Below are 55,986 nucleotides of genomic sequence, written 5' to 3' on the forward strand. Positions count from 1 at the left end.
GCTCGCCGAACGCTTCGCCGCTTTCGTCGCTTTGTCCGCGTCCGTTATTTGGCTGGCTTGATTGTCAACAGACCCTAAGCCCCCTCTTGCACCACCCGCCCGGATCGGGGCGCAACGCCCCGATCGCAAGAACCGCAATTTCTGCACGCCCCGATTTTCGCTACCCCTTCTTCCCCCGCGACACTCCGCCGGGAGCAAAGCTTTTGAGCCGCAGCCCAGTGCCGGAAACCTGTTTCGCCGCAATATCAATCAACAGCAATCCTGGTCAAGACTCGAGCCGATCGGAGGCAGAGTATTTGCCCCAACGCGCACCCTGATGCACGGTCTCGAAGGAACCGAGAGGCGCCTCAAGCAAGCTCCCCCGAGCACTTGAAGCAGGCAAGCAGCAGTTGGCTAAACGCCAAGGCTCGGACAAGCCAGCCTCAACACTCCCCCCTTCGGCGCCAGCTTGAACCGACATCCGGGCTTGTGCGGCGTACCGGAGACGTTACGCAAACTTTTCATTACGCGCAGCCGTTGGACCGGACGACCTCAGGGTCGCTCCGGTCAATTTTTTGTCGTTACAAAATTACATTGTCATTTTCCGCCGCAGCACTACAAAGTGACTGCAGGCTCGCGTAGGATTCGAGGGTTTTCGTCTCAAAGCAGACATAGGACCCACCGAATTGACCCGCTACAAGATCCAAGGACTCCAGAAACTGGCACCGGCAGCTGGCACCGGCTTGCTATGGATCTGCGCAATCGCACTTTGGGCATGGTTTGCTGCGGGTTGGTACTGGCGGCTTTCGGCGCCCTCACCTGCGGCAGCGCCAAACCAGGTCGCCACTGACCCAAGCGTGGCCGCACGCGAAATCGCGACGCGCCACCTTTTCGGTGAAATCGTTGTCCAGACGCAGGAAGTCGTTGCAAGTCGTTTCAATCTGATCGGCGTCGCAGCGCATTCGGCCAAGAGCCCTGGCTGGGCAATCATCGGTGAGAACGACAAACCCGCGCAGGGCTTCGTACAGGGTGACGAAATCGCCACTGGCGTAAAACTGGTGGCGGTACTTCCCGATGCGGTCGAGATTGAACGCGGCGGCAGCCGCGAACGAATTCCCCTGTCGTCCGCCGGACGCCAGACGGGTGGAACGCCTCCGGTCGGCGGTCCGCCGCAGCAATCCTATACAGGCAATCCGGCCGGCGGCCCCCCCGGCGGATTCATCCCGCAACGGGGAGGCCCCGGTATGCCAGGCGAATCCACGCAGCCCGCGCCAAATGGCGCACAAGAAAACCAACCGACACAATGACCCCTGCAATCACTCTCCGGCGTGCGCTGGCTGGCTGGCTTCTGGCCACGTCTGTTTTCTCCATGCATCAACCTGTGTTTGCACAAGACGGCGAAACAGTCGCTCTCAACTTCGTCAATGCCGACATCGACGCGGTGATCCGCGCCGTCAGCAAGATTACCGGCAAGAATTTCCTGGTCGATCCGCGCGTCAAGGGCACGCTGAACATCACCACCCAGCAGCCGGTTCCCAAAGAGCTGACGTACCAGATCCTGTTGTCTGCGCTGCGCATGCAGGGCTACACCGCAGTCGAATCCAAAGGCGTCGTGAAGATCCTTCCGGAAGTCGACGCGAAGCTGCATGCGGTCCCCTCCGGGCGCCAGCTCAACGCCACCGGCGATCGCATCGTCACCCAGGTATTCCAGATCCGTCATGAGTCGGCCGCTCAGCTGATTCCGGTCGTGCGGCCACTCGTCTCGCCCAACAACACGGTGACCGCCTACCCTGGCAACAACACCTTGATCGTGACCGACTATGCCGAGAACATCGCCCGCGTCGGGCAGGTTCTTGCGTCGATCGATGTGCCACAAGGCGACATTCGCGTGATTCCGGTCAAGCATGCCTCGGCCCTCGACATGGCCACCACGATCAATCGTCTGGTGGGTGACGTGGCGGGCGCTGGTGCTGGCCAGGACGCAAGCCAGCGAATCACCGTGCAAGCAGACAGCCGGACGAACAGCTTGCTCGTCCGGAGCGACAACCCGTCAAAACTCGCCACGGTACGCCAGCTGGTCAACACGCTCGATCAGCCCGGCGCAGCCGGCAATATCCGGGTGGTGTTCCTGAAGAATGCCGAAGCGGTGAAGATCGCACAAACGCTGCGTGCGATCATGTCGGGCGACACTTCAGGCGGAAACGCCGCTGCGGCGACAGCCCCCCAAGGCGGCAACGCACCCGGCACACAACAGACCTCGGCAACCGGCACCACCGCCAGCGGCGGCGGCATGATCCAGGCCGACCCGACCACCAACACCCTGATCATCACGGCGCCCGAGCCGGTCTACAACAATCTGCGCAAGGTGATCGACCAGCTCGACCGGCGCCGCGCGCAGGTCTACGTTGAAGCGCTGATTGCCGAGATGAGCTCCGACAACGGCGCGGAATTCGGCGTGCAGTGGTTCGCGGGTGAAAAGCCCAGCGCCGACGGCCGATTCGTTGGCGGCGGCACCAATTTCACCGGGGCGACCCCCTCACTGCTCGGGGCCTCGACCAAGACCGAAAGCCTGCTCGGCGCGGGCCTCAACGTGCTGGTCGGTTCGGGCACCGTCAACATTCCCGGCATCGGTGAAATCCTGAACCTGCAGGTGCTGGCGCGCTTCCTTGAGACCCAGAACAAGGCCAACATCCTGTCGACGCCGACACTGCTGACGCTCGACAACGAAGAGGCGAAGATCGTCGTCGCCGAGAACCTGCCCTTCCTCACCGGGCAGTACAGCAACACAGGGGGCGGCTCCACGCCGACGAACCCGTTCCAGACGATCGAACGCAAGGACGTCGGCCTGACGCTCAAGATCAAGCCGCAGATCTCGGAAGGCGGGGCAATTCGCCTGCTGATCTCGGAAGAGAACTCGACGGTCAAGAGCAACACCGCTGCGGGGCCGACGACGAAGAAGCGCTCGATCGACACCAACGTGATTGTGGATGACGGCGCGATCGTGGCGCTGGGTGGCCTGATCCAGGACGAATCGCAGGACGGTGCCGACAAGGTACCCTTCCTCGGCAACATTCCGGTCGTTGGCAGCCTGTTCCGCTACGACACCCGCTCGCGGAAGAAAACCAATCTCGTCGTCTTCCTGCGCCCGAAGATCGTTCGCAGCGACAGCGATACTCGTGCGTTCACTAACGAGCGCTACGAAGAGATCCTGGGCCTGCAACGGCAACCGGGTACGACCCGCAACTATCTGATGCCCGATCACGGCCCGGAACCGCAGTTGCCGCCGATGAACGCCCAAGCCGTCAAATCGGTTACGGGCACGCCGCCGGCAGACCAGCAACCCGCAGGGACCGACGCCAAGCCATGAGTACGCTCCCCAGCCGGCTCCCCTACGCCTTCGCGCGGGCGCACGGCGTGCTGCTTGGCGAAGTGGCCGATGAGTTCGCGGAAGTGGTTGCGCGTGAAGACGCCAACCCGGCGGCCCTGGCCGAAGTGCGCCGCCTTGCGGCGCGCCCGCTCAGGATCAACTCGATCGGGCGCAGCGCGTTCGAAGCTCGCCTGTCTGAAACCTACAGTCAGGGCGAAAGCAACGCGGCCGAAGTCGCTGCCGACGTCGGTCAGGACATCGACGTTTCGCAGCTCATGCAAGAGCTCCCGCCGGTGGAAGACCTGCTCGAGGCGGAAGACGACGCGCCGATCATCCGCATGATCAATGCGCTGCTGACCCAGGCGGTACGTGAGCGCGCGTCAGACATCCATATCGAGCCCTACGAAACCTACTCGGTAGTGCGTTTGCGGCGCGATGGCGTGCTGGTCGAGATCGCACGCCCGCATCGCGCCCTGCATGCGGCGATGTCCTCGCGCATCAAGATCATGGCCAATCTGGATATCGCCGAAAAGCGGCTGCCGCAAGACGGCCGCATCGGCGTTCGGCTCGCCGGCCGCCAGATCGATGTGCGGGTCTCAACCCTGCCCACCTCGCACGGTGAGCGGATCGTGCTGCGCCTGCTCGACAAGGACGCCACCCAGTTCGGCCTCAACGCGCTTGGCATGGCCGATGGCACCCGCAAGGCCTTCAACAGCATCCTGTCGCAGCCGCACGGGATCCTGCTGGTAACCGGCCCGACCGGTTCGGGCAAAACCACCACGCTCTACGCCGCACTGCGCACGCTTGATGGCCGCACGCTCAACATCGTCACGGTCGAAGACCCGGTTGAATACGACCTTGCCGGGGTCGGTCAGATCCAGGTCAATGCCCGCATCGACCTCACCTTCGCGCGTGCCCTGCGTTCGATCCTGCGGCAAGACCCGGACGTCATCATGATCGGCGAAATCCGCGACCTCGAAACCGCGCAGATCGCAGTTCAAGCCTCGCTCACCGGCCACATGGTGCTGGCCACGCTGCACACCAACGACGCACCATCCGCAGTGACCCGCCTGATCGACATGGGTGTCGAGCCCTTCCTGCTTGCCTCCACGCTGCGCGGCGTGCTGGCGCAGCGCCTGGTCCGCAAGCTCTGCCCGAAATGCCGCGAGTCCCGCCCCGCCGATGAAGCGGATCGGCTCACCGTCGGCGAAGGTTGCCCTCCGGTGTTATGGCATGCGAAGGGATGCAGCGCGTGCGGCAACACCGGCTATGCCGGGCGTACCGGGGTGTATGAGATGCTGACGGTGGACGATGCGGTGCAAAGGCTCATCCATGATCGCGTGTCGGAGAACGAACTTCGTAGCGCCGCACGCCACAACGGCCTGAACACGCTTCGCGAAGACGGCCTGCGCTTGCTGGCCGAAGGCACCACGTCGGCGGAAGAGTTGCTCCGCGTGACGCGCGACTGAGGCCCACTCGATGGCAGCCTTCCAGTACCGCGCGGTCGACGCGGACGGCCGCAACATCAACGGCATCATCGAGGCGGACAGCGCGCGTTCAGCGCGCACCCAGCTGCGCGAGCGCGGCCTCTTCCCGCTTGAAGTGGCCGCCAGCGGCAGCAAGAAAAGCGGGCTCGGTTCAACCCGCAAGCTGCGCGAGTCAGAGCTCGTGCTGCTGACACGCCAGTGGGCCGCATTGCTCACTTCGGGTCTGACGGTGGAACAAGCACTATCAGCCTTGGGCGAACAGGCGGAACGTGAGAACACACGGCAGGTACTCGCCGGCGTGCGCAGCGAAATCCTCGGTGGTTACTCATTGCGCGCAGCGCTCGATCGCCACGCGACTTCCTTCCCGACGATCTACCGCGCGTCAGTCGCCGCGGGTGAAAAATCTGGCGAACTGGCCAAGGTGATGAACCAGTTGGCCGAGTACCTCGAACGGCGCGACGACCTGCGTCGCAAGACGCTGCAAGCTCTGATCTACCCGGCCATCGTCGCCGCCGTCGCGCTGATGGTGGTGATCGGCCTGCTCACCTATGTCGTACCGCAAGTGGTCGGGGTGTTTGCCAGCGGCAAGCAGCAACTGCCCTTGCTCACCCGCAGCCTCATCGTGGTGTCCGACTTCCTGCGTGGCTGGGGCTGGTTGCTCGCGCTCGCAATCGCCGGTGGCATTTTCGCTTTGCGGCAATCCTTGCGTGAAGACGCTGTGCGCCGCAAGTGGGACACTTGGCTGCTGGGCCTGCCCTTGATCGGGCGCCATCTTCGAACGCTCGACACCACACGTTTTGCCAGCACCCTGGCGATCCTCGTCGGCAGTGGCGTGCCGCTGTTGGCTGCGCTGGACGCGGGCCGCCAGGTGGTCGTGCGCCTGCCCTTGCGCGAAGCAATCTCGCAAGCAGCCGACCGGGTACGCGAGGGCATGAGCCTGTCGCGCGCGCTCGGTGCCACACGGCGCTTTCCGCCCTTGCTGACGCACATGATTGCCAGCGGCGAAGCAACCGGCCAGCTCGACTCCATGCTTGAACGCGCCGCCCACCTGCAACAGGGCGAACTGGAAACCCGCACGGCGGTGCTGACCAGCCTGCTTGAGCCTCTGCTGCTGCTGATGATGGGCGGAATGGTGCTGATCATCGTGCTCGCTGTGATGCAACCCATCATCGAGATCAACACACTGCTCAAGTAGGCCCTTGCCAGGTATCGCGCCCGCCACCGCGCTTGAATCGCCAATCACTTTCATACTCACGAGGACGCTCATGCCCCTTACTGCAAAACCCCGCGCCTCCGGCTTCACCTTGATCGAGGTGATGGTTGTCATCGTCATTCTCGGCGTGCTGGCCGCGCTGATCGTACCCAAAGTCATGGGACGCCCGGACGAAGCGCGCGCCGTTGCGGCGCGACAGGACATCGCCGCCATTTCGCAGGCACTCAAGCTCTACAAACTCGACAACCGCCGCTACCCGACGACCGAACAAGGCCTGCAGGCGCTGGTCGAAAAACCGAGCGTCGCGCCGGTGCCGGACAACTGGAAGAGCTACCTCGACAAGCTGCCCAAAGACCCCTGGAACAGCCCGTACCAGTACCTTTCGCCCGGCGTGCACGGCGAGTACGACGTGTTCAGCTTCGGCGCCGACACGCAAGCTGGCGGCGAAGGCGCGGATGCCGATATCGGCAACTGGGCACTCTGACCCATCTTGAAAAACCCAGGCACCTCCCTCACCCGCGCTCGCCGCGCTCGGGGCTTCACCTTGATCGAGGTGATGGTGGTGCTCGTCGTGCTCGCAATCACCGCTTCGGCGGTGACGTTTAGCATTGAAGGCATGTCTCGGCGCGACAACGAACGGGAAGTCGACCGCCTCCGGCTGGTGCTGGAAGCCGCCGGCGAGCGCGCTGCCGTCAGCGGCACGCCGATTGCCGCCGAATTCCTGCCCGGGCGATACCGCTTCAGCACGCTCGACACAGAAGGCAAATGGCGCCCGGTGAGCGAGGGCAATTCTCTCGCCGAGCGCAGCCTGCCCGAGGGCTTCTTGTGGGTGAGCATCAAGCTGCGCGGCAAGCCCGCCACCTCCGAGCCACCACTCGTTTTCGGCGCCGAAATGCCGGATTTCGAACTGCGCCTGCGCACGCCCGAAGGTGAGCGGCTGTACCGCTCGCGCCCCGGCGGCGAAGTGGTGCTCGAACGCATCCTCGCGACGGACCAAGCCTCATGACGCGCAGCCGGGGGTTCACGCTGCTTGAGGTGCTGGTCGCGCTGGCGATTCTGGCCGTCGTGCTGTCGGCCGGATTCCGCGCGGTGGGCCTGGCAACCGGCAGCGCCAACGATCTGCGCGAACGCCTCATCGCCGACTGGGTGGCGCAGGATCGCCTCGCCGAACACCGTGCCATGGGGCGCTTTCTCGAACCCGGCGTCAATGAAGGCAGTGTGACGCAGGCCGGGCGAGAGTTCCGCTGGCGCGAAGAAGTGAAGGCTACCCCGAACGCACTGTTCCGCCGCATCGACATCAAGGTGTCGCTGGCGGGCGAAGGCGATCATGCGCTCTCGCAACTGAGCGGCTTTCTGGTAAGGCCCTTGCGATGAGGCCGCAGCGCGCAAAGCGTGAGCAGGGCCTCACGCTGATCGAAGTGATGGTCGCAATCGCGATCTTTGCGGTGCTGGGCGTGCTTTCGTACCGAGCCGTCAGCGCGATGATCGCGACGCGGGATCGGATGGAATCCGAGTACGCGCGCTGGCGCCAGCTCGCGCGCGTGATGCAACTGATCGAGAACGATCTGACGCAACTGGCGCCGCGGCCACAGCGCGCAGCCGGGCAGTCGCAAGGGGCGCTCACGCTGGTGCGCGGCGGCACCATGGAGCAATTGCAACTGGTCCGCCACGACGGCAGCAATGGCGGCGTCGAACAACGGACCTGGCATGTCGAAGACGGCACCTTGCTGCTGACACGCCAACGCGCCGATGGCAGCAACGGCGCCGGCAGCAGCGATGCCATGCTCGATGGCGTGAAAACACTCACCTGGCGCTTCCTGAGCGCCGACGGCAAGGAATTCGACAACTGGCCGCAAGGGCCGAACCAGGCTGGCCAGTTGCCGGCCGCGGTGCGCATGCAACTGGAGCTCAATGATGCCGGCAAACTGTCGCGTCTCTTTGCCCTCCACTAAGCGGCCACAGCGCGGCGTCGCCGTGATCATGGCCATGCTCACCGTAGCTCTGGTGGCAGCCATCGCGGCCTCGGTGGTGGCGTCATTCGGCTTTGCGGTTGAAAGCCTTTCCGGCCGACACGATCTGGCCCAGGCCCGCTGGCTTGCGCGGGGTGCCGTGGATTGGGCGCGCAACGTGCTCGCCGACGACGCACGCACCACGAGCGATGTCGATCACCTTGGCGAAACCTGGGCGGTCAAGGTGCCCCCCACGCCGGTGGACGAAGGCGAGGTCAGCGGCGATATCGAAGACCTCTCCGGCCGCTTCAACCTCAACAACCTTGCGTGGAACGGCGCCGCGGACGAAGACGCAATCAAGCAGTTCGCCAAGCTGCTGGAGCTCAGCGGCGAAACCCCGCAGGATGCAAAAGCCAAGTCCATCATCCTCGCGCGCTGGCTTGACGTGGATCTGGAAGACGCCAGCGCCTACCCGCCCGGCGCCGACGGCGCGCCGGCCCCACAGCCGCTCAATCAGGCACTGGTGAGCGTTGATGAGCTCGCCGGCGTGCCGGGCTTCAATGCCGCAATGCTTGAGCGCCTGCGTCCCTTTGTCACCGCCCTGCCCACCCAGCAAGGGCGCACACTCATCAACGTGAATACCGCCAGCGCCGAAGTGCTGTCCGCCACCATCGATAACGTCAGCCTCGACCGCGCGCGGGCGATGGTGTCCAGCCGCAGCACGGCCTGGTTCAAGAACATCGAAGACTTCAACGCACGGCAGAACCTCACCCTTGACCCATCGCGTTTCGCCTGCAAGAGCATCTACTTTCTGGCCGCTGGCCGCGCGCATTTCGGCGGCGCAACAACGCGCATGCAAGTCTTGCTGGCGCGTGGCGCAAACCCAAACAATGGCAATTGGCCGGAAATCATCTGGCAGAAAATCCTATGACCCTGCTTCGCCTCTACCTGACCGAGCACTGGCCGCAAGACCCGGTTTGTGACTGGGAACTCACCGGCCCCGACGGCCGCACCGCCTCGGTCGGCGCTTCCGAACCCCGCCATTGGCCTGCTGCCGAGCAAACCGAGTTCATCCTCGCCGGCACACAGGCCGTCTGGCTGACCGCGCGCTTGCCCAAGGCATCCAAGCGCGAGCAAGACAAGCTGATCCGCTTCGCGCTTGAAGACCAACTGGTGCAAGAGCCGGACAGCCAGCACTACACGATTACCGACCGCGACGGCGATTCGGCCCGCGTGCTGGTCACCGCGCGCGAACGCCTGCGGCAGATCGTGGCGCAACTGGAGGCCCTTGGCCGCGCCCCCGCTCGCGCCTTCGCCGAGGTGCAAATCACGCCTGAAGCCCCGGAGGGCGAGTGGGCGTTGTATTGCAGCCAGCACCAGGCAATCGTTTCCGGCGTAGCGCCGACGCCCTTCGCCTTCGACCTTGACGAAGGCGCCGCGCCCGCCTTGTTGCAAACCGCCGCCAGCCAGGCCCGCCAAGAGAATCGTCTGCCCGCGCGCTGCGTCGTCCACCGTGCGGCGAGCGCTCATTCCATCGATCCGCAAAGCTGGGAAGCATCGCTGTCGATTCCGGTCGAGGAAGGGCCCGCCTACAAATGGTCGGCGGTCGCCAGCGGCATCAATTTGTTGCACGGCGAATTCATGCCGGACAAGGCCCGCGCCGCATGGTTGAGGCGCGCACGCCCGGTGCTCTGGGTGGTTGGCGCAGCAATCTGTGTCGAACTGCTGCTATCGACCGGGCAAGTGATGTGGCAACGGGCGCAGCTCAAAGACGCTCGCGACCGCATGCAGACCGTCTTCAAAACCGCATTCCCCAACCAGCCCATCGTCGACCCGGCGGCGCAGATGCGCAGCCAGCTCAACGGGCTCAAGCGCGCACATGGCCAACTCGGTGACGACGACGTGATCGCCCTCCTCGCCCAGGTCGGCGAGGCGCTCGGCGGCGACGCGCGCGACGCACTCGACGGCCTCAAATATGAAGGCGGCCGTCTTGAGCTCACGCTGTCAGCGCGTGCCGCCGGCTCCATCTCATCCATTAGCCAGCGCCTGACGGCGCGCGGCTTGCTCGTTGCGCAGCAAGGTGACAACCGGCTCGCCGTGCGCAAGGAGGTCAGCCAATGAACGCCCTCAAAACCCAACTCCTGGCCGCGCGTACCTGGTGGGGCGGGCTCGCCCCGCGCGAGCGGATCATGGTGGCCGCGATGGCCGCCATCCTCGGGGTCGCCTTGCTGTGGTCGTTGAGCGACTGGATCAAGCTCGAACGCAAACGGCTAGCCAAAGCACTGCCCACCGCACAGGCGCGCCTGGCAGCCATGCGGGACGACGCAGCCGAAGTTCAACGCCTGCAGCGTGCGCAAGCACGCCCCTCGGCCCCGGCCGCCAGCCTTGCCGATCCGTTGCAAACCAGCGCGCGTTCGCGCGGCCTCACGCTTGAAGTACGCGTCGACGGCGGCGGGCTGCGTGCCACCGGAGGCGGCAGCTTCGATGCATTCGTCGAATGGCTGGCCGAAGTGCAACGCGACCATGGCATGCGGGTGACCCGCCTGACCACCAGCCGCGCAGCCAACGGCAGCAGCATTGACGTCGAACTTCAGCCCGCGAGCGCCCAGTGATCCGTCACAGCCTGTTGTTCCTGATGCTGCTGGCTTGCGCGCTGGTGATGCGCGCGCCTTCCTGGCTGATGGACTCGGCTATCAATCGCGTCACCGCCGGCGAAATCCGCCTCGCGCTGATTGAAGGCACGCTCTGGAATGGCCGCGGCACGCTGACCGTGATCGACCCGGTGAGCCTGCGCGCCCAGCCTTGGGTCACGCTCCAGTGGCGCTGGCAACCGGGGCAGCTGCTCAAGGGCGACGCCGCCTGGCAATTGCTCGCAGACGACAAGCCTGCAGGCGAGATTGCCGCAGGGGTTCGCGGCTGGCGAGCCGATGGCCTGGCTTTTCCGGCGCCCGCGCGCTTCGCGATGGAGCGGATTCCGCATGCCTTTGGCCGCCTGGGTTGGCGCGGTGACGTAGTGATCGAGACCACGCAGTGGCGCTGCAACTGGCGCAATCGGTGCGATGGCCGCGCCGGTCTGCGCTGGTCAGGCGCCGCGGTGGATGTGCTGCGCGGGAGGCCGCTGGGCGACTACCAGATCGACCTTCGCGGCGAAGGCGAGCGCCTTGCCTTGAGCTGGACTACCCTGCGCGGCGAAACCCGTATTGAAGCCCAGGGGCAGATCTCTCCCGGCAGTTGGCAGTTCAGCGGCGCTGTGCGCGGCGATCCGGCCTTCCTGCAACGCTTGCCGGCGGTCGCAGGCAAGTGGGTCACGCCGTCTGGCACGCCGGGTGAGTATCGCTTCAGCCTCCAGGGCTGAATCCGGGTTCAGCGCGGTGCGGGCAAACCGCTGATCCGCATGCCGGGCTTGATGCCGCGCCGCTTGAACCAGCCACGGTTCATTTCCAGGGCATAGCGCGCCGGCCTGGCGGAACAGTGGCTGTCTTCGGTTTCCGGCTCCATGTCTTCGATGTTCAGGATCACCCCCGCCTCATCGAGAAAAGCCACCGACAGCGGCAGCTGGGTATTCTTCATCCACATGCAGTGGCTTCCGGGGCGCTCATAGACGAAAACCATCCCGCGCGTCTCTTCCATGGCGCTTCGCCGCATCAAGCCGGTCATCCGCGCTTCATCCGTCGCCGCCACTTCGGCATCGATACGATGCATTCCGGCGTTCAGCTCGATGCGTGGCAGCGGGGCTGCAGCCCCTACCGCACCCGCCATCATCAGCGCTGCACCCAAAGCCAGGGAAAACCTATTCCACACAGAACTCTCCTGATCCAGCGCCATCCGGTTGGCGCGGACGCATGTTAGCAGTCAAGGGCGCAGGCCCCGCGCGGGCGCCGGCGCTTGGTGCGCTCGCCATTGGCCGGGCGACAGATCACCCAGTTGCCAGGGGCCGATCGCCACGCGCAGCAGGCGCAAGGTCGGAAAGCCCACCTTGGCTGTCATGCGGCGCACCTGGCGGTTCTTCCCCTCGGTCAGCTGGATCTCCAGCCATGCAGTCGGGATCGCCTTGCGAAAGCGGACAGGCGGATCACGCGGCCAAAGCCAGTCGGGTTCCTCGATCCGCCGCACCTGGCAGGGGCGCGTCCGAAAGTCGCCGAGGTCGAGCCCCCCCCTCCAGCTTTGCCAGCGCAACGGCATCCGGCTCCCGCTCGACTTGCACGAGGTAGGTCTTGGTTTCTTTGTGGCGCGGGTCGGCCAGTCGATGCTGCAAGGCGCCATCGTCGGTGAGCAGCAGCAGCCCCTCACTGTCGGCATCCAGTCGCCCCGCCGCGTAAACACCCGGCGGCAGCTTGCATTCGGCCAGCGTGCGCTGACCCACCTCGCCAGTGAACTGGCTCAGCAGGCCAAAAGGTTTATTGAGCAGGATGACGCGAGGCATGGGACTCCAGAAACCACAAAGCCCGCCATGAAGGGCGGGCTTTACGGTATCGCCGGATCGCGGCGAACTCAGGTCAGGCGCGCTGAATGTTCGAAGCCTGCTTGCCTTTTGGGCCTTGCTGCGGCTCGTACGTAACTTTCTCACCCTCTTTGAGCGATTTGAAACCGTTCATGTTGATGGCGGAGAAATGCGCGAAAAGGTCGTCGCTGCCGTCGTCCGGCGTAATGAATCCGAAACCTTTGGCGTCGTTGAACCACTTGACGGTGCCAGTTGCCATATTGCTTCCTCTAGTCCTTCGGTGTAGTGCGGTTAGTGCTCCCGAGATCGGGCGGTCCGGCACACGCAAGGCGATGTTGCTCTGCGGCAGGCCATCGCCAGCGGCGGCTGCAAACCTTCGCGGGCATTGGCCTTTACGCCTGCTGCGTATGCTCAGGGCGCCTTTTACGCCTTGCAGGAAGTCGCCGTCAACGGCTTTTTGGGGACACTGCGGGCAAAGGTCTCAGACCCCAATCAGACGGTTTGCGAATTAGCTCCGCATCCCCTTGAGAGATCACCAATTTAGCACTGAATCGCCACCCTTTCGCAGGACCGGGCCGAGTGTGGAAATTCCACCAATAGCCCCCACTTTGTGGGTTGTTGAAGTATCAGTCGGAGTGTTTAGAATGGGGCGCATGGCAACGAAAAAGCAGCCCGAATTCGTTCTTGAGGCAGAACGGGCAAAAACCCGACCACCCAAGCTCTACATGGTGATTCTTCTAAACGATGATTTCACCCCGATGGACTTTGTGGTGATTGTTCTACAGAAGTTTTTTTCATTGGATCGCGAACAAGCAACTCGCGTGATGCTCCAAGTGCATAGGGAGGGTCGTGGCGTGTGCGGGGTATTCCCCAAGGACATCGCCGCGACCAAGGTAGAACAGGTGAGCGCATTCGCGCGGCAGCACCAGCACCCGCTGGCCTGCGTGATGGAGGAGAACTGAGATGATCGCCCAGGAACTTGAAGTCAGCCTGCACATGGCGTTCGTGGAAGCACGCCAGAAGCGCCACGAGTTCATCACGGTCGAGCATCTGCTGCTCGCCCTGCTCGACAATCCGTCGGCTGCCGAGGTGCTGCGTGCATGCGCCGCCAACATCGACGAGTTGCGTCGCGAACTCGTGCAGTTCATCGGCGAACATACGCCAACCGTGGGCGGTGAAGAGGATATCGACACGCAGCCCACGCTGGGTTTCCAGCGCGTGATCCAGCGCGCGATCCTGCATGTGCAATCTTCGGGCAAGAAGGAAGTAACCGGCGCGAACGTGTTGGTCGCAATCTTTGGCGAGAAGGAATCGCACGCCGTCTATTTCCTCAACCGCCAGGGCATCACACGCCTCGACGTGGTGAACTTCATCTCGCACGGCATCACCAAGTCGCCGCAGCCCGCGCAGAAGCCGGCAGCCGAGAAGCCCGATGCCGAGCAGAACGAGTCGGAACAGGAAACCACGCAGGCGAACGGCGCCCTTGAGAACTTCACTCAGAACCTGAATCAGGCCGCACTGGTGGGCAAGATTGATCCGCTCATTGGCCGTGACAAGGAACTTGAGCGGGTGATCCAGACGCTCTGCCGCCGCCGCAAGAACAACCCGCTCCTTGTGGGTGAAGCCGGCGTGGGTAAGACGGCCATCGCCGAGGGCTTGGCGCGCCGCATCATCGAAGGCCGCGTCCCCGAGATCCTTGAGAATGCGCAGGTCTTTGCGCTCGACATGGGTTCATTGCTGGCGGGCACCAAGTACCGGGGCGATTTCGAGCAAAGGCTCAAGTCCGTTCTCAAGGCCTTGGTCGATACCGAGAACGCCATTCTGTTCATCGACGAAATCCACACCCTGATCGGTGCCGGCGCCGCTTCGGGCGGTACGCTGGATGCATCAAACCTGCTTAAGCCAGCACTCTCAAGCGGGCAGCTCAAGTGCATCGGCGCGACCACCTACAACGAGTATCGCCAGATCTTCGAAAAGGACCACGCCCTCTCGCGCCGCTTCCAGAAAGTCGACGTAAACGAGCCGTCGGTGCCGGAAACCATTGAAATCCTCAAGGGCCTCAAATCGCGCTTTGAACAGCATCACGGCGTGAAGTACTCGCATGCGGCCATCGCAAGTGCCGCAGAGCTTTCGGCGCGCTACATCAACGACCGTCATCTGCCTGACAAGGCCATTGATGTGATCGACGAAGCTGGCGCGGCGCAGCGCATCCTGCCGAAGTCGCGCCAGAAGAAGACCATCGGGAAGGGCGAAATCGAAGAGATCGTCGCCAAGATCGCGCGCATCCCGCCGCGCAGCGTGTCGTCCGACGACAAGACCGCCCTGCGCAATCTCGATCGCGACCTGAAAAACGTGGTGTTTGGCCAGAATGCCGCGATCGACGCTCTCGCCAAGGCGATCAAGATGTCTCGCTCCGGCTTGGGCAACCCGCAGAAGCCGATCGGCGGCTTCCTCTTCAGCGGCCCGACCGGCGTTGGCAAGACCGAAGTGGCGCGGCAACTGGCCTACACCATGGGGATAGAGTTGGTGCGCTTCGACATGTCGGAGTACATGGAGCGCCATGCAGTCAGCCGCCTGATCGGCGCGCCTCCGGGCTATGTCGGATTTGACCAGGGCGGCCTGCTGACCGAAGCAGTGAACAAGAAGCCGCACTGCGTGCTGTTGCTGGACGAGATCGAGAAGGCGCACCCCGACATCTACAACATCTTGCTGCAGGTGCTCGACCACGGCACCTTGACCGACAACAACGGTCGCCATGCAGACTTCCGCAACGTGATCATCATCATGACGACCAACGCGGGCCAGGAGGCCCTGCAAAAGTCGACGATGGGCTTCACGCAGACGCGCGAACTGGGCGATGAAATGGTCGAGATCAAGCGCCTCTTCACACCGGAGTTCCGCAACCGGCTTGATGCGATCATTTCCTTCAAGGCTCTGGATCGCGAGATCATCCTGCAGGTGGTGGACAAGTTCCTCATGCAGCTTGAAGGCCAACTCGCCGAGAAGAAGGTTGAGGCCAGCTTCACCGACGGCCTTCGCGAATGGCTCGCCAACAAGGGCTTCGATCCGCTGATGGGCGCGCGCCCGATGGCTCGCCTGATTCAGGACACGATTCGCGCGGCGCTCGCCGACGAACTGCTGTTCGGCAGGCTTGTCGACGGTGGCAAGGTGACCATCGACGTTTCCGCCGACGGCAAGGTCGATCTCGCCTTTGAAGAAGAAAAGGAAGCGGCGCACGTCTAGCATCGCTCCGCACTTCACCCCAAGGCCGCCTGCGAGCGGCCTTTTTCTTGCCCGCAGAACTCGCGATATGCTTTCGCGTGCATTCACTCATTTCGGCGGGGGGACCAATGAGTTTTCAAACAACCGACCTTTGCGACGCCAACGAGGCATTGCTGGCGTCAGGCAAATTGCGCGTGCTGCAACCGATCTTTCGTCACTTCGGAGGCCTTACCCGCTTCGCCGGGCCAATCGTCACGCTGAAGCTCTTCGAGGACAACAGCCTTGTCCGCAAGGTGCTGGAAGCGCCCGGCCAAGGGCAGGTGCTGGTCGTGGATGGAGGCGGCTCGCTACGTTGCGCCCTCGTCGGCGATCAACTCGCTGAACTAGGGGTGCGAAACGGCTGGGCCGGTGTGCTTGTGTTTGGCTGCATTCGCGACTCAAAAGCGATCGGCGCTCTTGAACTGGGCGTACTCGCCCTCGCAACCCACCCGCTCAAGACCATCAAACGCAACGTCGGCGAGCAAGGGATCACCGTCAACTTCGCCGGAGCTCGGATCAGCGCCGGCGAATGGCTGTATGCGGACGAAGACGGCACACTCATTAGCGAGTCGCCGCTCACCTGATGTGATCGCTCGTACCCCCGCCGACGGCGCCTAAGGCGTCAGTCGGCGCGGCCACCAATTGCGCCCGTCGCACATTCGCGCGCCCTCCGCTCAGCGCGGAAAATATTCAAACGTCCGTTTCAATCGGCAGATCCTCGTTGCGCAATACGGCATCACTTACGTATGCCTATGTTTTTACTGCGAATATTTTTTCTTGTATCTTATATAAGACATATTGCGATGGACTTCGTTCCTATCTATACTGCATCGCATCGGGGGCAGTCAGACAGCTTTTGCGAACGGACTGCAATAGGTAGAAGGCGTTATTTCTGGGGGGAACACCATGAACCGCGACATGCAAATCGAGCTTCTGAAAAAGGACTGGGCTGAGAATCCGCGCTGGAAGAACATCAAGCGCGGCTACACGGCCGAAGATGTCGTCCGCTTGCGCGGCTCGGTTCAGATTGAACACACACTTGCCCGCCGCGGCGCAGAGAAGCTGTGGGCGTCAATCAACAGTGAGCCGTTCGTCAACGCGCTCGGCGCATTGACGGGCAACCAGGCCATGCAGCAGGTTAAAGCCGGCCTCAAGGCCATTTACCTGTCGGGCTGGCAAGTCGCGGGCGACGCAAACCTGGCGGGCGAAATGTACCCCGACCAGTCGCTCTACCCCGCCAACTCGGTACCGATGGTCGTCAAACGGATCAACAACACCTTTACGCGAGCCGACCAGATCCAATGGTCTGAGGGCAAGAACCAAGGCGACGAGGGCTACATCGACTTCTTCGCCCCGATCGTGGCAGACGCCGAAGCCGGGTTTGGCGGCGTGCTAAACGCGTTTGAACTGATGAAGGCGATGATTGAAGCAGGCGCGGCAGGCGTCCACTTCGAAGACCAGCTCGCATCGGTCAAGAAATGCGGCCATATGGGTGGCAAAGTACTGGTGCCGACTCGCGAAGCCATCGCAAAACTGGTCGCCGCACGGCTTGCGGCCGATGTGATGGGCGTGCCGACCGTGCTGGTCGCGCGCACCGATGCCGAAGCCGCCGACTTGGTCACCAGCGATGTCGATGACACCGACAAGCCGTTCTGCACCGGCGAGCGCACGGTCGAAGGCTTCTACCGCACGAAGCCGGGTCTGGAGCAGGCGATTTCCCGCGGTCTGGCCTACGCGCCGTATGCAGACCTGATCTGGTGCGAAACCGGCAAACCCGACCTTGCTTATGCAAAGGCCTTTGCCGAAGCCATCCACGCAAAGTTCCCCGGCAAGATGCTGGCTTACAACTGTTCGCCGTCATTCAACTGGAAGAAGAACCTCGACGACGCCACCATTGCCAAGTTCCAGAAGGAGCTCGGCGCCATGGGCTACAAGTTCCAGTTCATCACCCTGGCCGGCTTCCACAGCTTGAACTACTCGATGTTCAACCTCGCCTACGGCTACGCCCGCGAGCAAATGAAGGCTTTCGTGGAACTCCAAGAGAACGAGTTCGCGGCTGCCGAGCGCGGCTTCACCGCGGTCAAGCATCAGCGCGAAGTCGGCACTGGCTACTTCGACGCCGTTACGACGACGATCGAGCGCGATGCCTCGACTGCTGCGTTGAAGGGTTCGACCGAGGACGAGCAGTTCTTCGACAAAAAGGACCATTGATCCCTGGGAGCCACCCGGTCACAGAAGCCAACTGTGTAGAAGGTCCAAGAAGCCACTTCCCGGGTTAATGACCCGGGGGCTAGCGCCGCATCGCGTGGGGGGACGCAGCGGCGCTCTTTTTTGCGCCAGCGCTTTTGGCGAGATTCGGCACCGCAAGCACGCCGGATCGCTCACGCCAAACGAAAAATGCCCCGCAATGCGGGGCATTTTCATCTCGGCACGCCTGCGCGTAACGCTCAGGCCATCACGGCATCACACCGAGAAGCTGGAGCCGCAACCACAGGTGCTCGATGCGTTCGGATTCTTGATGACGAACTGCGCGCCCTCAAGGCCTTCGGTGTAGTCAATCTCGGCGCCGGTCAGATACTGATAGCTCATCGGATCGATGAGCAGCGTTACGCCTTCCTTGGTCACCACGGTGTCGTCTTCGTTGGTGATCTCGTCGAACGTGAAGCCGTACTGGAAGCCCGAGCAGCCTCCACCACTCACGAACACCCGCAACTTCAAATCCGGGTTGCCCTCTTCGAGAATCAGCTCACGTACTTTGCTGACGGCGTTATCGGTGAAGACCAGGAAGTCTGGCATTTCGGTCACAGCGTTCATTGCAAACTCCTGATTCAGAAGGTTTTCATTATGGAATCCCGCGGCGCAGCGGTCAAATTGGTCGACAAGCGAGCGCGCATTCGGTTCCCGAGCCCCGACGCGCGCCACGCGTTGGCACAGCGTCAAGGCATCACTGGAATGTGGGTAAGGCCGGTCGTTTCTTCAAGCCCGAACATCAGATTCATGTTCTGCACAGCCTGCCCCGCGGCGCCCTTGACCAGATTGTCTTCTGCTACCAGCACGACGACCGTGTCGCCCCCCTGCGGCCGATGGACCGCAATCCGCACCGTGTTCGATGCGCGGACCGAGCGTGTGTCCGGCGTACTGCGGGCAGGCATGACGTCAACGAAAGGCTCGTTGGCAAAGCGCGCCTCGAAAAGCGCTTGCACATCAACATCACGGCTCACCCGGGCATAGAGCGTCGCAAGAATCCCGCGGATCTGGGGCAGCAGGTGCGGCACAAAAGTCATGCTCACCTTGCGACCCGCAGCACGCTCAAGCCCTTGGCAAATTTCGGGAAGGTGCCGGTGGCCCGCGACACCGTATGCCTTGAAGTTATCGCTAGCCTCGGCAAACAGGGAACCGACTTCCGCCTTGCGGCCGGCGCCTGAGACGCCGGAGGCCGCATTCGCAATCAAACCATCGAGATCGACGACGCCGGCCTCGACAAGCGGCAGAAAACCGAGCTGTACCGCGGTGGCATAGCAACCCGGGTTGGCCACGACTCGTGCCTTCGCAATCGCTTCACGGTTCATTTCCGGCAGGCCGTACACCGCCTCATCGAGCAACTCCGGCGCAGTGTGGGGAATCTTGTACCACTTGCTGAATTCGTCGAGACTCTTGAGCCGAAAATCGGCCGCAAGATCGATCACCTTGGTGCCGCCCGCAATCAACTGCGGCGACTGCGCCATTGCAACCCCATGAGGGGTCGCGAAAAACACCACATCGCAACGCTCCAGCCCGGCCACGGCCGGCTCGACGAATTTCAGCGAAACGCGTCGACGCAGGCTCGGGAACATCTCTGCTACCGGCATACCGGCCTCTGAGCGCGACGTGATCGCCGCCAGTTCCACGCCGGGATGCTGAGCCAGCAAACGCAACAGCTCAACGCCTGTATACCCGGTACCACCAACGATCCCAACCTTGATCATCTTTCCAACTCCTGAGTTCGACAGCTGATTCTAGGGGCCAGATGTGACAACGCCCCGACTCGCGGGGCGTTGACCGGCCGGAAGCCTTGCAGCGAGCCGATTACTCGGCAGCCTTGGCCGCCGCACGCGTCGGCAGCTTTTCCTTGATACGTGCCGACTTGCCCGAACGATCGCGCAGGTAGTACAGCTTGGCGCGACGGACGTCGCCACGACGCTTGACTTCGATCGAAGCAACCAGCGGCGAGTAGGTCTGGAAAGTACGCTCGACACCCTCGCCAGAGGAAATCTTGCGGACAATGAAGTTCGAGTTCAGGCCGCGATTACGCTTGGCAATCACAACACCTTCGTAAGCCTGCAGACGCTCGCGGTTGCCTTCCTTCACTTTCACCTGAACGACAACCGTGTCACCGGGCGCAAAGGCAGGGATGGTCTTGCCGAGGCGAGCAATCTCTTCTTGTTCCAACTGTTGAATCAGGTTCATCGCGTATCTCCTAAGTTCGATCAATGGCCCGTGGCCTTGCACGCAGAGCAGGTCGCCACCTGATACGTGCCTTTCTTGGTTAAGCGACGTATCCGCCGCCCGCTTATGGCGTTTCCGCCTTATCCCGCTGAAATTCCTCCAGCAGGATCTTTTCTTCCTTGCTCAAACGACGCGCCGCCAACAAATCGGGGCGCCGCGCGGCCGTCCGCCCCAGCGCCTGCTTCAAGCGCCAACGACGAATACGCGGGTGGTCACCCGAGAGCAGCACCTCCGGCACCTGCATGCCACGCCACACTTCCGGTCGCGTGTAATGCGGGCAGTCGAGCAGCCCATCAACAAACGAGTCCTCAACGGCAGATGCCGAATCGTTCAAAGCGCCGGGCAAGTGCCGCACCAGTGCATCAATCAGCAACATGGCCGGCAACTCTCCGCCTGAAACAACGAAATCACCGACCGACACTTCCATATCGACCTGGCTATCAATCAAGCGCTGATCTATGCCTTCATAGCGCCCGCACAACAACACCAGTGACGGCTCATCCACCAACTCACGCACCAGCTCGTGATTGAGCGTACGGCCTTGCGGGGAGAGATACACAACCTTTCCCGCCCGCCCGATCGCTTGCTCCTGAGCCTGCTTTGCTGCTGAGATCGCCGCTTCCAGCGGGTCACCCAGCATCAGCATTCCAGGCCCGCCACCGTAAGGCCGATCGTCAACCGTACGGTGATTATCGGATGCGAAGTCGCGCGGATTCCAGCAATCAAGCTGCCAAAGCCCGCGATCGATCGCCCGCCGCGTAATACCGCTCCCTGAAAGCGCCGAGAACATCTCGGGAAACAGGGTTACAACACCGTAGCGACGCAACGAGTCTGGCTCGCCGCTCACCAATCGGCGTCCCACTCGACGCGAATCCGCTTTGCGGCAAGATCGACGTCGAGCACATAAACACCCACGAACGGAATCAAACGCTCTTGATCGCCGTCCTGTACCTGCAACACATCGTGCGCACCGGTACTCAAAAGTCCGCTGACGACTCCTAGCTGGACGCCAGCGGTGTTTTCAACCGCCATGCCCACCAAGTCACCCCAGTAGTACTCGTCAAGTCCGGTAGCGGGCAGCGCCTCGCGAGGCGCCGCTACATACAAACCAACGATCGCTTCCGCGGCGGTTCGATCAGCGACACCTACGAAGGCAGCGATGATGCCTTTACCATGCGCCTTGCAACCACGGAGTTTGTATGCCTGCCACGCCGACTCTGGCGCTTCTGGGTCAGCACACAGCCACCACTGGGGCATGCTGCGCCAGGAAATCGGATCATCGCCAAAAGCGTTGATTCTGACCCAGCCCTGGATACTGAAAGGGTCGGCAATACGGCCGAGGACGATCATCGGCCCACCCTTCTGCAGATCAATCAGGCCGCAACCTTGGCGCCCTTGACCAGACGGGCAACGGTCGGCGACAGCTGCGCGCCGTTGGTTTGCCAGTAAGCCAGACGCTCGGCATTGATGACCAAGCCCTTTTCGGACTCATTTGCCATCGGGTTGTAGAAACCAACGCGCTCGATGAAGCGGCCATCACGGCGGCTACGCGAGTCGGTTGCAACGATATTGAAGAACGGACGCTTCTTGGCGCCGCCCCGGGCAAGACGAATCACAACCATGTCGAAATCCTGTATGCGGTGTGCAGAAAAGCTCGCCAAAATACCAGATCCAGCTTGAACTAGCAAGGACAGGCCAAGCAGTCTGGGGCCACAGACAAGGCACTAACCTCCGGAGACGCAATCGGTCGACGAAAATTATGGTTTCGCTAATAGAATATGGAGACTTAACGCCTCCGCCCATCAATGACCTCGACGACGACCGAATCAGGCAGCACAACAGCGATCCTCGATTGGCTCGCGACGCAGCCGTCTTCGGATCTGGCTGAGGAGGCGATCCAGTTCAGGCGCCAGCTCGATCTATTGGCCACGCCAGGCATTGCGCCGACGCAGTTTCATCGTTGCATCGAGCTTTTTTACGGCCGCGCGCTGCGTGCTGGCTCGGAAGTCAAACCCCGCCTCACCGAATCAGGTTTGCCGCTTGACCGCAAACTGCACACCACCACCCGGCAAATCGTCGAGGCGATGTGCACGGTGGCGGGTGGATTCCTTCAAGTGGTGGGCCATGTGCGAAGCGGCGCGATCCGGTCGCAGAGTCGACTGATCGAAACGCTCGCGTCGCGTGGCTTACGCATGCTGAGCGAAGCTTGGGAAATCGCAGGGCTATCCGGCGGCATGCATGTGGCCGAACTATGGCCGCTTTCGGTATCGCTGATATCCGCTGCGGGCGATGAGCAGACGCCGGCAGAAGCGAGCGGCGAGAGTGCGCAGTTCGCCTTCAAGCGCCTGGTTGCCCTCGGCACGCTACAGCTTGAGCGTTTTTCGCAATCCGAGATCGGCTGGATCTGTGACTACCTGAACCGCATCGCAACTCTGCTGGCGCTCGAACTCAAATCACCCAGCGCGCCGGACAACGGTTGGTACTGGATTGCCGCGGTGGGGGAAGATGGCCCCCAGTCTGTAACGCGCAGGCCGCCACCGACTGGCCAGCAACTGGTCTTCGCCTCACCCGCCGCCCTTGCGAAGCGCGTGACAGAGCATCTGGCTCGACTCGAAGCCGGACAACAACCATTCGAACTGAACTTGCCGCGCATCGCAGTCGGCGTGCAACCGCTGTCACTGCTGCAACGACTGCGCGATGAGTGGACGATTCCAATCAAGCGCGAGCAGCCAAGGCGCAAGACTCAGTACTCGGTACAGGTCTGCTGTGGCATTCCGGGCATCTGGGAGATCATGCGGGGCAACAAGCCGCTTGATGGATCGATCCAGGAGTGGCAAGTGATCAACGAAAGCCCGGGCGGATTCTCAATCCTTCATGTCGCCGGGGTTGCCGCCGGGCTCTCTGCTGGCACGGCGATCGCCTTGCGCCGCGACGACGAGCAGCCCTGGAGCATCTGCGTCGTACGCTGGATTCGCAGCGAAAACCCGTCGCAGATCGAACTCGGGCTGCAGATTGTTTCGACGGGCTCAACGCCCGTGACCGTCGGCTTCCGCGGCGCACGTGAGCGCCCCAGCAAGATGGTGAAGGCGCTTGTGCTGCCTGCGATGCCGGCACTGCGCCACCATCCCGCCATACTGGCCCCGACCGGCACTTACACTTCGCGGCGCTTTTCTTTGGTGTCTGATCTGGATCGCATCTACATTGCGCAAGGGCGACTGCTGAGCCTTGACATGCAGACGGCGAACATCGAGTTGTTTCAGTTCGAAATCGATCCCTACCCGATCTGAGCAAGCGCCTTTGCGCGCAGGGCCTCATTTACTCTGGTGATGGCCTCGTAGCTGGCACGGGCAGCGTCGTCCGCATCGCCACGGGAAAGCCCTTCGATTTCGTCAGCGGCAATCACGAAGCGCGAGAACAGCATCGCGGGGTCAATCGACCCGGCCGAGCCGACCAGCAGCCACCCCCCTTCGTCGGACTCGGAAACCCAGCCCGCCTCACGCATTGACTCCAGCATGGCTTCCGTTTCTTCGATGCGTTGCCGTGACCCGGCGGCGAGTGCAGACAGGCTCGCCACACGGCGATCTCTTTGCGCCGCATCGAGCACCCCAACCAGGCGCAAACTGGCGTAGAGGCGGCCCGCCGCACTGGGTGGCAGCACATTCCGGCGGGCGAGAAAGTCTGGAATCACCGCGCTGATCATCGCGCCAATCAAGATGACGAGCCAGGTCGAATACAGCCAAACCAGAAAGATCGGGATCGCTGAGAAGGTGCCATACAAAAGGGTGTAGCTCGGGAATCGCGAAAAGTAGACACCCAGCAAGCGCTGCAGCACAACGATTCCCACTCCGGCAAAAAGGCCGCCGATCATGGCGTGAACACGATCAATCTTGCGATTGGGCATCGCAAAGAACAGATAGGAAAACAGCGCGGAGAACAGCAGGACAGGCAATGCAGAACGAAGCATGAAGCCGCGCAACCAGGCGGGTTCGTCCATGGCCCCCAGCGATGCGGTGATCGCGAACGTGGTTGCCGCAATGCTCGCAGCCAGCACAATCGGGCCAAATGTCAGCGTCAGCCAGAATAAGGCGATGCGGCTCCAAAGGGGCCGCGGGCGACGGATCTGCCAGATTGCGTTGAAAGCGCGATCGACAGTCATCAGCAAGAGCACGGCCGTCGCAATCAGTGCGATACCGCCAAACAGGGTGAGATTCTCTGCCTTCTGAGAGAATTGAATGGCATAAGTCGCAATGACTTTGCCGGCCTTGTCCGGCAGCAGATTGGTCAGCAAGAAGATTTTCAGTGTCGCGCCCAGTTGCGCAAACATCGGCAACTGGCCAATGACCGTCACGCTCACGGCGACCAGCGGCACCAGCGACAGCAGGGTCGTAAACGTCAGACTCCCCGCAACGAGCGACCCTCGGACTTCACTGAATCGCTCGACAAGCAAACCGACGAATCTGCGGATTTCGTGCATCAAACAGCCTCGCTCCGTGCCCTGCGTATAATCGGGCCCATTCTAACGAGCCAGCCCTGATGAAAGAAATTCTGGTTCTCTACTACAGCCATCGCGGATCTGTCCGCGCGCTGGCCGAGCAGATCGCGCTCGGTGTTGAATCGAGCGGCCTGGTCGCCGCCAGACTGCGCACTGTGCCGCGCATCACCAGCACGATTGAAGCGCAGTCGCCCACCATACCGCCGGACGGCCCGCCCTACGCAGAAGCCGCGGATCTGGAGGAGTGCATTGGTCTTGCCATGGGGAGCCCGACACGTTTCGGCAACATGGCGGCGCCGCTCAAGTACTTTCTCGACGGCACCTCACCACAATGGCTTACCGGCGCACTGGCAGGAAAACCGGCTTGTGTATTCACCGCCACCGGAACGCTGCACGGCGGCCAAGAAACCACGCTGCTTTCGATGATGCTTCCCCTGCTCCACCACGGCGCCCTGCTGCTCGGCGTACCCTACTCAGAGCCCGACCTCCACAGCACCACCAGCGGCGGGACGCCCTACGGCGTGAGTCACGTATCCGGGGCGCACGGTGACGCACGCCTGAGCGACGCAGAACGCCGGCTCGCCTTTGCACAGGGCAAGCGACTCGCCGATGTGGCGATACGACTGGAGAGTTCCCGATGACACCCAAGTTGCTGCAGCGCACAGCGGTGACCTTGCTGCTGGCCCTGATCACGCTTTGCCTCGCATGGGAACTCTGGCTCGCCCCCTTGCGGCCGGGCGGCTCCTGGCTCGCCCTGAAAGTGCTGCCCCTGCTTGCACCGCTGCGCGGATTGCTGCACGGCAAGCGCTACACCTTTCAGTGGACAACGCTGATGATCTGGCTCTACTTCACCGAAGGCGTCGTGAGGGCCACGAGCGACCGCGCACCATCATCCACACTGGCCTTGGTCGAAACCCTGCTGGCGCTTGCGCTCTTTGCGGTGTGCGCCCTCTACGCGCGAAACACCGCCCCCTCCCGCATGACAGCTCAATGAGCGGGCGCCCAAGGGCGCCCGTCTCGAGCAAACTAGACAGTCTCAGCCTGAGGATTGATCTTCTCGGCGCCGGCCTGGAGCTTGTTCAGCGCATTCAGGTAGGCCTTGGCCGAGGCAACGATGATGTCGGTATCCGCGCCCTGACCGTTCACAACCCGCCCGCCGCGTGAGAGCCGAACGGTCACCTCGCCCTGTGCATCGGTTCCAGTTGTGATCGCATTGACCGAGTAGAGCTGCAGTTCGGCGCCACTCTTCGAGACCGACTCGATCGCGCGGAAAGCCGCGTCGACCGGCCCGCTCCCCTCGGAATCAGCTTTGACCTCGCTGCCGCCCACCGACAGCGTCAGCGCCGCCGTCGGCGTTTCGCCGGTTTCAGAATGGAAGCGCGCCGAGATCAATTTGTAATGCTCGTGCTCAGCCTCCACTGACTCGTCCGACATCAAGGCCTGCAAGTCCTCGTCGAAGATCTCGCTCTTCTTGTCGGCCAGATCCTTGAAGCGCGCGAAGGCATGGTTGAGTTGCTCTTCCGAGTCGACCACGATGCCGAGCTCTTCGAGCCGCTTGCGGAAGGCGTTGCGTCCAGACAGCTTGCCGAGCGTCAGGCGGTTGGTCGTCCAGCCCACATCTTCAGGACGCATGATCTCGTAGGTTTCGCGGTGCTTGAGCACGCCATCCTGGTGGATACCGGACTCATGCGAAAACGCGTTCGCGCCGACGATCGCCTTGTTCGGCTGCACCGGATAACCGGTGATGGTCGAGACAAGTTTTGAACTTGCAACAATCTGGCTGGCATCAATGCCGGTCTCGACGCTGAAGACGTCCGGGCGCGTGCGGACCGCCATGACCACCTCTTCGAGCGACGCATTGCCGGCGCGCTCGCCCAGACCATTGATCGTGCACTCGACTTGGCGCGCGCCTGCCTGCACGGCCGCCAAAGAGTTGGCAACGGCCATCCCGAGGTCATTGTGGCAATGCGTAGACCAGATCACCTTGTCGGAGTTTGGCACCCGTTCGATCAAGGTGCGGAAGCGTTCGCCCCACAGCGCCGGCACCGCATAACCAACCGTGTCGGGAACGTTGATCGTTTTGGCGCCAGCCTGGATCACTGCATCGAAGATGCGAACCAGAAAATCCATCTCCGAGCGGACTGCATCTTCAGCCGAGAATTCGACATCATCAGTGAATTGCAGCGCAAGCTTGACCGCTGCCACTGCCGCCTCCACCACTTGATCGGGCTGCATGCGCAGCTTTTTCTCCATGTGGATCGGGCTGGTCGCGATAAAAGTGTGAATCCGCCCCCGCGCTGCGGGCCGGATCGCCTCGCCTGCAGCACGTACGTCACGTTCGTTGGCGCGCGCGAGGGAACAGACGGTCGAATCCTTGATTGACTCGGCGATCGCACGAATGGCATCCGCGTCACCCGGGCTAGCGGCCGCGAAACCCGCCTCAATCACATCAACCTTCAAGCGTTCAAGTTGTCGGGCGATGCGCAGCTTTTCGTCTTTGGTCATCGAGGCGCCCGGGCTTTGCTCCCCGTCACGCAAGGTGGTGTCGAAAATAACCAGACGATCTTTCATGACTGCTCTCCAAATCGAAACATTGCATTCACCGGCGCCGCGTTCGCGGCACGCCCGTGCTTTTCAGATAGATGGCCACGCGACTCATCAAGCCCCGCCGAAGATGCTCAGGCCCTGCGCCGGATTGCCCGCCATGCCCACATCAAATAGCCCGACAGGGCGTAGGTGACGAACAGGCCAAAAAGCACGCCCGCCGGGTAGCTGGAAATCAACAGAAGGCCACCCACCATCGCAAGGATCACCACGAATGGAACCGAGCGGCGCAGATTGATTTCCTTGCCGCTCCAGAATTTGACGCTGCTAACCATGGTCAGGCCCGCGAAGATGGTGACAACACAGGCCACCCAGCGGATCTGGCTCGGGTCGATCGACAGATCGATCAGTATCCAGACAAACCCCGCCACCAAGGCCGCAGCGGCCGGCGAAGGCATGCCCTGGAAGTATCGCTTGTCAACAATCTCGATATTGGTATTGAAGCGCGCAAGCCGAAGCGCGGCGCCGGCGCAATAGATGAACGCGGCAACCCAGCCCATCTTGCCCAGATCCTTGAGCGCCCATTCGTACATGACCAGCGATGGCGCAACCCCGAAGGAAACCATGTCGGACAGCGAGTCGTACTCGGCGCCAAATTCGCTCTGCGTATGGGTCAGGCGCGCGACGCGACCGTCCAGCCCGTCAAGGACCATGGCAACGAAAATCGCGACCGCGGCATTCTCGAAGCGCAGATTCATTGCCTGCACAATGGCGTAGAAGCCGGCGAAAAGAGCGCCGGTCGTGAAGAGATTGGGCAGGATATAGATCCCGCGGCGTCGGATCGAACTGGCGCGCGGGCCAAGCTTGCTGGTCTGGAGATCTGGCATGCGAACTACCTTGTTGAATCGCCTCACTCAGGCGTGCGCCCGAAGCGGCTTTGCCATGACTGAGAACTACCCGTCGCAGGCGGGCGGGCGCTGCCGCCGAGCTGCGCCAAGCGCTGCAGATCCTCGCGCATGCTTAGCCGATCAATGGTAGCAGAAGCCCCTCGCCGCGACACCGCGGGGTCCAGCACAAAGACGAACAGGTACTCGACGCGAAAACGGCCACTCCGGGTGGCCGTTTTCGCGGGACGCGCGCGGTAAGCCGCGACGCGACGACATGCCGATCAGTTCTTGGACTGATCCACCAGCTTGTTCGCCTTGATCCACGGCATCATGTCGCGGAGCTGGCCACCCACCGTCTCGATCGGGTGCACCGCATTGAGGCGACGACGCGCGGTCATCGACGGATAGTTGGTGCGACCTTCGAGGATGAACATCTTCGCGTATTCGCCGGTCTGGATGCGCTTGAGCGCATTGCGCATCGCTTCGCGGGACTGCTCGTTGATGACCTCAGGCCCGGTCACGTACTCCCCGTACTCGGCGTTGTTCGAGATCGAGTAGTTCATGTTCGCGATGCCGCCCTCGTACATCAGGTCGACGATCAGCTTGAGTTCATGCAGACACTCGAAGTAGGCCATCTCAGGCGCATAGCCAGCCTCGACCAGGGTCTCGAAACCCATCTTCACCAGTTCAACGGCACCGCCGCAGAGCACGGCCTGCTCGCCGAACAGGTCGGTCTCGGTTTCCTCGCGGAAATTGGTTTCGATCACGCCACCCTTGGTGCCGCCGTTGGCCGCAGCGTACGACAGCGCGATGTCACGAGCCTTGCCCGACTTGTCCTGATGCACCGCGATCAGAGAAGGCACGCCGCCGCCTTTGAGGTACTCGGAACGCACGGTGTGGCCGGGGCCCTTCGGGGCGACCATGATCACGTCGAGGTCGGCGCGGGGCACAACCTGGTTGTAGTGCACGTTGAAGCCGTGCGCAAAGGCCAGCGTGGCGCCCTGCTTGATGTTCGGCTCGACGTCGTTCTTGTAGACATCGGGGATGTTCTCGTCCGGCAGCAGAATCATCACGAGATCCGCGCTCTTGACCGCGTCAGCGACCTCGGCCACTTTCAAACCAGCGCCTGCGGCCTTCGCCCACGATGCGCCGCTCTTGCGCAGACCAACGGTCACGTTCACACCAGAGTCACGCAGATTCTGTGCATGAGCGTGCCCCTGCGAACCATAACCAACGATGGTGACCTGCTTGCCCTTGATGAGGGAGAGGTCGGCGTCCTTGTCGTAATAAACCTTCATGGCAATTCCTTGAATCCGGGGTTGAAATGGGGAGGTCAGATTTTCAGTACTCGATCGCCACGGCCAACGCCGCAGACGCCAGAGCGCACTGTTTCCAGAATCAATGCGCTGTCGATGGCGCCGACAAACGAATCCAGTTTGTCTTGCGTTCCGGTGAGTTCGATGACGTAGCTCGATTCGCTCACGTCAATGATGCGGCCGCGGAAGATATCCGCCATGCGCTTCATCTCTTCGCGATCCTTGCCCGTAGCGCGAACCTTGACCAGCATGAGCTCGCGCTCGATATGTGCCGCTTCGGAAATATCAACGACCTTGACCACGTCGATCAGCTTGTTCAACTGCTTGGTGATCTGTTCGATGATGTCATCAGAGCCCGAAGTGACAATCGTCATCCGCGACAACGACGCATCTTCGGTCGGCGCAACGGTCAGCGACTCGATGTTGTACCCGCGTGCCGAAAATAGCCCGGACACACGCGAAAGCGCGCCAGACTCGTTCTCGAGCAGCAGTGAAATGACGTGTCTCATTGTGCTTGCCTGCCAGTGAGCACACTACCGAACGGACACACAAGGCCCACGGGTGACCTTGCGCCGCCCGCCGGACCGGTAAGTCCTTCGGGCGGATGCCACCGCGGTTGGGCGGCACCCCGTTCGCGCAGCGCGCGAGTGTTACAGATCCTCGGACGACAGGATCATGTCGGTTAGACCCTTGCCGCCCTGAACCATGGGGAACACGTTCTCGGTCGGATCAACCTGGAAGTCCAGGAAGACCAGATCGTTCTTGCGACTGAATGCCTCGCGAATAGCGCCTTCCACATCGCCCGGCTTCTCAACCCGCAGACCAACATGCCCGTAGGCCTCGGCCAGCTTGGCGAAATCCGGCAGCGAGTCCATGTAGGACTCAGAGTAGCGATTGCCGTGGAAGAACTGCTGCCACTGACGCACCATGCCCAGATATCGGTTGTTCAGGCTCAGGATCTTGATCGGCAAGCGATATTGCTTGCAGGTCGACAACTCCTGAATACACATCTGGATCGAACCTTCGCCGGTGATCACGGCAACCGGAGAACCAGGATGTGCCAACTGAACGCCCATTGCTGCAGGCAAGCCAAAACCCATCGTGCCCAGACCGCCAGAGTTGATCCAGCGACGCGGCTTGTCGAACTTGTAGTACTGCGCAGCCCACATCTGGTGCTGGCCAACGTCAGAAGCCACAAAGGCATCGCCCTTGGTGACCTTCCACAGGGTCTCGACAACGAACTGGGGCTTGAGCACCTCGGTACTGTTCTTGTACTTGAGGCTTTCGCGACTGCGCCATTCCTCGATCTGCTTCCACCACGGCTCAATCTGGCTCGGTGCCGGGCGTTCGCTCATCGATTCGAGCATCTTGATCATGTCATCGAGCACATCCGAGAGATTGCCGACGATGGGCACATCCACCTTGACGCGCTTGGAGATCGACGAAGGATCAATGTCGATATGGATGATCTTGCGCGGCTCGGACTGGAAGTGCGCCGGGTTCCCGATCACTCGATCATCAAAGCGGGCGCCTATAGCCAGCAGGACATCGCAATAATGCATGCCCATGTTCGCTTCGATGGTCCCGTGCATGCCAAGCATGCCAAGGTTCTGACGATCGGTTGCCGGATGCCCGCCAAGCCCCATCAGGGTGTTGGTGATCGGAAAACCCAGCATCCGGGTCAGCTTGGTCAGCTTTTCGGACGCATCGGCAAGGACGACGCCACCACCGGCGTAAATCATCGGCCTACGGGCCTCGAGCAACAGCCCCAAGGCCTTGCGGATCTGCCCCTGATGCCCCTTGACGATCGGGTTGTACGAACGCAGCGCAACCGTCTTCGGGTATTCGTACTCACACTTGTGAGCCGAAACATCCTTCGGGATATCGACCAGCACCGGGCCGGGACGCCCGGTTTTCGCAATGAAGAATGCCTTCTTGATGGTCGAAGCGATATCCCGAACATCCTTGACCAGGAAGTTGTGCTTCACGCAGGGACGCGTGATCCCTACGGTATCAACCTCCTGAAACGCATCCTGACCGATGGCTGCAGTGGGCACCTGGCCACTGATGATCACCATCGGAATCGAATCACAATACGCGGTCGCGATACCGGTTACGGCGTTGGTAACGCCAGGACCCGATGTTACGAGCGCAACGCCCACCTTGTCGGTAGAGCGCGCATAGCCGTCCGCAGCATGTACGGCGGCCTGCTCATGGCGAACCAGCACGTGACGAACGATGTCCTGTTTGGACAGCTCGTCATAGAGGAAAAGCACAGCGCCGCCGGGATAGCCGAATACATATTCGACCTTTTCCTCTTGCAGACACCTGATTACAATCTCCGCACCAGTCAAAACCATTGCAGCACCCAAAAAAGACACGAGCCCCTCCGGAAGGAGGGGGAGGTACATTGTCAACGGTCTGCAATGGATTGGTCAAGGCATCCTCGCTGCGGCACACAATAAGGCAGCGACGGCCACAAGAGGTTTCTCCTGGCTTCACGGATAGAACTTTCAGACTTTCTCGCGAGCGTTGAGCGGCGCGCCTTCAAACAGGCGTTTTTTGCATTGCGGGATGAAGACACGGCGCTTGACGTGGTGCAAGACGCCATGATGAAGCTCGCCGAGCGCTACGGCGACCGCCCCCTGGAGGAACTTGGGCCGGTCTTTCAGCGCATCCTGCAAAACGGGATCAACGATTACTTTCGCCGCAGCAAGGTCCGCAACCTCTGGACGACGCTGCTTTCAGCCTTCTCACCCAACAACGACGACGAAGGCGGCGACCCGATCGAGGCCATCGGTGCGGAATCGGATTCAAGCTTTTTCGCCGCGCCACACAAGCAGGAAGAGCAAAGACAGACGCTTGGCGTCATCGAAGAGGAAATCGCCAAACTCCCGCCACGTCAACGGGAAGCGTTCCTCATGCGTTACTGGGAGGAAATGGATATCGCCGAGACGGCTGTAGCGATGGGGTGTTCCGAGGGCAGCGTGAAAACGCACTGCTCCCGAGCAACGCACACGCTGGCAGCCGCTTTGCGCGCCCGAGGGATTGAGCCATGACTGAAGACACCCTGATTGCACGACGTATTGCCACACAACTTGATCGCGGAACGGGCGAGCTTCGACCTGAAGTGCTCGAACGCCTGCGCACCGCCCGCCGCAGTGCGCTTGAGCACCACCGCATCGAAGCACGCGGACTGAGCCTTGCCGGTGTCGGCCGTACAGTCTCGGACATGTGGGCTCAGCACAGCCGACTCGCGTTCGCAATGATCACCGCAGTGGTGCTGCTCGCTGCAGCCGACACGCTCCGCGACAACGTGATCGGATCCGAGCTCGAAGAGATCGACAGTGCGCTCCTCTCCGACGACTTGCCGATTGACGCCTATCTTGATCACGGATTCGACCGATGGCTGAAGCCGGACGATTCGGCCAGCTAAGGCGCTGGCTTTGCGTTCTGGCCTTGGTCATGGCGCCACTGGCAGGCGCGACCACAACAGCCCCGGGCTGGGGAGAGCTCACGCCTGAGCAACAGAGAATCCTTGCCCCCCTTGAGGCTGAGTGGCCAAAAATGGGGCCTGCACGGCGCAACAAATGGATCGGAATCGCTGCGCGCTTCCCGGAGATGACCCAGAACGACCGCGACCGGATCACCCGCCGCATGGAAACCTGGTCACAACTATCGCCAGAAGAGCGCAAGAAGGCACGCGATCAGTACAAGCGCCTTCAAAAACTACCGACTGAGCAGCGCCCAGCACTCAGGCAGCAGTGGGAGGCATACAAGAGCCTCTCCGATGACGAAAAGGACAAGCTTCGCAGCCAACCAAGCACGCGAACAAAGTCCGTGCGCGGTCAGATCCCGGTGGAGTGGCTCGTCCCGCCCTATTTGCGGCCCTATCGCACGGCCTTGCGGCCACCGCCGCCGCAACCAGAGCCTCCGCCACAGCCCAAACCCGTGCTACCCGAGGCACTCTACCCACGCTTCTGAACGACCGGCACGCGGACGACACGTCGCGAGCAACCAGGATCCCCGTGAATACAACCCGCCCCACCGCCGAACTGGCCGGCCTGCGCCGGCGCATGGCCTGCATGCTTTACGAGTCCCTGCTGCTGGTGGGCGTACTCGCGTTTGCATTCCTCGTACCGCAGCTGATTTATGCGATTGCCAGCAAACACGTCCTGCCGGGCTGGGCCAGCTGGCTGCACGTGACGGCCGTGCTCGGGATTTACTTCTATGTGCTTTGGCGCCGGAACGGCCAGACCTTGGCGATGCAAACCTGGCGCCTGCAGCTTGTCGACGCCAACTCCGGGATGCCGCCATCAGCGGCACAATGCATCATTCGCTATCTGCTCGCGTGGCCGTCGGTGCTCTTTGCCGGCGCCGGGCTCGTCTGGGCGTTAGTGGATCGTGATCGCCAGTTCATGCACGATCGCTTTGCCGGCACCTGCATCGTGCTGCTGCCAGGCCGCCCCGGCGAGCAAAACCAAAGCTAACGCCGCTCAACCCACCAGAGCATGCCTGCGGTTGCGACAAGGAACAGCAGGCTCGGCGCAAGCGCGCTGACCACCGGCGGCCAATCGTTGATGATGCCCAGATTTGTAAAGAGGCCATTGAGCAGGTGAAAGGCCATGCCGATCACCACGCCAAGCAGCACTTTTGCCCCCACCGCGCCACTGCGGTGATGAATGAAGGCAAAAGGCAGCGCAAGACACATCATCACGATCGAGGCAAAGGGGAACACAATCTTCTTCCAGGCTGCCACCTCGTGGCGCCCGGTCTTCTGATTGTTCTCCTTCAAATGCTGGACGTAGGGCACCAAGGTCTTCAGCGCCATCCGCTCCGGCACAACCATCACAACGCTGACCAGTTCGGGTGTCAGCTCGGACTGCCAGCGCCACTCCGGCAGGCGTTGCAGTTCAGTTCGACCCGCGAGGAACTTCGTGCGGACCACGTCCGTCAGCAGCCACCCCTCGCCAGCCTTGTATACACCCTTTGCCGCATCCGACAGCGACACCAATTTTGACCGTTGGTCGAACTCGTATATCCGCACCCCCTCAAGCCCCTTATCGGGCAGGACGCGTTGCGCATTGACGAAAAGATGACCATCCCTCACCCAGAAACCCGATTTGAGTTCCTGTGGCAAGGTCGAGTTCGTGCTGCGGAGGCGCCATTTCTGCGCCACCCGCTCAAGCGGCGGCGCAATGAACTCGCCCAGCACGAAAGTCACTGCCGCAAACAACAGGCCGATCTGCGCAACCACCATGATGGCTTTCCGCGTCGAAAGCCCTGCGGTACGCATCGCTGTAATTTCAGAGTTCCGCGCAAGCTGCGTCAGCGCGAACAAGGTCCCGATCAGCGCCGCAATCGGGAAAATCTCGTAAGCGCGGCTGGGCAAAGACAAGCCGACAAAGATCAGCGCATGCTTGAGTCGATAGCCCGCCTTGCCGACCTTGTCGAGCTCTTCGACCAGATCAAAGAAGCCAAACAAGGCCAGAAACGCCACCATGACCAAGGCCGAGGCGGCGATGATCTCGCGGCCGAGGTAACGACGGATCGTCTTCATCGGCGGAGCAGCCTCGTGAAGACCTGCATGCGGTGGGCGAACATGGCCAGCAATAGCAGCGCCATCGGCAGGTGCAGTGCAGCAATGCCCGCCCCAAGGCCGATCTTGCTTTGCCCGATCCACGCCTGCATGACTTGAAGCAGGCTGATGTAGGTCGAAAAGACGAAGACGGCAAACAGCAGATTGAGCGTGCGCCCTGCGCGCGGATTCACGAACGAAAGGGGTACCGCAATCAAGGTCAGGACCAGCGCCGCCAGCGGCAAGCCCAGACGCCACGACAGCTCGCCCTGATTCTGCGGCGTTGGCAACGTAATCAATTGAGGCGTTGGCGTGATACGCGGTGTCATTTCGAGCACGCCCACCTCCTTCGCTTCGATCCGGATCGCGTAGGTCTCGAAACTCGTGACGCTGAACTCCGGCGTGCCGGGCCGGCCTTCATAGCGACGACCGTCGCGCAGCACAGCGAACCGATCGCCATTGGGCTCAAGCTCGATCGAGCCACTGGTCGCCACAATGATCCGCATACGGTCAGCCAAGGGCATCGAGACGAAGACGTTCTTCACTTCGCGCGATGACTCGGAGAGCGATTCAACAAAGAAAACGCGACGCCCGCCGGAGTCTTCCCGGAAGGTGCCCGGTGAAACGCTCGATACATCATCCCTTGCTTCAAGCTGCTTGCGGTACTCCTGCGCGCGCCCCTGAGCCCAAGGCGAAAGAAAACCGGTGAGCAGCGCGATAACTGCGACGATGGGCAACGAGAATTTGAGAACCGGGCTCACCCACGCGGAAAGCGGCAAGCCGCTAGCGAACCAGACCACCATTTCGGAATCGCGATAGGCTCGTGTCAGCGAGGTCAGCACCGAGATGAACAAGGTCAGCGAAAGCAAAGTCCCGACATGATTGAGCGCCGTGAAGCCAATCAGGGACAGCACCGCATCGGGCGGCAGGCGACCACCTGCAGCCTGACTCAGCAAGCGAATCAGGATGACGGTGAGCATGATGAAGAAGAGTGCAACGAAGATCGCAACCGCGTTGGAAGCGAACTCGCGCATGGCTGCGCGCTGAAAGACCATTTGGATAAGCGCCGGTGCGGTTTTGACGGCGTCGGAGGGACACGGGATAATCGTCCGCTCTGCGCGCAAGCGTCCATTGCCAGGAGCAATTGATGGAATTTAGCACGAAATCCGTAACCCCGGAAAAGCAGAAATGCGCGTGCCTGGTGGTCGGTGTATTCGCCGGGAAGACCCTCGGCGCCACCGCAACTCGCCTTGACGAAGCCTCTGCCGGAGCCCTCTCGAAGCTGATCGCCCGCGGCGATCTTGACGCCAAAGCCGGCGCAACATTGATGCTGCACCACCTGCCGGGCGCAGCCGCCGAGCGCGTGTTGCTGGTCAGCTACGGCAAACCCGAAGACTTCAACGAAAAGGCTTACCGGACTGCGCTTGGCGCGGCAGCGAAGGCGCTTGCCGGCCTGAAGGCAGGCGACGCAACCGTCACCCTCGCCGATGTTGAACTGCCTGGGCGCGACGCAAAATGGCTCAGCGCACAGGCAAGCCAGATCCTGCGCGATGCCGCGTACAAGTACGACGCCCCGCGCGCAAAGAAGGACGACGACAAGCGCGGCGTCAGCAAGGTCACCCTAGCCTTTGCCGACAAGCCGAGCGCCGACGCCACCCGCGGCGTGGCGCAAGGCAGCGCAATTGCAGCGGGCATGGCCTTGGCGCGTGATCTGGGCAACCTGCCGGGCAACGTCTGCACGCCGAGTCACCTCGCCGACACCGCGAAGAAACTCGCGAAAGAATACAAGTCGATCAAGGTTGAGACCTTCGACAATGCCGGCATCGAAAAGCTCGGCATGGGCTCATTCCTGTCGGTTACCAAGGGTTCGCACGAACCTGCACGTTTCATCGTCATGCAGTACCACGGCGCCAAGTCCAAGAAAGCCAAGCCGATCGTCCTGGTCGGCAAGGGTCTGACCTTCGACTCCGGCGGCATCTCGCTCAAGCCGGGCGAGGGCATGGACGAGATGAAGTACGACATGTGCGGCGGCGCTTCGGTGCTGGGCACATTCCGTGCACTGGCGGAGCTTGAGCTGCCGATCAACGTCGTCGGTCTTATCCCGAGCACCGAGAACATGCCGGGCGGCTCTGCGGTGAAGCCGGGTGATGTGGTGACGTCCATGTCCGGGCAGACGATCGAGATCCTGAATACCGACGCCGAGGGTCGCCTGATCCTGTGCGATGCGCTCACTTACGCCGAGCGCTTCGAGCCCGAATGTGTGATCGACATCGCAACGCTGACGGGCGCCTGCGTGATCGCCCTGGGCAACCACACCAGCGGCTTGCTGGCCAACAACGACGAACTTGCGCAAGAACTGCTCGAAGTCGGCGTCGCAGCCGGTGACCGTGCGTGGCAGCTGCCGCTGTTCGACGAGTACCAGGAGCAGCTCAAGAGCAACTTTGCCGACATCGCGAACATCGGCGGCCGCGCCGGTGGAACGATCACCGCGGCCTGCTTCCTGTCGCGCTTCACCAAGGCCTACAAGTGGGCGCACCTGGACATCGCTGGCACGGCGTGGAAGTCCGGCGCGGAAAAGGGCTCCACCGGACGTCCGGTGCCGCTGCTCACGCAGTTCCTCATCAAGCGCGCCGGCGCCTGATGCGATTGGCGACACAGTGACCGAAGTCCGCTTCTTTCACAACGCGCCGGACAAGCTGTCCGCGGCCTGCCGCCTTGCGGCGGCCGCGTACCGGCACGGGCGAAAAGTCACTGTGTTTGCCCCGGAAGCGGGCCTCGCGGCCCGCTTCGACGCCCTGTTGTGGACCTTTCAACCGCTTGCGTTCGTTCCCCATGTGCTCGCATCGTCGGCACTTGCCTCGCAAACGCCGGTGGTGATCGACCCGCAACTGGCCGAACCGATCAACCTGGAAGTTCTGATCAATCTGGGCGACGAAGCCCCCCCTGAGTTCGAACGTTTCTCGCAGGTGATCGAGATCGTGACCTCTGACCCTTCCGATCGCGCACCTGCGCGGGCGCGCTGGGCCTTTTATCGCGACCGCGGACTTGATCCGTCAGCGAATGACCTTTCCGCACGCGAACGCGCATGACCCCCAGCGACCCCACCCTCGAAGACCTTGAAGTGTCCGACACCTTGATGGTGAAGGCCGACGCCCTGATTCACAGGCACCGCTCCAGTACCGCGCCGCAGGCAGACGATCTGCCCGTTCTCACCGACATCCTCGGCGAGGATCTGCCGGTGCTCGAAGACGTGGCAGAAGTCCTGACGCTTGACGACGACTTGCCGGCACTCACACCCGATGCGCCGCTCCAGCCAACCCGGCCCGCCGAAACCGCGCCGATCAGTCCGCCGCCCCCGCAAGCCGCGCCCAGCGCGCCAGTGGTAACCCTGGTCGAGCCCGACCCGGCCATCATCGCTGCAGCGGCTGAGCATGCGGCCAGCGCGGCAGCGCAAGCCGCCCGAGATGAAGCGATGGTGCAAGCGCAGGCGGCCCGCATGCGAATGGCCGAGCAGCTGATCGAGTTCGACGCGCACATCTCACAAACACTCGAAGCCTGGATCAGCAACGAGCTGCCGCAAATCGTGGCGGCCGAAGTCGACGGCATGGTCGAGCGCCTGCGCATGAAGACACTGGCACACATGCGCGCCACGCTGGTGCCCGACCTCTCGCACAAGCTCTCGGAACTGCTCGACGCAACGCTCAACGAGCCAAAGAACGATTAGCCCCCCGTGGCAAAGCGATGCCCCGCGTGCTTGCGGCGGCAGCCCCTTAGCCATCCGAATCAACGCAAGATTCTGTTTCTAAAGACTGACACGCATGGAACTCGCAAAGAGCTTCGAACCGGCAGAGATTGAGCGCCGCTGGTATTCAAACTGGGAAGAATCCGGCTACTTCAAGGCCGGACTGGACAAATCAAAGTCCGACGCCTTCTGCATCCTGCTGCCGCCGCCGAACGTCACCGGCACGCTGCACATGGGCCACGGCTTCAACCAGACGGTGATGGATGCGCTCACCCGCTACCACCGCATGCTCGGCCACAACACGCTGTGGCAGCCGGGCACCGACCACGCCGGCATCGCCACGCAGATCGTTGTTGAGCGCCAACTCGATGCGCAAGGCGTGTCGCGCCACGATCTGGGCCGCGAGAAGTTCCTCGAGAAGGTGTGGGAGTGGAAAGAGTACTCCGGCAACACCATCACCCAGCAGATGCGCCGTCTCGGCACCTCGCCCGACTGGAGCCGCGAGCGCTTCACGATGGACGCCGGGCTCTCCAAGATCGTCACCGAGACCTTCGTGCGCCTCTACCGCGAAGGCCTGATCTACCGCGGCAAGCGCCTGGTGAACTGGGACCCGAAGCTGCACACCGCGGTGTCGGACCTGGAAGTAGTGTCCGAAGAGGAAGACGGCTTCCTGTGGCACCTGCAGTACCCGCTCACCGACGGCAGCGGCTCGCTGACCGTGGCCACCACGCGTCCGGAAACCATGCTCGGCGACACCGCCGTGATGGTGCACCCGGAAGATGAGCGCTACGCCCACCTGATCGGCAAGACAGTCACCCTGCCGCTGGTTGGCCGCGAAGTGCCGATCATCGCCGACGAGTACGTGGACCGCGAATTCGGCACCGGCGTCGTCAAGGTCACGCCGGCGCACGACCTCAACGACTACGGCGTCGGCCAGCGTCACAACCTGCCGATGATCATCGTGCTGACGCTCGAAGGCAGCGTGCCGGCCGAAGGCACCGTCGTCACCGGCGGGCAAATCAGCGGCACCACGCCGCTGCCCGCGCATCTGGCCGGGCTGGATCGTTTCGAAGCGCGCAAGCAAGTCGTTGCCGGTTTCGAGGCCCTCGGCCTGCTCGGCGAAGTCAAACCGCACAAGCTGATGGTGCCGCGCGGCGACCGCACCGGCGTCGTCATCGAGCCGATGCTCACCGACCAGTGGTTCGTCGCGATGAGCAAAGCCGGCCCGGACGGCACGAGCATCGCTGGTAAGGCCCTTGAATGCGTGGCCTCGGGCGAAATCAAGTTCGCGCCTGAGAACTGGGTGAACACCTACAACCAGTGGCTCAACAACATCCAGGACTGGTGCATCTCCCGCCAGCTGTGGTGGGGTCACCAGATCCCCGCCTGGTATGCCGACGATGGCCGCGTGTTCGTCGCCCACGACGAAACCGAGGCGAAGGCCGTTGCCGCAGCCGAGGGCTACACCGGCGCCCTGAAGCGCGACGACGACGTGCTCGACACCTGGTACTCGTCCGCCCTGTGGCCATTCAGCACCCTGGACTGGACGCCCGAGTGGCCGGCCAAGTCCAACGATGCGCTCGACCTCTACCTGCCCTCGTCGGTGCTGGTCACCGGCTTCGACATCATCTTCTTCTGGGTCGCGCGCATGGTCATGATGACCAAGCACATCACCGGCAAGATCCCGTTCAAGACGGTGTACGTGCACGGCCTGGTGCGCGACGCCGAAGGCCAGAAGATGAGCAAGTCCAAGGGCAACGTGCTCGACCCGATCGACCTGATCGACGGCATCAAACTCGACGACCTCGTCGCCAAACGCACCACCGGGCTGATGAACCCGAAGCAGGCGGCGCAGATCGAGAAGAAAACGCGCAAGGAATACCCGGAGGGCATCCCCGCCTTCGGTACCGACGCGCTGCGCTTCACCTTCGCCAGCCTCGCCACGCTGGGCCGCGACATCAAGTTCGACATGCAGCGCTGCGAGGGCTACCGCAACTTCTGCAACAAGCTGTGGAACGCCACGCGCTTCGTGTTGATGAACACCGAGGGCAAGGACTGTGGCCTGAACGAACACGCGCCTGGCGAGTGCGACGGCAGCTACCTCGCCTTCTCCGACGCCGACCGCTGGATCGTCTCGCGCCTGCAGCGCGCCGAGGCCGCAGTGGCGCAACACTTCGCGGACTTCCGCCTCGACCTGCTCTCGAGCGAGCTCTACACCCTGGTGTGGGACGAGTACTGCGACTGGTACCTCGAACTCGCCAAGGTCCAGATCAACACCGGCAACGAGGCGCAGCAGCGCGCCACGCGCCGCACCCTGCTGCGCGTGCTGGAGACCATCCTGCGCCTGGCGCACCCGGTCATCCCCTTCATCACCGAAGAGCTGTGGCAGACCGTAGCCCCGCTCGCCGGCAAGAAAGACGCCGACAGCCTGTGCCTGGTCGCGTATCCGCGCGCCAACCTTGAGCGCATCGATGCGAAGGCCGAGGCCCGCATCGAGCAGCTCAAGGCGCTGATCAGCGCGGTTCGCAGCCTGCGTGGCGAGATGAGCCTGTCGCCCGCGCAGAAGGTGCCGCTGATCGTCGCCGGCCCGGTAGAGGATGTGGAGGCCTTCGCGCCCTACCTCACCGCGCTTGGCAAGCTGGAGAGCGTCAGCGCCGCCGGCGACGCGCTACCGCCCTCGCCCGCCCCGGTGCAGATCGTTGGCGATTTCCGCCTGATGCTGAAGATCGAAATCGACATCGCGGCCGAACGCGAGCGCATCACCAAGGAAATCACGCGCATCGAAACTGAAGTGGTGAAGGCCAACGCCAAGCTCTCCAACGAGAGCTTCGTTGCGCGCGCGCCGGCAGCCGTGGTCGAGCAGGAAAAGAAGCGCTTGGCCGACTTCGGCGCAACGCTCGAAAAGCTCCGCGAGCAATTCGGCCGACTGGGCTAAGCCTCATCTGCCGCAATCAAACGGCGCCGCAAGGCGCCGTTTTCGTTTGTCCGTAGCCCCAAAAAAACAGGCGCCCGAAGGCGCCTGAATGAAGAGGGACTTGCAAGCAATCCGGCAAATCAGAACTTGTGGCGGATGCCCAGGTTGATACCGCTGCGGTAGTCGGCGAAGGTGTTCGAACCATCCGAAACACCGTAGCGAACCTTCATGTTGTCGTCGGCATCGATGCGCGCGTAAGCGGCATACACATCGGTGCGCTTGGAGAAGGCATAGGTGCCGCCGATACCGTACTGAACCGCCTTTTCGTCCAGATCGTTCTTGTCCTTCGAGTAAGCGTAGGACGCGAGGATCGAGAAGTTGCCCAGCGGCACGGTCGCGCCAACCAGGTAACGGTTGTACTTCTTCGGCTCCTTCGCGGTGCCGACCGTCACGCTTTCAAACTTGGGCTGAGCGTAGGCGCCCGAGATCTTGGCCATGCCGAAATCAACGATGCCACCGAGTTCAACGACCGTATCGTTGGTGTACTTGGCCTTGTCGTAGCTGCTGCTGTAGTTGGCCATGACCTTGAACATCTTGCCGAACTTCAGCTTCGGGGTGATCGCGTAGTAGCGCTTGTCGGTGAGGTTTTCAACCGTTTCGTCGCCATCACGGTTCAGTGCGTACAGCGCGTCAAGCGAGAAGATGTCGCCGAAGTAAGGCGTCGTTGCGTAGAACGCGTTGTCGATACGGCTGGTGATGTGGGTGAAGATGTTGCTCGCCTTGGCGACCTGGCCGTGCGAGAACGGGTCGATATCACCGTAGATCAGGTATTGCGGCGAGTACTGACGGCCGAAGCGGCCTTCGACAAAGCCCGTCTCCAGACCAACCCAGGTCTGACGACCCCATACACGGTTGACCGTGGCGCTCGACTGGGCCGGGGTGCCGGTATCAGCGTTGATGCCCGCTTCCACCACGAACTTGCCCTTGAGACCAGACGTCAGTTCTTCGGTGCCACGGAAGCCCAGGCGGGTGCCGCTGGCAATACCGCTGTCGATCCCGTTACGGCCACCCTTGGTGGAATCGTAGTTGTCAGTGCGATAGGCGTAGCCCATGTCGATCAGGCCGTAGACGGTCACGCTGGAATCCGCTGCGATTGCGCTACCGGAAGCAAGCGCGGCGATCGCGAGTGCGAGTTTGTGCTGGTTTTTCACTGTTAGTCCTCTGTATCAAGATGGCGCGCACACCGCCGGACTAGCCGGTGCGCAACGGGGGCGACAGTAGCAAGCGAGTGTTTCAGTAATAAGAAAAGGGCGCCCCAAGGCGCCCGAATTTCGCGTTTTTTGCCGATTCTGTGGTTACCGCGCAAAACGGCCGGTATCCGAGCACGAATACTGAGAGCCCGTCCAGCGCCAGAACCGGTAAACACGGTGGCCATCGTCCGGATCGCTGTAGAAGAATTCGTTCACCTTGGGCAAGTCCGAGACATAGTCCCAGCGAAAGTCCTCGCGCCGCTTAAGCGTCTTCTTGCCCGCATCGAATTCGATCACTGCCGGCAATTTCGCACACGGATCCTTGTCCTTCCTGGATTTTTCTGCCGACCCCGCCCAAGCCGCATTCGCGCCGAGCACGCCAGCAAAAACAACGCAGCAGATCACGCCCAGCCTTCGCATCCATACCTGTTTCATCTCCGCTCCTTCGATGCGCATCGAACAGCCGCGCTCACAGCGCTGTGTCATTTTGATTCGGCCGTCTTGAAGTCGCCCGCGAAGACCTGAACCAGCTTTGCCGGATCAAAGTACTTGCGGATCGCGGCATTGACATCGTCGACCGAGACCGCGTTGAGCGCCGCTTCGCGCGCGCGCTCGAATGCCATGGTACGCCCCAGATCAAGCTGACTGGCAAGCGCGCTGGCGAGCGCTGCGTCCTGGGTGCGGCCAAGCGTCATTTGCTGGATCAAGCCGGTGCGCGCCTCGTTCAGCTCCTGTTCGCTGACCCCGTCGCGCACGAAGCGCTGCAGCTCATCGTCGAGCGACGCGCGCAGTCGCGGGAGGTTCTGCGGTGCATAAATGGCGTAGAGCATGAGCGCAGTGTTCTCTTCGCGTGCATTGCCACGCAACACACTGCCCGCGCCGTAGCTAAGCCCCTCTTTTTGGCGCAGACGGTCAGCGAGGCGGCTCTTGAGCCCAGCGCCATCACCCAGCACCTGATTCGCCAACACGGCGGCCGGGTAATCGGCCGACTCATCCCGCAGCGGCATCGTGAGCCCTGCGATGAAGAACGCGTTGGCTTTGTCCGGTGTTTCAAGCGAAATCACCTTGGGCGCCTTGGCGCGGAAGGGCTGCGGCACGCGGGCGTAGGCCTCGGCGCTTCGCCAGCCGGCGGTCAGTCGCTCAAGCTGCGGCTTCACCGCCACGGCATCGAAATCGCCCACCAAGGCGATCTGCGCGTGCTCGGCCCCGTAGAAGCGGCGATGGAAGCCTGCAAGCGCCCGTGCAGATACCGCCTTGATCGCAGCGGCCTCTTCGGCGGCGGTCGCCACATAGCGAACGTCCCCCTTGGGCCATGGATTGTCGTGGCGACCCAGCGCCCGCATGGCCACCGCCTGCGGCTCACGCCGCGCGGCATCCAGTTCGGCCAGCGCTTCGGTGCGCAACTGTTCCAGTTCGCCGGCAGGGAACGTAGGCCTGCGCAGCACATCCTGCAGCAGATCGAGGAAGGCGGTGAGCTTGTCGCGTCGGGTATCGAAACTGACCAGCACCAGATTGCCGTCTTGCGCGGTGATCGATAGCTGCGCCTTGAGTGCGTCGAGCGCATCGGCGATCTGTTGCCGGTTGCGGCCCGCCGCGCCCCGCGTGAGCATGGCAGCCGTGAAGCTCGCGACGGTTTCCTGCCCCACGAGCGAACGTTCGTTCCCCATCCGCAACACGATCTGGCCGTGCACGGTGTTGCCGCGCGTGCGCTTGGGCAAGAGGGCCAACTGGGCGCCACTGCTCAAGCGGCTGCGTGTCGTGCGCGCCTCGATATTCTCGGGCGAGGGTTCGAAGACTTCGCCCTCTGCCTGGGCGGTCTTGCCTGCATAGCCGGCCAGCGTGTCGGCCAGCGGCGGCACCGCAGGTATCTCGACACGGACAGGCTTTTCAACCGGAATGAACTGGCCAACGGTGCGGTTGGCCGCTTTGAAGTAGCGCTCCGCCACACGCTGCACGTCGGCAAGGCTTGCGCCTTCAATCCGGTCGCGCCCAAGGAAGAAAAGCCGCCAGTCACCCAGCGCAATGGCTTCGGACAAACCGACGCCAAAATCCACCGGGTCGTTGAGCATTTTCTCGAAGCCGTTCAGCAGCGCGACGCGGGCGCGCTCGACTTCGGCTGCGCTCAGCGGTTTGCGCGCGATGTTCTCGATCACATCCACCAGCACCTTGCGCACTTCCGCGCGCGACTGCTTCTGGTTCAACTGCGCAACGAAGCTCATGTAGCCCGGCTCGGCAAGCTCCAGGTTCCATGCGCTCACGCTGGCCGCCTTGCCGCTTTCAACCAGGGCTTTGTGCAAACGCCCGCTCGGGCTATCGCCAAGGACGAAGGCCAGCAAGGAAAGCGCCGCGGTGTCCGGATGCGCACCGGCCGGGACGTGGTACTGCACCCCCACCAGCTGGATGTCGCCAACGCGCGAGAGGCTCACCTCGCGTTCGCCGTCCTGGGTCGGCTCGCGCGTCCAGGTCGGCTGCAGCACCCGCGTCGGCCGCGGAATCGGGGCAAAGTAGGCCTGCACCTTCTGCAGGGCCGCCGCTTCGTCAAACTTGCCAGTGATGATGAGCACCGCGTTATCCGGCTGGTAGTAGCGTGCGTAGAAGGCCTGAAGGTTCTCGATTCGCACGCCCTCGACGTCGCTGCGCGCGCCAATGGTCGACTTGCCGTAGTTGTGCCACTGGTAGGCGGTGGCAGCCATCTTCTCCCACAGCATCTGGCCAGGGCTGTTCTCGCCCGCCTCCATCTCGTTGCGCACAACGGTCATCTCGGCATCGAGATCCTCCCGCGCGATGAAGGCATTGACCATGCGGTCCGCTTCCATCCGCAGGGCCCAGTCCAGGTTGTCGTCAGAGGCCGCAAAGGTTTCGTAGTAGTTCGTGCGGTCGAACCAGGTGGTGCCGTTCATCTGCATGCCACGGCGCTTGAACTCGGAGTCGATCGTGTTGCCCGGAAAGGACTTCGAGCCCTTGAACATCAGGTGCTCAAGCAGGTGCGCCATGCCGGTTTCGCCGTAACTTTCGTGGCGTGAGCCCACCAGGTAGGTGATATTGACCGTAGTGCTGGGCTTGGTCGCGTCCGGCGCAAGCAAGACGCGCAGGCCGTTTGCGAGTCGATACTCGGTGATGCCTTCCACCGTGCTCCCCCGTTCAATGCCGGCAGGCAAGGCAGGCAGCGCGCGCACCGCGGGTTCTGCAGCGAACACGGGGGATGCTGCGATCAGGCAAAAGCCCAGCGCAGTCGCGCGCATCAAGGCCGAAATGAATGACATGGAAACTCCTGGCTCAGGCGGACACAACGGCAGCGCCGTCATGACGGGATCGTGCAACGGTTGGTGGCTTCGCTGGCAGCGCCGCGCTGGGCGCGCACCCACTCAGGCGCGGGCTATTTGCAGCGCAGAATGAACTCGAGTTCCTTGTCGGCGGTTTCGCCGTTGGACACCAGTTCATGGCCAGTCTGGCGACAAAAGGCCTGGAAATCGCGCACCGACCCCTGATCGGTCGCGATTACCCGCAGCAACTCGCCAGTGTTCATTTCTGCCAGCGCCTTCTTGGCACGAAGAATCGGCAAGGGGCAGTTCAGCCCGCGTACATCCAGGTCACGATTCACATTCATTCTGTTTTCATCCATTCACTTTACGCAGCCCGCTTGTGCCGCGCTGACAACACGCCAAGCTGCGACAGCCTATCGCCGGCGCTCACGTTCAAGATCACGACGACGCTCCTGAAACTCTGCCAGCCGGGCCTCGGCGGCCGTCCGTTCATAGTAGTCGCCATCACGCCCGCGCAAGCCGAGCGAGAGTTGCTCGATTGCGGAGTAGATCGCGCCACGCAAATAGTAAGCCTCGGCTTGCGCGCGGTGCTGCGCGAGCCGCTTGCCTTGGGCCGCGCTGGCCTTGGCAAGGCGGCTGTAGAGGCGATCGTCGGTGTTATCCAGGCGCAGGCGCTCACTGGCCAGCGCTGCGGCTTCGCCAGGCTTGCGTGCGGCCAGCAACGCATCGACTTCAGCGTAAACGAGCGCGCGGCTCTGCGGAAAGCGCTGGCGCGCCAGTTGCAGCACCTTTGCCGCCTGCGCCGGCTGCCCGGCCTGAATCAAGACTTCACCATCGAGCAGATCGACCATGGCGCTGTTCAGGTCGAGCTTATGCAGCGCATCAACATCCATTCGCGCCGCCGCGGTCTTGTTCAGCTTCAGGTTTGCCCGGGCGCGTGCATACCAATGCGCCGCGGCGGCATTCACCCGTTGCGGCGGCTCGCCGGCAAAGCGCGCGAGGGTCTCTTCAGGCACTTGCTCAAGCGATTCGATCTTGGCCTTCACCATTGAAAAGTCGACCGAGTCGATCACCTGGCGGTAGGGAATCTGCTGCACGCGGTTGGCAACGTCGCTGATGCGCTCGGTGGTCAGCGGGTGTGATCGCAGATAGGCGTAGGCGCCACTGTCAAAAACGCGGGTCGCGCGGTCAAGGCGTTCAAAGAAATCGACCATGCCGCGGGTGTCGAAGCCGGCCGCCTCAAGGGTCTGCAAGCCCACGCGGTCGGCCTCGCGCTCGTAGTCGCGCGAATACGCCAGCTGCAGCGAACTGGCGGCCGCCTGCCCCGCCATCGCGGCCGCACCGGCAGCGTCCCCGCCCGCCCTGGCCGCCAGCACGGCCATGACCAGTGTCGCCAGCATCATGTAGCCCATGTTCTGCTGCTGGGCCATCATGCGCGCCATGTGGCGCTGCTGCACATGCGAGATTTCGTGCGCCATCACCGAGGCAAATTCGGATTCGGACTGGGCGGCAAGGAAGAGGCCCGTGTGGAAGTAGAGCACCCCGCCCAGCGTCGCAGCGGCGTTGATCGATTTGTCCTGGAACACGAAGTACTGAAACTGCTGGCTGGGGGTCGAGCTGACCGCAACCATTCGCGCGCCAAGGCGTGCAAGGTAGTCCTCGATTTCAGGGTCATCAAGATAGCGCGCATCGCCAAAGCGGATCTGCCGCACGATCGCTGCGCCGATCTGGCGCTCCATCTGCGGTGATAGCTCCGCCTGAGCCGAATCGCCCAGGTCGGGCAAGCCGTCCGCAATGGCTCGAACGGAGAACAGGGCGGCGAGCAGGCTCGCCAGCAGGCGCTTTTTCATGAGCGTATGATAACGGCCTGCCCGCAAAGCCTTTGCGGTGACCAACAGAAGATAACAAATCTTCCCCAGCCAGTCGTACCGCAACGCCCCGCCAATCCTGACGATCACGATGCCAGACGCAACACTCACCCACTTCAACCCGCGCGGCGAGGCCCACATGGTCGACGTGGGTGCCAAGCATGAAACAACGCGCATTGCGCGCGTCAAGGGGCGCATCTCGATGCTGCCGGACACGCTTGCACTGATCCTGCGCGGTGACGCAAAAAAGGGCGATGTGCTGGGCATTGCGCGGATCGCGGGGATTCAGGCATCCAAGCGCACCGCCGACCTGATTCCGCTCTGTCACCCGATTCCGCTGACCCATGTTTCCGTCGACTTCACTGTCGACGAGGCAAACCCCAGCATCGAGGTGCTGGTAACCGCAGAAACCGTGGGCCGCACCGGGGTTGAAATGGAAGCGCTGACCGCCGCATCGGTGGCGCTGCTGACCATTTACGACATGTGCAAGGCGGTCGATCGTGGCATGCAGATCGGCGAGATCCGCCTGATCGAAAAACTCGGCGGAAAGTCCGGGCACTGGCAGGCCGAGTGACTGTCCACGCTGTTCGCACCCTCAACGCAAACCAACCTTCATACCGATCCCGCGCATGAGCAAGGAAGTCGAACTCAAACTCGCACTGGCGCCGCAAGCGCTGCCCGCGCTGCGGAGCAACCCGTTGATTGCCGAGGCGCCGCTTGAAGGCGCCAATGGCATCCTGCTCAACACCTACTTCGACACGCCGGGCCTGGAACTGCGGGCACGCAAGATCGCGGTGCGAATGCGCAAGGACGGCGAGAACTGGATCCAGACGGTCAAGTGCGCTGCCGCATCGCTGGGCGGCCTGGCGAGCAGGCCGGAATGGGAACAGCCCTCTGATGGCGAGCATTTCGATTTCAGCCAGATCGACGCAGCTGAGGTCCGAAGCGCGCTCGAGAGCGTCAAGAAACGCCTGGCGCCGATCTTCACCACCACATTCGCGCGCAGCACGCGGCGCCTGACGCCCAAGCCGGGCGTCGTGATTCTGGCAATGATCGACGAAGGCAGCATCGAGGCCGGTGGCCGCAGCAGCCCACTCTGCGAACTTGAACTCGAACTGGTGTCCGGCGACCCCCGCGAGCTTTACGCACTGGCCCTGCAACTGGCCGAGCAACTGCCCTTGCACCCGGAAGACGCCAGCAAGGCTCAGCGCGGGTACGAACTGCATCAGAACATCAAGCCCTCGCCACGACGTGCGCGCCATGTTGCGCTTGACCCGAAGATGCCCGCGCACGAGGCATTCCTGACGCTTGCCTACGAAACCCTGGCGATGTGGCAAGCCAACGAGAACCTTGCACTGCGACTCGATGACCCCGAGTTCGTCCATCAAGCGCGGGTCGCCCTGCGCCGCTTCCGCACACTGATCTCGCTGTTCCGCGATGCGCTGCCCAAGCCTTTGCGAAGCCGCTATTCCGCGCTGTTCAAGGCACTCGCCGACAGCCTCGGCGGCGCACGCGACGCCGATGTCGTGCTCTCTACCCTGCTGCTGCCGATCACCACCACCTGCAAGGTCGGTGACGACCTCAACCGCCTGGTGCGCACCCTGGAACTGCACCGCGACGATCAACGCAAGAAACTGCGCAGCAAGGAGAGCGCCGCCGAGCGGGGCCGCGCGCAACTGGAACTGGCCGCCACACTTCATTCGCTGCCCGATGCCGATGCGGGATCGATCAGCAAACTGGCTCGGCGCGCGATGCGGCGGGTCCACAAGAAAGCGCTTGCCTGCCTTGCGGCGGCAGATGCCGGTGACGCGGCGCAGCTGCATCAACTACGCATCGTGCTGAAACGACTGCGCTACGGGCTCGATTTCTTCAGCGCGCTCTGGGCGCCCAACGCGGTGCAAGCCTACGCCCGGGCGCTCGCAACACTGCAGGATGGCTTGGGTGACATCAACGACGCCGCAATGGGCAACCGACTGCTGGCCGAGGTGTCTGGCGACGACCCCGGCCTCGCGGCCGCGCGCGCCTTCACCGCCGGCTGGCATGCCCCCCGCATCGCGCAGCTCCGCGCCAAAGCACTGGCCGACGCTAAAACCCTGCTCACCAGCGAGACCCCATGGAAGAACAAGAAGGAAAAATGAGCACCGCCAAAGGCATGGATCTGATCCTGTGGCGGCATGCCGAAGCCGAGTACAGCAGCCCTGACGAAACCCGCGCCCTGACCGAGAAGGGCCGCGACCAGGCCGAGCGCATGGCGAGATGGCTCACGCGCAATGCGCCGAAGGATCTGAAGATCATTGTCAGCCCGGCAACGCGCACGCGTCAGACCGTGGCGCCCTTCTCAAGCAAGATTGCGATTGATCCGCGCGTCAGCACCTCCGGCAGCCCCGAGAGCCTGCTTGAAGCAGCCGGCTGGCCCAAGACCGACGGCGCGGTGCTGGTCGTTGGCCATCAACCCACGCTGGGCGAAGTGGCTGCGATGCTGCTCGGCCAGGCCGGGGCCGAAATGTCGGTGAAGAAGGGTTCGATCTGGTGGTTCCGCGTTCGCGAACGCCATGGCGTGCGCGAAACCATCCTCAAGGCCGTGGTCCCGGCTGAACTCACCTGACGCGCCGCGCACGGCCAGAATAAAAAAAACGGCGCCCGCGGGCGCCGTTCTCGTTTGCAGCAGTTCAGCTCAGTCGGCGGTGGCGCGGGCCACGCGGCGCTGACGCACCGCCGCAGCCAGGGTGTCGAGCACACCAAGGCTGTCTTCCCACCCGATGCAAGCGTCGGTAATGCTCTTGCCGTATTCCAGCGGCTTGCCCGGCACCAGATCCTGCCGGCCGTCCTTCAGGTGAGACTCGACCATCACACCAATGATGCGATCTTCGCCGGCAGCAAGCTGATCCGCCACATCCTGTGCCACCACGATCTGGCGCTCGTAGCGCTTGCTGCTGTTGGCGTGCGAGAAATCGACCATCACCTTGGCCGCCACGCTGGACGCCGCCAGTTCCTTACAAGCGGCATCCACGCTGGCCGCATCGTAGTTGGTGGTTTTGCCGCCGCGCAGGATCAGGTGGCAGTCTTCATTCCCGCCCGTCGAGACAATCGCCGAATGGCCCGCCTTGGTCACCGACAGGAAATGGTGGGGGCTGGCAGCGGCCTTGATTGCATCCACCGCGATCTTCACGTTGCCGTCGGTGCCGTTCTTGAAACCAACCGGGCTGGACAGCCCCGAAGCCAGTTCCCGATGCACTTGCGACTCGGTGGTGCGGGCGCCGATCGCGCCCCATGAGATCAGATCAGCGATGTACTGCGGGGTGATCATGTCGAGGAACTCGGTCGCGCAGGGCAATCCCATCTCGTTGATCTCCCAAAGCAGTTCGCGCGCGATGCGGATGCCTTCGTTGATCTTGAAACTGCCGTCGAGCATCGGGTCGTTGATCAAGCCCTTCCAGCCCACCGTAGTGCGCGGCTTCTCGAAATACACCCGCATGACCACCAGCAAGTCATCGCGCAAGCGGTCTGCTTCTACCTTGAGCTTGCGTGCGTAATCCTTGGCCGCTTCGGTATCGTGAATCGAGCACGGGCCAATGACCACCAGCAGACGATCATCCTGACCATGCAGGAGACGATGAATGCCGCTGCGTGCGTCATAGGCCGTCTGGGCCGCTTGCGGTGTGGCCGGAAACTCACGCAGGACATGGGCCGGCGGCACCAGTTCCTTGATTTCGCGGATGCGGACGTCGTCGATATGCAAGCGGGTAGAGGCATTCATGGTTCAGGGTTCCGGGAAAAGGCAGGGATGCGAGCGCAATTTTTTGCGCTACAACCAAAATTTAGCGCACGATTATAGCGCACAAGTCGCCTGGCTGCCGCGGCGCACCATGCACAGCACGCCAAAGCGCCCGCCCAACCGGCCGCCCACAACTGATCAGCGGCGCCGGAGGCCTGCGCATCAACGAACAGGGCGCACCTGCGGTGCGCCCTGTTCGGCACTCGGCCGGCGCGAACACGCGCCAGCCCTGGCATGCCATCAGGCCGAGCGACGGCGCCCCAGCATCACGGCGAACAGCGCGATGCCTGCCAATGCCAGGGAGCCGGGCTCCGGCACCACGGCATCAAACATGGCATCCGCCAGCAGTTCATGGGCGTAGGTCGTCGGATGCTGCCAATCCCAGAACAGATGCTGGTTCCACATCGTCGGGTCCATGGCGCAGCTGGTCCAGAGGCAGGCCGCCTGGGTTTCAGTCAGGCCAAAAGCCGAAGCATTCGCAACAATACCTTCCACCGCCGAGAAGGCATCGAAGCGCACCACGCGCCCCGGCGCCATCGCGTCAATGCCGCTCAGTGCCTGGTCCAGCACGCTGTTGAAACCGATGCTCAGCCCAGTGGCCGCGCCAACGGCCTGCGGCCCTGCCTGCGCAGCGCCGGGAGTGCGGCCCAGATTAGGCATGTTGCCCACCATGACATGCTGCGCGCCGCTCATGATCAGGGTTTGCGTAATGGTCGCAAGATTGGTCACCGCCTCGATCACGGCGGCCTGGTAGGCCTGCGGCGTGCTCGCGGGGTCGCGCATCAGCGCCGCAAAGTCATTCGGCCCGCCCCACACGACGTACAGTGCATTCGAGTCAACCGTATGCTGGGCAAGGTAGCGCTCCATCTGCGTGCGCATGCCGGGGAGGTCTGCCGTCGCCAGCACGGGACCAAGCACCGGATCGTTGATGTACAGCGGATCGTGCAACACCGCGTTGTCCGTGCCGGTGTATGAGCCGGACACCGCGTAGTTGCTCACCTGGGCACTGCTGAAACCAAGCTTGCTGGCAAGGTATTCCGCGGCCACCGGGCCATTGCTGAAGCGCCCGTTCCAATAGGCCGGCGGTGGCGGTGCGAAATCGCCGGTGGCTGCGTAGAAGTTGCCGGGGTCAGACAACGAATCGCCAAACAGGATCATCTGGCTGAACGGGGCTGCCCAAGCCTGCCCGCCTCCGCCAAGCAGCAGGACCGAAGCAACAAACAAGGAGCGGGTGGCCGACCACGCACGAACAACGCTAGGTTTTGACATGGAGTTCTCCGACAATCGATGGGTTGCAATCGGGGCCACTGGATTTGTCATCGACAGCGCGCCGCTAGGCACAATGTAGCCGTGCAACGACATCCTTTGCTGCTCGAGCGTCGATTTTCCAGGGCCAAGCGTGACATGCTTGTCACCCAATCCCAAGTGCATACAGCGCGCGTATCGGCTTTCCCATCGTCGCGTGCTCGCGACGCACCCGCGCGATTCAGATTGCCCAGTCGGGCTCCCACCGGCGGGGCGCCGCATCGCGCCCGGCGAACACCGTGGCCTGCTTCGGCATGAGCCAGACCACCTCACCGCTGGCGAGCGCCAGTTGCTGGTGTCGCTCACGCGAGAGCTCGACCTCGATGATCTCGCTCTGGTGCAGCAGCTCGACGCGCACCACCGGCCCGATCGCCTGCACATGTGCCACCTCGGCCTGCAGCGCAGCAGGCGCGGGTTCGCGCAGGATCTCGATGTCGTGGGGGCGGACAAAGGCCTGTGCGTGCGCCGAGGCCTCGCGCCCGACTTCGGCCCATGGGCCGTGCATGCGGCTGTGGAACACGTTCACGTTACCGAGGAACTGATAGACGAAGGGCGTTGCCGGGTTCGAGTACACCTCGTCCGGCGAGCCAACCTGTTCGATCCGCCCCTGGTTCATCACGACCACCCGGTCGGCCACCTCAAGCGCTTCTTCCTGATCATGCGTGACGAACACGCTGGAGATGTGCATTTCGTCATGCAGTCGGCGCAGCCAGCGCCGCAGTTCCTTGCGCACCTGCGTATCGAGCGCGCCAAACGGTTCGTCGAGCAGCAGCACGCGCGGCTCCACCGCCAGCGCACGGGCGAGCGCAATCCGCTGGCGCTGCCCCCCCGAGAGCTGACTCGGATAGCGGCCGGCCAGCCAGTCCAGTTGCACCAGCTTGAGCAGATCCATCACCTTTTCACGGATCTTCGCTTCCGCAGGACGCTCACCGCGCGGCTTCACGCGCAGGCCAAACGCGACGTTCTCGAACACCGTCATGTGCCGAAACAGGGCGTAGTGCTGGAACACGAAGCCGACCTGACGTTCGCGCGTATGAAGGTGGGTAGCCTCTTCACCGGCAAACAGCACCTGCCCCGCATCGGGCACTTCCATGCCGGCGATGATGCGCAGCAGGGTCGTTTTGCCGCAGCCCGAAGGGCCAAGCAAGGCCACCAGTTCGCCGGTCGGGATGTCGAGAGAGATGTCGTCGAGCGCCACGAAGCTGCCAAAGCGCTTGCCGATCTTGCGGATTCCGATGCTCATTTGAGGACTCTCTGATTCATTGGCATTCAGTTACTGCGCACCCGTGCGCTCGGGCGGAAGGGTCGCGCCCAGCATTTGCGTTTCACGCCGCATGCGCCACTCGACAAGCGTCTTGGCGAGCAGGGTGACCAGCGCCAGCAGCGCCAGAATGCTCGCCGCGGCAAAGGCGCCGATCGCGTTGTACTCGTTGTAGAGAATCTCGACATGCAGCGGCAGCGTGTTGGTCTCACCGCGGATATGACCGGACACCACGCTCACCGCGCCGAATTCCCCCATCGCCCGCGCGTTGGCGAGGATCACCCCGTACAGCAGACCCCACTTGATATTGGGGAGGGTCACCCGCCAGAACATCTGCCATCCGGACGCGCCAAGCGAAACAGCGGCCTCCTCCTCCTCGCGCCCTTGCGACTGCATCAGCGGAATGAGCTCGCGTGCGATGTAGGGCACCGTAATGAACAGGGTCGCGATCACCATGCCCGGCACGGCGAAGATGATCTTGATGTCGCGCTCGGCCAGCCAGGGGCCGAACCAGCCCTGGGCACCGAAGATCAGGATGAACAGCAACCCTGCCACCACCGGGCTCACCGCAAACGGCAGATCGATCAAGGTCGTCAGCAGGCTCTTGCCACGGAAGTCGAACTTCGCGATTGCCCACGCCGCCGCAACGCCGAAAGCAATGTTTAACGGCAGCACCAGCGCTGCGATCAGGATCGTGAGCCCGGCCGCCGAGCGCGTCTCGGGTTCCTTGAGCGCCTCCAGGTACAGCGCCCAGCCTTTGGCCAGTGCCTCGCTGAACACCGCGAGCAAAGGCAAAACCAGGAAGAGGAAGAGAAAGCTGAACGCGATCGCGCACAGCACCCAGCGCACGGGCCGCGATTCATTGCTTGCCGCACGCCGGTTCATGCTGCCGCCCCTTCACGCCGCGCGGCGGGCGCTAGCGCCTCGACCGGCCCGCCGCCGCTGTGCCGCCTGGCGGCCCACCATTGCAAGAGGTTGATCGACAGCAGCAAGACAAATGAGATCACCAGCATCACCACGGCGAGAACGGTCGCGCCCACCAGGTCGTACTGCTCGAGCTTCGAGATGATCAGCAAGGGGGTGATTTCGGACACCATCGGCATGTTGCCGGCAATGAAGATCACCGAACCGTACTCGCCGATCGCGCGTGAGAAAGCCAGCGCGAAGCCGGTCAGCCAGGCCGGAAACAGCTGCGGCAGGATGACCCGCCACAAGGTCTGCGCCCGGCTGGCCCCCAGGGTGGCGGCCGCTTCTTCCACCTCCGGCTCGATGTCCTCGATTACCGGCTGCAGCGTGCGCACCACAAAGGGCAAGGTCACGAAGGTCAAGGCCACCATGATGCCGATCGGCGTAAATGCCACCTTGATTCCCAAGGGTTCGATCCACCGCCCCAGCCAGCCGTTGCTGGCATACAGCGTAGTGAGCGTGATGCCCGCCACCGCCGTGGGCAGCGCGAAGGGCAGATCAACCAGCGCATCGACGAAGCGCTTGCCGGGGAAGGTATAGCGCACCAGCACCCAGGCCACGATAAGGCCAAACACCGCATTGATCAGCGCCGCCACGAGCGAAACGCCGAACGTGACGCGGTAGGCCGCCAGCGCACGATCGG

56 protein-coding genes and 1 pseudogene (1 of these 57 only partly in view) are annotated in these 55,986 nt (G+C 62.6%); 30 read left to right on the forward strand and 27 right to left on the reverse strand.

Features of this window, described 5'->3' with window-relative positions; genetic code table 11:
* Nucleotides 1-722 precede the first annotated feature (722 nt).
* From OPU71_RS15780 to gspN, 12 genes are all read left to right on the forward strand, one after another.
* Complete coding sequence (locus OPU71_RS15780) at nt 723-1,286, forward strand: type II secretion system protein N (RefSeq protein ID WP_267729071.1); 564 nt, start codon at nt 723-725, stop codon at nt 1,284-1,286.
* 62 nt (nt 1,287-1,348) lie between these two features.
* Nucleotides 1,349-3,346: a type II secretion system secretin GspD gene (gene gspD / locus OPU71_RS15785; protein WP_267728975.1), complete on the forward strand. Its 1,998-nt coding sequence runs from the start codon at nt 1,349-1,351 to the stop codon at nt 3,344-3,346.
* On the forward strand, nt 3,343-4,815 hold the full coding sequence (gspE, locus tag OPU71_RS15790; RefSeq protein ID WP_267728976.1) for a type II secretion system ATPase GspE: 1,473 nt from the start codon (nt 3,343-3,345) through the stop codon (nt 4,813-4,815). The genes gspD and gspE overlap by 4 nt, the downstream gene beginning before the upstream one ends.
* Before the next feature lie 10 nt (nt 4,816-4,825).
* Nucleotides 4,826-6,028, forward strand: coding sequence for a type II secretion system inner membrane protein GspF (gene gspF / locus OPU71_RS15795; protein ID WP_267728977.1), 1,203 nt, complete (start codon nt 4,826-4,828; stop codon nt 6,026-6,028).
* Between the two features lie 70 nt (nt 6,029-6,098).
* Nucleotides 6,099-6,530, forward strand: a complete 432-nt coding sequence (gene gspG, locus OPU71_RS15800; protein WP_267728978.1) for a type II secretion system major pseudopilin GspG — start codon at nt 6,099-6,101, stop codon at nt 6,528-6,530.
* Between the two features lie 6 nt (nt 6,531-6,536).
* Nucleotides 6,537-7,052: a type II secretion system protein gene (locus OPU71_RS15805; protein WP_267728979.1), complete on the forward strand. Its 516-nt coding sequence runs from the start codon at nt 6,537-6,539 to the stop codon at nt 7,050-7,052.
* Nucleotides 7,049-7,420 carry a type II secretion system minor pseudopilin GspI gene (gspI, locus tag OPU71_RS15810; protein ID WP_267728980.1) on the forward strand — a complete coding sequence of 124 codons (372 nt, stop codon included), beginning with the start codon at nt 7,049-7,051 and terminating at the stop codon, nt 7,418-7,420. The genes OPU71_RS15805 and gspI overlap by 4 nt, the downstream gene beginning before the upstream one ends.
* The gene (gene gspJ, locus OPU71_RS15815; RefSeq protein ID WP_267728981.1) at nt 7,417-7,998 is read left to right on the forward strand and encodes a type II secretion system minor pseudopilin GspJ; all 582 of its coding nucleotides are present in this window, start codon (nt 7,417-7,419) and stop codon (nt 7,996-7,998) included. Before gspI ends, gspJ begins: the two co-directional genes overlap by 4 nt.
* On the forward strand, nt 7,961-8,926 hold the full coding sequence (gene gspK, locus OPU71_RS15820) for a type II secretion system minor pseudopilin GspK (RefSeq protein WP_267728982.1): 966 nt from the start codon (nt 7,961-7,963) through the stop codon (nt 8,924-8,926). Before gspJ ends, gspK begins: the two co-directional genes overlap by 38 nt.
* Nucleotides 8,923-10,116, forward strand: a complete 1,194-nt coding sequence (gspL, locus tag OPU71_RS15825; RefSeq protein ID WP_267728983.1) for a type II secretion system protein GspL — start codon at nt 8,923-8,925, stop codon at nt 10,114-10,116. The genes gspK and gspL overlap by 4 nt, the downstream gene beginning before the upstream one ends.
* Entirely contained in the window at nt 10,113-10,607 is a 495-nt protein-coding gene (gspM, locus tag OPU71_RS15830) for a type II secretion system protein GspM (protein ID WP_267728984.1), read from the forward strand. The genes gspL and gspM overlap by 4 nt, the downstream gene beginning before the upstream one ends.
* The gene (gspN, locus tag OPU71_RS15835) at nt 10,604-11,350 is read left to right on the forward strand and encodes a type II secretion system protein N (protein WP_267728985.1); all 747 of its coding nucleotides are present in this window, start codon (nt 10,604-10,606) and stop codon (nt 11,348-11,350) included. The genes gspM and gspN overlap by 4 nt, the downstream gene beginning before the upstream one ends.
* Before the next feature lie 8 nt (nt 11,351-11,358).
* On the opposite strand, the gene OPU71_RS15840 is transcribed toward gspN, so the two are convergent.
* The 3 genes and pseudogenes from OPU71_RS15840 to OPU71_RS15850 form a co-directional block, all read right to left on the reverse strand.
* A complete protein-coding gene (locus OPU71_RS15840; protein ID WP_420712393.1) occupies nt 11,359-11,820 on the reverse strand; it encodes a DUF192 domain-containing protein in 462 nt (153 codons plus the stop codon).
* A gap of 27 nt (nt 11,821-11,847) precedes the next feature.
* Nucleotides 11,848-12,418 (reverse strand): annotated as a pseudogene (locus OPU71_RS21375) (pseudouridine synthase).
* Between the two features lie 73 nt (nt 12,419-12,491).
* Entirely contained in the window at nt 12,492-12,695 is a 204-nt protein-coding gene (locus OPU71_RS15850; RefSeq protein WP_267728986.1) for a cold-shock protein, read from the reverse strand.
* A 394-nt stretch (nt 12,696-13,089) separates the two neighbouring features.
* On the opposite strand from OPU71_RS15850, the gene clpS reads away from it, so the two are divergent.
* The 4 genes from clpS to aceA all read left to right on the forward strand — a co-directional run bounded on the left by clpS (nt 13,090) and on the right by aceA (nt 17,908).
* Nucleotides 13,090-13,398, forward strand: a complete 309-nt coding sequence (gene clpS / locus OPU71_RS15855) for an ATP-dependent Clp protease adapter ClpS (RefSeq protein ID WP_267728987.1) — start codon at nt 13,090-13,092, stop codon at nt 13,396-13,398.
* Between the two features lies 1 nt (nt 13,399).
* On the forward strand, nt 13,400-15,679 hold the full coding sequence (gene clpA / locus OPU71_RS15860; protein ID WP_267728988.1) for an ATP-dependent Clp protease ATP-binding subunit ClpA: 2,280 nt from the start codon (nt 13,400-13,402) through the stop codon (nt 15,677-15,679).
* A gap of 107 nt (nt 15,680-15,786) precedes the next feature.
* Nucleotides 15,787-16,281 (forward strand): ribonuclease E activity regulator RraA, encoded by a 495-nt coding sequence (rraA, locus tag OPU71_RS15865; RefSeq protein ID WP_267728989.1) that lies wholly within the window; start codon nt 15,787-15,789, stop codon nt 16,279-16,281.
* Nucleotides 16,282-16,603: 322 nt separating this feature from the next.
* Nucleotides 16,604-17,908, forward strand: coding sequence for an isocitrate lyase (gene aceA, locus OPU71_RS15870; RefSeq protein ID WP_267728990.1), 1,305 nt, complete (start codon nt 16,604-16,606; stop codon nt 17,906-17,908).
* Between the two features lie 252 nt (nt 17,909-18,160).
* Here aceA and erpA read toward each other — a convergent pair whose 3' ends face one another.
* From erpA to rpsP, 6 genes are all read right to left on the reverse strand, one after another.
* Nucleotides 18,161-18,511: an iron-sulfur cluster insertion protein ErpA gene (erpA, locus tag OPU71_RS15875; protein ID WP_267728991.1), complete on the reverse strand. Its 351-nt coding sequence runs from the start codon at nt 18,509-18,511 to the stop codon at nt 18,161-18,163.
* A 122-nt stretch (nt 18,512-18,633) separates the two neighbouring features.
* On the reverse strand, nt 18,634-19,662 hold the full coding sequence (gene argC / locus OPU71_RS15880; RefSeq protein ID WP_267728992.1) for an N-acetyl-gamma-glutamyl-phosphate reductase: 1,029 nt from the start codon (nt 19,660-19,662) through the stop codon (nt 18,634-18,636).
* A 100-nt stretch (nt 19,663-19,762) separates the two neighbouring features.
* Nucleotides 19,763-20,143 (reverse strand): 50S ribosomal protein L19, encoded by a 381-nt coding sequence (rplS, locus tag OPU71_RS15885; protein ID WP_267728993.1) that lies wholly within the window; start codon nt 20,141-20,143, stop codon nt 19,763-19,765.
* Between the two features lie 103 nt (nt 20,144-20,246).
* Nucleotides 20,247-21,029, reverse strand: a complete 783-nt coding sequence (gene trmD, locus OPU71_RS15890) for a tRNA (guanosine(37)-N1)-methyltransferase TrmD (protein WP_267728994.1) — start codon at nt 21,027-21,029, stop codon at nt 20,247-20,249.
* On the reverse strand, nt 21,026-21,532 hold the full coding sequence (gene rimM, locus OPU71_RS15895; protein ID WP_267728995.1) for a ribosome maturation factor RimM: 507 nt from the start codon (nt 21,530-21,532) through the stop codon (nt 21,026-21,028). Before rimM ends, trmD begins: the two co-directional genes overlap by 4 nt.
* A gap of 23 nt (nt 21,533-21,555) precedes the next feature.
* The gene (gene rpsP, locus OPU71_RS15900; protein WP_267728996.1) at nt 21,556-21,804 is read right to left on the reverse strand and encodes a 30S ribosomal protein S16; all 249 of its coding nucleotides are present in this window, start codon (nt 21,802-21,804) and stop codon (nt 21,556-21,558) included.
* A 183-nt stretch (nt 21,805-21,987) separates the two neighbouring features.
* On the opposite strand from rpsP, the gene OPU71_RS15905 reads away from it, so the two are divergent.
* Nucleotides 21,988-23,469 carry a hypothetical protein gene (locus tag OPU71_RS15905; RefSeq protein ID WP_267728997.1) on the forward strand — a complete coding sequence of 494 codons (1,482 nt, stop codon included), beginning with the start codon at nt 21,988-21,990 and terminating at the stop codon, nt 23,467-23,469.
* Here OPU71_RS15905 and OPU71_RS15910 read toward each other — a convergent pair.
* Nucleotides 23,457-24,656 (reverse strand): YihY family inner membrane protein, encoded by a 1,200-nt coding sequence (locus tag OPU71_RS15910; protein WP_267728998.1) that lies wholly within the window; start codon nt 24,654-24,656, stop codon nt 23,457-23,459. The two genes, OPU71_RS15905 and OPU71_RS15910, sit on opposite strands and share 13 nt — an antisense overlap.
* Nucleotides 24,657-24,715: 59 nt before the next feature.
* On the opposite strand from OPU71_RS15910, the gene wrbA reads away from it, so the two are divergent.
* The gene (gene wrbA, locus OPU71_RS15915) at nt 24,716-25,315 is read left to right on the forward strand and encodes an NAD(P)H:quinone oxidoreductase (protein ID WP_267728999.1); all 600 of its coding nucleotides are present in this window, start codon (nt 24,716-24,718) and stop codon (nt 25,313-25,315) included.
* Nucleotides 25,312-25,668: a DUF2069 domain-containing protein gene (locus tag OPU71_RS15920; protein WP_267729000.1), complete on the forward strand. Its 357-nt coding sequence runs from the start codon at nt 25,312-25,314 to the stop codon at nt 25,666-25,668. The genes wrbA and OPU71_RS15920 overlap by 4 nt, the downstream gene beginning before the upstream one ends.
* Nucleotides 25,669-25,700: 32 nt before the next feature.
* Here OPU71_RS15920 and OPU71_RS15925 read toward each other — a convergent pair whose 3' ends face one another.
* The 5 genes from OPU71_RS15925 to OPU71_RS15945 all read right to left on the reverse strand — a co-directional run bounded on the left by OPU71_RS15925 (nt 25,701) and on the right by OPU71_RS15945 (nt 31,781).
* The gene (locus OPU71_RS15925) at nt 25,701-27,245 is read right to left on the reverse strand and encodes a 2-isopropylmalate synthase (RefSeq protein ID WP_267729001.1); all 1,545 of its coding nucleotides are present in this window, start codon (nt 27,243-27,245) and stop codon (nt 25,701-25,703) included.
* Nucleotides 27,246-27,352: 107 nt separating this feature from the next.
* Entirely contained in the window at nt 27,353-28,105 is a 753-nt protein-coding gene (gene pssA, locus OPU71_RS15930) for a CDP-diacylglycerol--serine O-phosphatidyltransferase (protein ID WP_267729002.1), read from the reverse strand.
* 281 nt (nt 28,106-28,386) lie between these two features.
* On the reverse strand, nt 28,387-29,403 hold the full coding sequence (gene ilvC / locus OPU71_RS15935; protein ID WP_267729003.1) for a ketol-acid reductoisomerase: 1,017 nt from the start codon (nt 29,401-29,403) through the stop codon (nt 28,387-28,389).
* A gap of 35 nt (nt 29,404-29,438) precedes the next feature.
* Complete coding sequence (ilvN, locus tag OPU71_RS15940) at nt 29,439-29,930, reverse strand: acetolactate synthase small subunit (protein ID WP_267729004.1); 492 nt, start codon at nt 29,928-29,930, stop codon at nt 29,439-29,441.
* Nucleotides 29,931-30,071: 141 nt separating this feature from the next.
* Complete coding sequence (locus OPU71_RS15945; protein WP_267729073.1) at nt 30,072-31,781, reverse strand: acetolactate synthase 3 catalytic subunit; 1,710 nt, start codon at nt 31,779-31,781, stop codon at nt 30,072-30,074.
* A 144-nt stretch (nt 31,782-31,925) separates the two neighbouring features.
* Between OPU71_RS15945 and OPU71_RS15950 the strand changes: the two genes are divergently transcribed.
* From OPU71_RS15950 to OPU71_RS15965, 4 genes are read left to right on the forward strand one after another with little or no spacing between them, the layout of a single operon-like run.
* Nucleotides 31,926-32,480, forward strand: a complete 555-nt coding sequence (locus tag OPU71_RS15950) for an RNA polymerase sigma factor (protein WP_267729074.1) — start codon at nt 31,926-31,928, stop codon at nt 32,478-32,480.
* A complete protein-coding gene (locus OPU71_RS15955) occupies nt 32,477-32,857 on the forward strand; it encodes a DUF3619 family protein (RefSeq protein ID WP_267729005.1) in 381 nt (126 codons plus the stop codon). Before OPU71_RS15950 ends, OPU71_RS15955 begins: the two co-directional genes overlap by 4 nt.
* A 29-nt stretch (nt 32,858-32,886) precedes the next feature.
* Nucleotides 32,887-33,405 carry a DUF3106 domain-containing protein gene (locus OPU71_RS15960; RefSeq protein ID WP_267729076.1) on the forward strand — a complete coding sequence of 173 codons (519 nt, stop codon included), beginning with the start codon at nt 32,887-32,889 and terminating at the stop codon, nt 33,403-33,405.
* A gap of 44 nt (nt 33,406-33,449) precedes the next feature.
* Nucleotides 33,450-33,911 carry an RDD family protein gene (locus OPU71_RS15965; RefSeq protein WP_267729006.1) on the forward strand — a complete coding sequence of 154 codons (462 nt, stop codon included), beginning with the start codon at nt 33,450-33,452 and terminating at the stop codon, nt 33,909-33,911.
* On the opposite strand, the gene lptG is transcribed toward OPU71_RS15965, so the two are convergent.
* Nucleotides 33,908-34,981, reverse strand: coding sequence for an LPS export ABC transporter permease LptG (gene lptG, locus OPU71_RS15970; RefSeq protein WP_267729007.1), 1,074 nt, complete (start codon nt 34,979-34,981; stop codon nt 33,908-33,910). The two genes, OPU71_RS15965 and lptG, sit on opposite strands and share 4 nt — an antisense overlap.
* Nucleotides 34,978-36,054 (reverse strand): LPS export ABC transporter permease LptF, encoded by a 1,077-nt coding sequence (gene lptF, locus OPU71_RS15975; RefSeq protein ID WP_267729008.1) that lies wholly within the window; start codon nt 36,052-36,054, stop codon nt 34,978-34,980. Before lptF ends, lptG begins: the two co-directional genes overlap by 4 nt.
* Nucleotides 36,055-36,146: 92 nt before the next feature.
* On the opposite strand from lptF, the gene OPU71_RS15980 reads away from it, so the two are divergent.
* The 4 genes from OPU71_RS15980 (at nt 36,147) to OPU71_RS15995 (ending at nt 41,676) form a co-directional block, all read left to right on the forward strand.
* A complete protein-coding gene (locus OPU71_RS15980; RefSeq protein WP_267729009.1) occupies nt 36,147-37,640 on the forward strand; it encodes a leucyl aminopeptidase in 1,494 nt (497 codons plus the stop codon).
* Nucleotides 37,641-37,656: 16 nt separating this feature from the next.
* The gene (locus tag OPU71_RS15985) at nt 37,657-38,088 is read left to right on the forward strand and encodes a DNA polymerase III subunit chi (RefSeq protein ID WP_267729010.1); all 432 of its coding nucleotides are present in this window, start codon (nt 37,657-37,659) and stop codon (nt 38,086-38,088) included.
* Entirely contained in the window at nt 38,085-38,723 is a 639-nt protein-coding gene (locus OPU71_RS15990) for a hypothetical protein (RefSeq protein ID WP_267729011.1), read from the forward strand. Before OPU71_RS15985 ends, OPU71_RS15990 begins: the two co-directional genes overlap by 4 nt.
* 94 nt (nt 38,724-38,817) lie before the next feature.
* Nucleotides 38,818-41,676, forward strand: a complete 2,859-nt coding sequence (locus OPU71_RS15995; protein WP_267729012.1) for a valine--tRNA ligase — start codon at nt 38,818-38,820, stop codon at nt 41,674-41,676.
* Between the two features lie 119 nt (nt 41,677-41,795).
* On the opposite strand, the gene OPU71_RS16000 is transcribed toward OPU71_RS15995, so the two are convergent.
* The 5 genes from OPU71_RS16000 to OPU71_RS16020 all read right to left on the reverse strand — a co-directional run bounded on the left by OPU71_RS16000 (nt 41,796) and on the right by OPU71_RS16020 (nt 48,018).
* The gene (locus OPU71_RS16000; RefSeq protein WP_267729013.1) at nt 41,796-42,866 is read right to left on the reverse strand and encodes a porin; all 1,071 of its coding nucleotides are present in this window, start codon (nt 42,864-42,866) and stop codon (nt 41,796-41,798) included.
* A 144-nt stretch (nt 42,867-43,010) separates the two neighbouring features.
* Entirely contained in the window at nt 43,011-43,361 is a 351-nt protein-coding gene (locus OPU71_RS16005) for a hypothetical protein (protein WP_267729014.1), read from the reverse strand.
* A 26-nt stretch (nt 43,362-43,387) separates the two neighbouring features.
* Nucleotides 43,388-46,168 (reverse strand): M16 family metallopeptidase, encoded by a 2,781-nt coding sequence (locus OPU71_RS16010; protein ID WP_267729015.1) that lies wholly within the window; start codon nt 46,166-46,168, stop codon nt 43,388-43,390.
* Nucleotides 46,169-46,281: 113 nt separating this feature from the next.
* Complete coding sequence (locus OPU71_RS16015; protein ID WP_267729016.1) at nt 46,282-46,512, reverse strand: sulfurtransferase TusA family protein; 231 nt, start codon at nt 46,510-46,512, stop codon at nt 46,282-46,284.
* Nucleotides 46,513-46,581: 69 nt separating this feature from the next.
* Nucleotides 46,582-48,018, reverse strand: coding sequence for a M48 family metalloprotease (locus OPU71_RS16020; protein ID WP_267729017.1), 1,437 nt, complete (start codon nt 48,016-48,018; stop codon nt 46,582-46,584).
* A 109-nt stretch (nt 48,019-48,127) separates the two neighbouring features.
* On the opposite strand from OPU71_RS16020, the gene moaC reads away from it, so the two are divergent.
* From moaC to OPU71_RS16035, 3 genes are read left to right on the forward strand one after another with little or no spacing between them, the layout of a single operon-like run.
* Nucleotides 48,128-48,610 (forward strand): cyclic pyranopterin monophosphate synthase MoaC, encoded by a 483-nt coding sequence (gene moaC, locus OPU71_RS16025; protein WP_267729018.1) that lies wholly within the window; start codon nt 48,128-48,130, stop codon nt 48,608-48,610.
* Nucleotides 48,611-48,665: 55 nt separating this feature from the next.
* Nucleotides 48,666-50,174, forward strand: a complete 1,509-nt coding sequence (locus OPU71_RS16030) for a CYTH and CHAD domain-containing protein (protein ID WP_267729019.1) — start codon at nt 48,666-48,668, stop codon at nt 50,172-50,174.
* Complete coding sequence (locus OPU71_RS16035) at nt 50,171-50,641, forward strand: SixA phosphatase family protein (RefSeq protein ID WP_267729020.1); 471 nt, start codon at nt 50,171-50,173, stop codon at nt 50,639-50,641. Before OPU71_RS16030 ends, OPU71_RS16035 begins: the two co-directional genes overlap by 4 nt.
* 69 nt (nt 50,642-50,710) lie before the next feature.
* Here OPU71_RS16035 and aroG read toward each other — a convergent pair whose 3' ends face one another.
* The 5 genes from aroG to cysT all read right to left on the reverse strand — a co-directional run.
* Nucleotides 50,711-51,793, reverse strand: a complete 1,083-nt coding sequence (gene aroG / locus OPU71_RS16040; protein ID WP_267729021.1) for a 3-deoxy-7-phosphoheptulonate synthase AroG — start codon at nt 51,791-51,793, stop codon at nt 50,711-50,713.
* A 258-nt stretch (nt 51,794-52,051) separates the two neighbouring features.
* The gene (locus OPU71_RS16045; protein ID WP_267729022.1) at nt 52,052-53,080 is read right to left on the reverse strand and encodes an SGNH/GDSL hydrolase family protein; all 1,029 of its coding nucleotides are present in this window, start codon (nt 53,078-53,080) and stop codon (nt 52,052-52,054) included.
* A 217-nt stretch (nt 53,081-53,297) separates the two neighbouring features.
* Nucleotides 53,298-54,359 (reverse strand): sulfate/molybdate ABC transporter ATP-binding protein, encoded by a 1,062-nt coding sequence (locus OPU71_RS16050; RefSeq protein WP_267729023.1) that lies wholly within the window; start codon nt 54,357-54,359, stop codon nt 53,298-53,300.
* Between the two features lie 30 nt (nt 54,360-54,389).
* Nucleotides 54,390-55,262 carry a sulfate ABC transporter permease subunit CysW gene (cysW, locus tag OPU71_RS16055; protein ID WP_267729024.1) on the reverse strand — a complete coding sequence of 291 codons (873 nt, stop codon included), beginning with the start codon at nt 55,260-55,262 and terminating at the stop codon, nt 54,390-54,392.
* Nucleotides 55,259-55,986: the 3' portion of a sulfate ABC transporter permease subunit CysT gene (gene cysT, locus OPU71_RS16060; RefSeq protein WP_267729025.1), read on the reverse strand. The gene runs 154 nt beyond the window's last position; the window shows 728 of its 882 coding nt (coding positions 155-882); its start codon lies off the right edge, out of view — the gene reads right to left on this strand; it ends in the stop codon at nt 55,259-55,261. Before cysT ends, cysW begins: the two co-directional genes overlap by 4 nt.

Origin of the sequence: Niveibacterium sp. 24ML, assembly GCF_026586805.1 — a bacterium.
GTDB lineage: Bacteria > Pseudomonadota > Gammaproteobacteria > Burkholderiales > Rhodocyclaceae > Niveibacterium.

What these genes read in the sequence shown, in the direction of transcription:
- gspD (WP_267728975.1), top strand. Translation starts at nt 1,349, where the DNA reads ATGCATCAACCTGTGTTTGCACAAGACGGCGAAACAGTCGCTCTCAAC.
- gspE (WP_267728976.1), top strand. Translation starts at nt 3,343, where the DNA reads ATGAGTACGCTCCCCAGCCGGCTCCCCTACGCCTTCGCGCGGGCGCAC.
- gspF (WP_267728977.1), top strand. Translation starts at nt 4,826, where the DNA reads ATGGCAGCCTTCCAGTACCGCGCGGTCGACGCGGACGGCCGCAACATC.
- gspG (WP_267728978.1), top strand. Translation starts at nt 6,099, where the DNA reads ATGCCCCTTACTGCAAAACCCCGCGCCTCCGGCTTCACCTTGATCGAG.
- gspI (WP_267728980.1), top strand. Translation starts at nt 7,049, where the DNA reads ATGACGCGCAGCCGGGGGTTCACGCTGCTTGAGGTGCTGGTCGCGCTG.
- gspJ (WP_267728981.1), top strand. Translation starts at nt 7,417, where the DNA reads ATGAGGCCGCAGCGCGCAAAGCGTGAGCAGGGCCTCACGCTGATCGAA.
- gspK (WP_267728982.1), top strand. Translation starts at nt 7,961, where the DNA reads ATGCCGGCAAACTGTCGCGTCTCTTTGCCCTCCACTAAGCGGCCACAG.
- gspL (WP_267728983.1), top strand. Translation starts at nt 8,923, where the DNA reads ATGACCCTGCTTCGCCTCTACCTGACCGAGCACTGGCCGCAAGACCCG.
- gspM (WP_267728984.1), top strand. Translation starts at nt 10,113, where the DNA reads ATGAACGCCCTCAAAACCCAACTCCTGGCCGCGCGTACCTGGTGGGGC.
- OPU71_RS15840 (WP_420712393.1), bottom strand. Translation starts at nt 11,820, where the DNA reads ATGGCGCTGGATCAGGAGAGTTCTGTGTGGAATAGGTTTTCCCTGGCT.
- OPU71_RS15850 (WP_267728986.1), bottom strand. Translation starts at nt 12,695, where the DNA reads ATGGCAACTGGCACCGTCAAGTGGTTCAACGACGCCAAAGGTTTCGGA.
- clpS (WP_267728987.1), top strand. Translation starts at nt 13,090, where the DNA reads ATGGCAACGAAAAAGCAGCCCGAATTCGTTCTTGAGGCAGAACGGGCA.
- clpA (WP_267728988.1), top strand. Translation starts at nt 13,400, where the DNA reads ATGATCGCCCAGGAACTTGAAGTCAGCCTGCACATGGCGTTCGTGGAA.
- rraA (WP_267728989.1), top strand. Translation starts at nt 15,787, where the DNA reads ATGAGTTTTCAAACAACCGACCTTTGCGACGCCAACGAGGCATTGCTG.
- aceA (WP_267728990.1), top strand. Translation starts at nt 16,604, where the DNA reads ATGAACCGCGACATGCAAATCGAGCTTCTGAAAAAGGACTGGGCTGAG.
- erpA (WP_267728991.1), bottom strand. Translation starts at nt 18,511, where the DNA reads ATGAACGCTGTGACCGAAATGCCAGACTTCCTGGTCTTCACCGATAAC.
- argC (WP_267728992.1), bottom strand. Translation starts at nt 19,662, where the DNA reads ATGATCAAGGTTGGGATCGTTGGTGGTACCGGGTATACAGGCGTTGAG.
- rplS (WP_267728993.1), bottom strand. Translation starts at nt 20,143, where the DNA reads ATGAACCTGATTCAACAGTTGGAACAAGAAGAGATTGCTCGCCTCGGC.
- rimM (WP_267728995.1), bottom strand. Translation starts at nt 21,532, where the DNA reads ATGATCGTCCTCGGCCGTATTGCCGACCCTTTCAGTATCCAGGGCTGG.
- rpsP (WP_267728996.1), bottom strand. Translation starts at nt 21,804, where the DNA reads ATGGTTGTGATTCGTCTTGCCCGGGGCGGCGCCAAGAAGCGTCCGTTC.
- OPU71_RS15905 (WP_267728997.1), top strand. Translation starts at nt 21,988, where the DNA reads ATGACCTCGACGACGACCGAATCAGGCAGCACAACAGCGATCCTCGAT.
- OPU71_RS15910 (WP_267728998.1), bottom strand. Translation starts at nt 24,656, where the DNA reads ATGCACGAAATCCGCAGATTCGTCGGTTTGCTTGTCGAGCGATTCAGT.
- wrbA (WP_267728999.1), top strand. Translation starts at nt 24,716, where the DNA reads ATGAAAGAAATTCTGGTTCTCTACTACAGCCATCGCGGATCTGTCCGC.
- OPU71_RS15920 (WP_267729000.1), top strand. Translation starts at nt 25,312, where the DNA reads ATGACACCCAAGTTGCTGCAGCGCACAGCGGTGACCTTGCTGCTGGCC.
- OPU71_RS15925 (WP_267729001.1), bottom strand. Translation starts at nt 27,245, where the DNA reads ATGAAAGATCGTCTGGTTATTTTCGACACCACCTTGCGTGACGGGGAG.
- pssA (WP_267729002.1), bottom strand. Translation starts at nt 28,105, where the DNA reads ATGCCAGATCTCCAGACCAGCAAGCTTGGCCCGCGCGCCAGTTCGATC.
- ilvC (WP_267729003.1), bottom strand. Translation starts at nt 29,403, where the DNA reads ATGAAGGTTTATTACGACAAGGACGCCGACCTCTCCCTCATCAAGGGC.
- ilvN (WP_267729004.1), bottom strand. Translation starts at nt 29,930, where the DNA reads ATGAGACACGTCATTTCACTGCTGCTCGAGAACGAGTCTGGCGCGCTT.
- OPU71_RS15945 (WP_267729073.1), bottom strand. Translation starts at nt 31,781, where the DNA reads ATGGTTTTGACTGGTGCGGAGATTGTAATCAGGTGTCTGCAAGAGGAA.
- OPU71_RS15955 (WP_267729005.1), top strand. Translation starts at nt 32,477, where the DNA reads ATGACTGAAGACACCCTGATTGCACGACGTATTGCCACACAACTTGAT.
- OPU71_RS15960 (WP_267729076.1), top strand. Translation starts at nt 32,887, where the DNA reads ATGGCGCCACTGGCAGGCGCGACCACAACAGCCCCGGGCTGGGGAGAG.
- lptG (WP_267729007.1), bottom strand. Translation starts at nt 34,981, where the DNA reads ATGAAGACGATCCGTCGTTACCTCGGCCGCGAGATCATCGCCGCCTCG.
- lptF (WP_267729008.1), bottom strand. Translation starts at nt 36,054, where the DNA reads ATGGTCTTTCAGCGCGCAGCCATGCGCGAGTTCGCTTCCAACGCGGTT.
- OPU71_RS15980 (WP_267729009.1), top strand. Translation starts at nt 36,147, where the DNA reads ATGGAATTTAGCACGAAATCCGTAACCCCGGAAAAGCAGAAATGCGCG.
- OPU71_RS15990 (WP_267729011.1), top strand. Translation starts at nt 38,085, where the DNA reads ATGACCCCCAGCGACCCCACCCTCGAAGACCTTGAAGTGTCCGACACC.
- OPU71_RS15995 (WP_267729012.1), top strand. Translation starts at nt 38,818, where the DNA reads ATGGAACTCGCAAAGAGCTTCGAACCGGCAGAGATTGAGCGCCGCTGG.
- OPU71_RS16005 (WP_267729014.1), bottom strand. Translation starts at nt 43,361, where the DNA reads ATGCGCATCGAAGGAGCGGAGATGAAACAGGTATGGATGCGAAGGCTG.
- OPU71_RS16010 (WP_267729015.1), bottom strand. Translation starts at nt 46,168, where the DNA reads ATGTCATTCATTTCGGCCTTGATGCGCGCGACTGCGCTGGGCTTTTGC.
- OPU71_RS16015 (WP_267729016.1), bottom strand. Translation starts at nt 46,512, where the DNA reads ATGAATGTGAATCGTGACCTGGATGTACGCGGGCTGAACTGCCCCTTG.
- OPU71_RS16020 (WP_267729017.1), bottom strand. Translation starts at nt 48,018, where the DNA reads ATGAAAAAGCGCCTGCTGGCGAGCCTGCTCGCCGCCCTGTTCTCCGTT.
- moaC (WP_267729018.1), top strand. Translation starts at nt 48,128, where the DNA reads ATGCCAGACGCAACACTCACCCACTTCAACCCGCGCGGCGAGGCCCAC.
- OPU71_RS16030 (WP_267729019.1), top strand. Translation starts at nt 48,666, where the DNA reads ATGAGCAAGGAAGTCGAACTCAAACTCGCACTGGCGCCGCAAGCGCTG.
- OPU71_RS16035 (WP_267729020.1), top strand. Translation starts at nt 50,171, where the DNA reads ATGAGCACCGCCAAAGGCATGGATCTGATCCTGTGGCGGCATGCCGAA.
- aroG (WP_267729021.1), bottom strand. Translation starts at nt 51,793, where the DNA reads ATGAATGCCTCTACCCGCTTGCATATCGACGACGTCCGCATCCGCGAA.
- OPU71_RS16045 (WP_267729022.1), bottom strand. Translation starts at nt 53,080, where the DNA reads ATGTCAAAACCTAGCGTTGTTCGTGCGTGGTCGGCCACCCGCTCCTTG.
- OPU71_RS16050 (WP_267729023.1), bottom strand. Translation starts at nt 54,359, where the DNA reads ATGAGCATCGGAATCCGCAAGATCGGCAAGCGCTTTGGCAGCTTCGTG.
- cysW (WP_267729024.1), bottom strand. Translation starts at nt 55,262, where the DNA reads ATGAACCGGCGTGCGGCAAGCAATGAATCGCGGCCCGTGCGCTGGGTG.